The 53,868-nt window shown below is 72.5% G+C and carries 55 protein-coding genes, 1 tRNA gene, 1 pseudogene and 1 riboswitch (2 of these 58 only partly in view); of the genes and pseudogenes, 31 read left to right on the top strand and 26 right to left on the bottom strand.

Going from position 1 to position 53,868, the window contains the following annotated elements; genetic code table 11:
* The 5 genes from ispD to ACFWBY_RS02250 form a co-directional block, all read left to right on the top strand.
* Positions 1-736: the 3' portion of a 2-C-methyl-D-erythritol 4-phosphate cytidylyltransferase gene (ispD, locus tag ACFWBY_RS02270; protein ID WP_385330483.1), read on the top strand. Its footprint begins 20 nt before the window's first position; only the last 736 of its 756 coding nucleotides appear in the window; its start codon lies off the left edge, out of view; its stop codon occupies positions 734-736.
* Complete coding sequence (gene ispF, locus ACFWBY_RS02265; RefSeq protein WP_385330486.1) at positions 726-1,229, top strand: 2-C-methyl-D-erythritol 2,4-cyclodiphosphate synthase; 504 nt, start codon at positions 726-728, stop codon at positions 1,227-1,229. The genes ispD and ispF overlap by 11 nt, the downstream gene beginning before the upstream one ends.
* A gap of 103 nt (positions 1,230-1,332) precedes the next feature.
* Positions 1,333-2,733, top strand: coding sequence for a cysteine--tRNA ligase (cysS, locus tag ACFWBY_RS02260; RefSeq protein WP_385330490.1), 1,401 nt, complete (start codon positions 1,333-1,335; stop codon positions 2,731-2,733).
* Positions 2,734-2,828: 95 nt separating this feature from the next.
* The gene (gene rlmB, locus ACFWBY_RS02255) at positions 2,829-3,800 is read left to right on the top strand and encodes a 23S rRNA (guanosine(2251)-2'-O)-methyltransferase RlmB (protein ID WP_385330492.1); all 972 of its coding nucleotides are present in this window, start codon (positions 2,829-2,831) and stop codon (positions 3,798-3,800) included.
* 159 nt (positions 3,801-3,959) lie between these two features.
* Positions 3,960-5,507, top strand: coding sequence for a DoxX family membrane protein (locus tag ACFWBY_RS02250; RefSeq protein WP_385330495.1), 1,548 nt, complete (start codon positions 3,960-3,962; stop codon positions 5,505-5,507).
* Between the two features lie 155 nt (positions 5,508-5,662).
* Here ACFWBY_RS02250 and ACFWBY_RS02245 read toward each other — a convergent pair whose 3' ends face one another.
* From ACFWBY_RS02245 to ACFWBY_RS02235, 3 genes are all read right to left on the bottom strand, one after another.
* Positions 5,663-6,424: an NDP-sugar synthase gene (locus ACFWBY_RS02245; RefSeq protein ID WP_385330498.1), complete on the bottom strand. Its 762-nt coding sequence runs from the start codon at positions 6,422-6,424 to the stop codon at positions 5,663-5,665.
* Positions 6,425-6,491: 67 nt separating this feature from the next.
* Positions 6,492-6,905: a hypothetical protein gene (locus ACFWBY_RS02240; protein ID WP_385330500.1), complete on the bottom strand. Its 414-nt coding sequence runs from the start codon at positions 6,903-6,905 to the stop codon at positions 6,492-6,494.
* A 201-nt stretch (positions 6,906-7,106) separates the two neighbouring features.
* A complete protein-coding gene (locus ACFWBY_RS02235) occupies positions 7,107-8,195 on the bottom strand; it encodes an ABC transporter ATP-binding protein (RefSeq protein WP_385330502.1) in 1,089 nt (362 codons plus the stop codon).
* A 165-nt stretch (positions 8,196-8,360) separates the two neighbouring features.
* Between ACFWBY_RS02235 and ACFWBY_RS02230 the strand changes: the two genes are divergently transcribed.
* Both ACFWBY_RS02230 and ACFWBY_RS02225 read left to right on the top strand, forming a co-directional pair.
* The gene (locus tag ACFWBY_RS02230; protein ID WP_385330505.1) at positions 8,361-9,029 is read left to right on the top strand and encodes a hypothetical protein; all 669 of its coding nucleotides are present in this window, start codon (positions 8,361-8,363) and stop codon (positions 9,027-9,029) included.
* A 135-nt stretch (positions 9,030-9,164) separates the two neighbouring features.
* Positions 9,165-9,240, top strand: a tRNA-Thr gene (locus ACFWBY_RS02225).
* 94 nt (positions 9,241-9,334) lie between these two features.
* Here ACFWBY_RS02225 and ACFWBY_RS02220 read toward each other — a convergent pair.
* The gene (locus tag ACFWBY_RS02220; RefSeq protein ID WP_385330507.1) at positions 9,335-10,717 is read right to left on the bottom strand and encodes an NAD(P)/FAD-dependent oxidoreductase; all 1,383 of its coding nucleotides are present in this window, start codon (positions 10,715-10,717) and stop codon (positions 9,335-9,337) included.
* Between the two features lie 158 nt (positions 10,718-10,875).
* Between ACFWBY_RS02220 and ACFWBY_RS02215 the strand changes: the two genes are divergently transcribed.
* From ACFWBY_RS02215 to ACFWBY_RS02205, 3 genes are all read left to right on the top strand, one after another.
* Positions 10,876-11,616 (top strand): thioredoxin domain-containing protein, encoded by a 741-nt coding sequence (locus ACFWBY_RS02215; protein ID WP_385330510.1) that lies wholly within the window; start codon positions 10,876-10,878, stop codon positions 11,614-11,616.
* Between the two features lie 70 nt (positions 11,617-11,686).
* Positions 11,687-12,634, top strand: coding sequence for an aminoglycoside phosphotransferase family protein (locus tag ACFWBY_RS02210; RefSeq protein WP_385330512.1), 948 nt, complete (start codon positions 11,687-11,689; stop codon positions 12,632-12,634).
* Positions 12,631-13,101: a GNAT family N-acetyltransferase gene (locus ACFWBY_RS02205; RefSeq protein ID WP_385330515.1), complete on the top strand. Its 471-nt coding sequence runs from the start codon at positions 12,631-12,633 to the stop codon at positions 13,099-13,101. Before ACFWBY_RS02210 ends, ACFWBY_RS02205 begins: the two co-directional genes overlap by 4 nt.
* Before the next feature lie 25 nt (positions 13,102-13,126).
* On the opposite strand, the gene ACFWBY_RS02200 is transcribed toward ACFWBY_RS02205, so the two are convergent.
* On the bottom strand, positions 13,127-14,119 hold the full coding sequence (locus tag ACFWBY_RS02200; protein ID WP_385330857.1) for a zinc-binding dehydrogenase: 993 nt from the start codon (positions 14,117-14,119) through the stop codon (positions 13,127-13,129).
* Positions 14,120-14,265: 146 nt separating this feature from the next.
* Between ACFWBY_RS02200 and ACFWBY_RS02195 the strand changes: the two genes are divergently transcribed.
* Positions 14,266-14,970 carry a pentapeptide repeat-containing protein gene (locus ACFWBY_RS02195; RefSeq protein ID WP_385330518.1) on the top strand — a complete coding sequence of 235 codons (705 nt, stop codon included), beginning with the start codon at positions 14,266-14,268 and terminating at the stop codon, positions 14,968-14,970.
* A 227-nt stretch (positions 14,971-15,197) separates the two neighbouring features.
* On the opposite strand, the gene ACFWBY_RS02190 is transcribed toward ACFWBY_RS02195, so the two are convergent.
* Positions 15,198-15,701, bottom strand: a complete 504-nt coding sequence (locus tag ACFWBY_RS02190) for a hypothetical protein (protein WP_385330520.1) — start codon at positions 15,699-15,701, stop codon at positions 15,198-15,200.
* Positions 15,702-16,105: 404 nt separating this feature from the next.
* On the opposite strand from ACFWBY_RS02190, the gene ACFWBY_RS02185 reads away from it, so the two are divergent.
* Positions 16,106-16,780 (top strand): sensor histidine kinase, encoded by a 675-nt coding sequence (locus tag ACFWBY_RS02185; RefSeq protein WP_385330523.1) that lies wholly within the window; start codon positions 16,106-16,108, stop codon positions 16,778-16,780.
* Positions 16,777-17,430 carry a response regulator gene (locus ACFWBY_RS02180; RefSeq protein ID WP_385330526.1) on the top strand — a complete coding sequence of 218 codons (654 nt, stop codon included), beginning with the start codon at positions 16,777-16,779 and terminating at the stop codon, positions 17,428-17,430. Before ACFWBY_RS02185 ends, ACFWBY_RS02180 begins: the two co-directional genes overlap by 4 nt.
* Positions 17,431-17,440: 10 nt before the next feature.
* Here ACFWBY_RS02180 and ACFWBY_RS02175 read toward each other — a convergent pair whose 3' ends face one another.
* The 3 genes from ACFWBY_RS02175 to ACFWBY_RS02165 all read right to left on the bottom strand — a co-directional run bounded on the left by ACFWBY_RS02175 (position 17,441) and on the right by ACFWBY_RS02165 (position 20,012).
* A complete protein-coding gene (locus tag ACFWBY_RS02175; RefSeq protein WP_385330529.1) occupies positions 17,441-18,052 on the bottom strand; it encodes a nuclear transport factor 2 family protein in 612 nt (203 codons plus the stop codon).
* A gap of 212 nt (positions 18,053-18,264) precedes the next feature.
* Positions 18,265-18,885 carry a response regulator gene (locus tag ACFWBY_RS02170; RefSeq protein WP_385330532.1) on the bottom strand — a complete coding sequence of 207 codons (621 nt, stop codon included), beginning with the start codon at positions 18,883-18,885 and terminating at the stop codon, positions 18,265-18,267.
* Positions 18,882-20,012, bottom strand: a complete 1,131-nt coding sequence (locus tag ACFWBY_RS02165) for a sensor histidine kinase (RefSeq protein WP_385330859.1) — start codon at positions 20,010-20,012, stop codon at positions 18,882-18,884. Before ACFWBY_RS02165 ends, ACFWBY_RS02170 begins: the two co-directional genes overlap by 4 nt.
* A 364-nt stretch (positions 20,013-20,376) precedes the next feature.
* Between ACFWBY_RS02165 and ACFWBY_RS02160 the strand changes: the two genes are divergently transcribed.
* Both ACFWBY_RS02160 and ACFWBY_RS02155 read left to right on the top strand, forming a co-directional pair.
* Complete coding sequence (locus tag ACFWBY_RS02160) at positions 20,377-20,922, top strand: heme-binding protein (protein ID WP_385330534.1); 546 nt, start codon at positions 20,377-20,379, stop codon at positions 20,920-20,922.
* Between the two features lie 69 nt (positions 20,923-20,991).
* Positions 20,992-22,416 (top strand): M1 family metallopeptidase, encoded by a 1,425-nt coding sequence (locus ACFWBY_RS02155; RefSeq protein WP_385330537.1) that lies wholly within the window; start codon positions 20,992-20,994, stop codon positions 22,414-22,416.
* Between the two features lie 44 nt (positions 22,417-22,460).
* Here ACFWBY_RS02155 and ACFWBY_RS02150 read toward each other — a convergent pair whose 3' ends face one another.
* Together ACFWBY_RS02150 and ACFWBY_RS02145 are read right to left on the bottom strand one after the other, a co-directional pair.
* On the bottom strand, positions 22,461-22,982 hold the full coding sequence (locus ACFWBY_RS02150) for a GNAT family N-acetyltransferase (protein ID WP_385330540.1): 522 nt from the start codon (positions 22,980-22,982) through the stop codon (positions 22,461-22,463).
* A 103-nt stretch (positions 22,983-23,085) separates the two neighbouring features.
* Positions 23,086-23,661, bottom strand: a complete 576-nt coding sequence (locus ACFWBY_RS02145; protein WP_385330543.1) for a TerD family protein — start codon at positions 23,659-23,661, stop codon at positions 23,086-23,088.
* 223 nt (positions 23,662-23,884) lie between these two features.
* On the opposite strand from ACFWBY_RS02145, the gene arfB reads away from it, so the two are divergent.
* Entirely contained in the window at positions 23,885-24,310 is a 426-nt protein-coding gene (arfB, locus tag ACFWBY_RS02140; protein ID WP_385330546.1) for an alternative ribosome rescue aminoacyl-tRNA hydrolase ArfB, read from the top strand.
* Positions 24,311-24,357: 47 nt separating this feature from the next.
* On the opposite strand, the gene ACFWBY_RS02135 is transcribed toward arfB, so the two are convergent.
* Positions 24,358-24,870 (bottom strand): flavin reductase family protein, encoded by a 513-nt coding sequence (locus tag ACFWBY_RS02135; protein WP_385330548.1) that lies wholly within the window; start codon positions 24,868-24,870, stop codon positions 24,358-24,360.
* A 382-nt stretch (positions 24,871-25,252) separates the two neighbouring features.
* Here ACFWBY_RS02135 and cdgB point away from each other — a divergent pair, with 382 nt between their 5' ends.
* Both cdgB and ACFWBY_RS02125 read left to right on the top strand, forming a co-directional pair.
* The gene (cdgB, locus tag ACFWBY_RS02130; RefSeq protein WP_385330551.1) at positions 25,253-26,986 is read left to right on the top strand and encodes a diguanylate cyclase CdgB; all 1,734 of its coding nucleotides are present in this window, start codon (positions 25,253-25,255) and stop codon (positions 26,984-26,986) included.
* A 68-nt stretch (positions 26,987-27,054) separates the two neighbouring features.
* Positions 27,055-28,065: a CBM35 domain-containing protein gene (locus ACFWBY_RS02125; protein ID WP_385330554.1), complete on the top strand. Its 1,011-nt coding sequence runs from the start codon at positions 27,055-27,057 to the stop codon at positions 28,063-28,065.
* Here the strand turns inward: ACFWBY_RS02125 and ACFWBY_RS02120 are convergent.
* The 3 genes from ACFWBY_RS02120 to ACFWBY_RS02110 all read right to left on the bottom strand — a co-directional run bounded on the left by ACFWBY_RS02120 (position 28,062) and on the right by ACFWBY_RS02110 (position 31,262).
* Positions 28,062-29,000 (bottom strand): 1-phosphofructokinase family hexose kinase, encoded by a 939-nt coding sequence (locus ACFWBY_RS02120; RefSeq protein ID WP_385330557.1) that lies wholly within the window; start codon positions 28,998-29,000, stop codon positions 28,062-28,064. The two genes, ACFWBY_RS02125 and ACFWBY_RS02120, sit on opposite strands and share 4 nt — an antisense overlap.
* Positions 29,001-29,166: 166 nt before the next feature.
* A complete protein-coding gene (gene nagA, locus ACFWBY_RS02115; RefSeq protein ID WP_385330560.1) occupies positions 29,167-30,330 on the bottom strand; it encodes an N-acetylglucosamine-6-phosphate deacetylase in 1,164 nt (387 codons plus the stop codon).
* Positions 30,330-31,262 carry an ROK family protein gene (locus ACFWBY_RS02110; protein ID WP_385330861.1) on the bottom strand — a complete coding sequence of 311 codons (933 nt, stop codon included), beginning with the start codon at positions 31,260-31,262 and terminating at the stop codon, positions 30,330-30,332. The genes nagA and ACFWBY_RS02110 overlap by 1 nt, the downstream gene beginning before the upstream one ends.
* Before the next feature lie 268 nt (positions 31,263-31,530).
* Between ACFWBY_RS02110 and ACFWBY_RS02105 the strand changes: the two genes are divergently transcribed.
* From ACFWBY_RS02105 to otsB, 3 genes are all read left to right on the top strand, one after another.
* Positions 31,531-32,832 (top strand): extracellular solute-binding protein, encoded by a 1,302-nt coding sequence (locus tag ACFWBY_RS02105; protein WP_385330562.1) that lies wholly within the window; start codon positions 31,531-31,533, stop codon positions 32,830-32,832.
* 92 nt (positions 32,833-32,924) lie between these two features.
* Complete coding sequence (locus ACFWBY_RS02100) at positions 32,925-33,173, top strand: DUF3263 domain-containing protein (protein ID WP_385330565.1); 249 nt, start codon at positions 32,925-32,927, stop codon at positions 33,171-33,173.
* Positions 33,174-33,226: 53 nt separating this feature from the next.
* Positions 33,227-34,081, top strand: coding sequence for a trehalose-phosphatase (gene otsB / locus ACFWBY_RS02095; RefSeq protein ID WP_385330568.1), 855 nt, complete (start codon positions 33,227-33,229; stop codon positions 34,079-34,081).
* 95 nt (positions 34,082-34,176) lie between these two features.
* On the opposite strand, the gene ACFWBY_RS02090 is transcribed toward otsB, so the two are convergent.
* Both ACFWBY_RS02090 and ACFWBY_RS02085 read right to left on the bottom strand, forming a co-directional pair.
* Positions 34,177-35,532, bottom strand: coding sequence for a trehalose-6-phosphate synthase (locus ACFWBY_RS02090; RefSeq protein WP_385330571.1), 1,356 nt, complete (start codon positions 35,530-35,532; stop codon positions 34,177-34,179).
* A gap of 41 nt (positions 35,533-35,573) precedes the next feature.
* The gene (locus tag ACFWBY_RS02085; RefSeq protein ID WP_385330864.1) at positions 35,574-36,551 is read right to left on the bottom strand and encodes a glucosyl-3-phosphoglycerate synthase; all 978 of its coding nucleotides are present in this window, start codon (positions 36,549-36,551) and stop codon (positions 35,574-35,576) included.
* 186 nt (positions 36,552-36,737) lie between these two features.
* A riboswitch (SAM riboswitch) is annotated at positions 36,738-36,896 on the top strand.
* On the opposite strand from ACFWBY_RS02085, the gene thrC reads away from it, so the two are divergent.
* From thrC to ACFWBY_RS02055, 6 genes are all read left to right on the top strand, one after another.
* Entirely contained in the window at positions 36,890-38,233 is a 1,344-nt protein-coding gene (thrC, locus tag ACFWBY_RS02080; RefSeq protein WP_385330574.1) for a threonine synthase, read from the top strand. It overlaps the preceding riboswitch by 7 nt.
* Before the next feature lie 34 nt (positions 38,234-38,267).
* Complete coding sequence (locus ACFWBY_RS02075; protein WP_385330577.1) at positions 38,268-38,546, top strand: ubiquitin-like small modifier protein 1; 279 nt, start codon at positions 38,268-38,270, stop codon at positions 38,544-38,546.
* Positions 38,547-38,941: 395 nt separating this feature from the next.
* On the top strand, positions 38,942-39,148 hold the full coding sequence (locus tag ACFWBY_RS02070; protein ID WP_008743607.1) for a cold-shock protein: 207 nt from the start codon (positions 38,942-38,944) through the stop codon (positions 39,146-39,148).
* Between the two features lie 368 nt (positions 39,149-39,516).
* Positions 39,517-41,139 (top strand): chaperonin GroEL, encoded by a 1,623-nt coding sequence (gene groL, locus ACFWBY_RS02065; RefSeq protein ID WP_385330580.1) that lies wholly within the window; start codon positions 39,517-39,519, stop codon positions 41,137-41,139.
* Positions 41,140-41,317: 178 nt separating this feature from the next.
* Positions 41,318-41,926 (top strand): phosphoribosylanthranilate isomerase, encoded by a 609-nt coding sequence (locus ACFWBY_RS02060; protein WP_385330583.1) that lies wholly within the window; start codon positions 41,318-41,320, stop codon positions 41,924-41,926.
* A 373-nt stretch (positions 41,927-42,299) separates the two neighbouring features.
* Positions 42,300-42,938 (top strand): hypothetical protein, encoded by a 639-nt coding sequence (locus ACFWBY_RS02055; RefSeq protein ID WP_385330585.1) that lies wholly within the window; start codon positions 42,300-42,302, stop codon positions 42,936-42,938.
* A 59-nt stretch (positions 42,939-42,997) separates the two neighbouring features.
* On the opposite strand, the gene ACFWBY_RS02050 is transcribed toward ACFWBY_RS02055, so the two are convergent.
* Positions 42,998-43,621 (bottom strand): TetR/AcrR family transcriptional regulator, encoded by a 624-nt coding sequence (locus ACFWBY_RS02050; protein ID WP_385330588.1) that lies wholly within the window; start codon positions 43,619-43,621, stop codon positions 42,998-43,000.
* A gap of 94 nt (positions 43,622-43,715) precedes the next feature.
* Here ACFWBY_RS02050 and ACFWBY_RS02045 point away from each other — a divergent pair, with 94 nt between their 5' ends.
* The 3 genes from ACFWBY_RS02045 (at position 43,716) to ACFWBY_RS02035 (ending at position 46,225) form a co-directional block, all read left to right on the top strand.
* Positions 43,716-44,537, top strand: coding sequence for an SDR family oxidoreductase (locus tag ACFWBY_RS02045; RefSeq protein WP_385330590.1), 822 nt, complete (start codon positions 43,716-43,718; stop codon positions 44,535-44,537).
* Positions 44,538-44,616: 79 nt separating this feature from the next.
* Positions 44,617-45,537, top strand: coding sequence for a haloalkane dehalogenase (locus tag ACFWBY_RS02040; protein ID WP_385330593.1), 921 nt, complete (start codon positions 44,617-44,619; stop codon positions 45,535-45,537).
* Positions 45,538-45,616: 79 nt separating this feature from the next.
* Entirely contained in the window at positions 45,617-46,225 is a 609-nt protein-coding gene (locus ACFWBY_RS02035) for a hypothetical protein (RefSeq protein ID WP_385330596.1), read from the top strand.
* Positions 46,226-46,386: 161 nt separating this feature from the next.
* Here the strand turns inward: ACFWBY_RS02035 and ACFWBY_RS02030 are convergent, their stop codons facing one another.
* The 5 genes and pseudogenes from ACFWBY_RS02030 to ACFWBY_RS02010 form a co-directional block, all read right to left on the bottom strand.
* A complete protein-coding gene (locus ACFWBY_RS02030; RefSeq protein ID WP_385330598.1) occupies positions 46,387-46,614 on the bottom strand; it encodes a DUF397 domain-containing protein in 228 nt (75 codons plus the stop codon).
* Positions 46,598-47,285: pseudogene (locus ACFWBY_RS02025) on the bottom strand (DUF5753 domain-containing protein); the annotation flags it as partial. The gene ACFWBY_RS02030 and the pseudogene ACFWBY_RS02025, both read right to left, overlap by 17 nt.
* A 176-nt stretch (positions 47,286-47,461) precedes the next feature.
* Positions 47,462-47,875 carry a PIN domain-containing protein gene (locus ACFWBY_RS02020; protein WP_385330600.1) on the bottom strand — a complete coding sequence of 138 codons (414 nt, stop codon included), beginning with the start codon at positions 47,873-47,875 and terminating at the stop codon, positions 47,462-47,464.
* A complete protein-coding gene (locus tag ACFWBY_RS02015) occupies positions 47,872-48,144 on the bottom strand; it encodes a CopG family transcriptional regulator (RefSeq protein WP_385330603.1) in 273 nt (90 codons plus the stop codon). Before ACFWBY_RS02015 ends, ACFWBY_RS02020 begins: the two co-directional genes overlap by 4 nt.
* 169 nt (positions 48,145-48,313) lie before the next feature.
* Positions 48,314-48,895 carry a GNAT family N-acetyltransferase gene (locus ACFWBY_RS02010; protein WP_385330605.1) on the bottom strand — a complete coding sequence of 194 codons (582 nt, stop codon included), beginning with the start codon at positions 48,893-48,895 and terminating at the stop codon, positions 48,314-48,316.
* Positions 48,896-49,046: 151 nt separating this feature from the next.
* Here ACFWBY_RS02010 and ACFWBY_RS02005 point away from each other — a divergent pair, with 151 nt between their 5' ends.
* The gene (locus ACFWBY_RS02005; protein WP_385330608.1) at positions 49,047-50,363 is read left to right on the top strand and encodes a lipase family protein; all 1,317 of its coding nucleotides are present in this window, start codon (positions 49,047-49,049) and stop codon (positions 50,361-50,363) included.
* Positions 50,364-50,481: 118 nt separating this feature from the next.
* Here ACFWBY_RS02005 and ACFWBY_RS02000 read toward each other — a convergent pair whose 3' ends face one another.
* The 3 genes in view from ACFWBY_RS02000 to ACFWBY_RS01990 are tightly spaced (at most 35 nt apart) and all read right to left on the bottom strand, a layout consistent with a single transcriptional unit that may run on beyond the window.
* On the bottom strand, positions 50,482-51,987 hold the full coding sequence (locus ACFWBY_RS02000) for a PTS transporter subunit EIIC (RefSeq protein ID WP_385330611.1): 1,506 nt from the start codon (positions 51,985-51,987) through the stop codon (positions 50,482-50,484).
* A gap of 35 nt (positions 51,988-52,022) precedes the next feature.
* Positions 52,023-52,949 (bottom strand): N-acetylmuramic acid 6-phosphate etherase, encoded by a 927-nt coding sequence (murQ, locus tag ACFWBY_RS01995; protein WP_385330615.1) that lies wholly within the window; start codon positions 52,947-52,949, stop codon positions 52,023-52,025.
* Between the two features lie 19 nt (positions 52,950-52,968).
* On the bottom strand, positions 52,969-53,868 hold the 3' portion of the coding sequence (locus ACFWBY_RS01990) for a MurR/RpiR family transcriptional regulator (protein WP_385330616.1). 60 nt of this gene lie beyond the right edge of the window; only the last 900 of its 960 coding nucleotides appear in the window; the start codon falls outside the window, past its right edge; its stop codon occupies positions 52,969-52,971.

Below are 53,868 nucleotides of genomic sequence, written 5' to 3'. Positions count from 1 at the left end.
CCACCGCACCGCCGCGGTGATCCCGGCCGCCGGCCGCGGGGTCCGTCTCGGTCCCGGCGCCCCCAAGGCCCTGCGGACCCTGGGCGGCCTGCCCATGCTCATCCACGCCGTCCGCGCCATGGCGCGCTCCCGCGCGGTCTCCCTCGTCGTGGTCGTCGCCCCTCCCGCCGACACCGGGGAGGTGCGCCGGATGCTCGACGAGCACGCGCTGCCCGACCGCACGGAGGTGCTGGTCGTCGCCGGTGGCCGGACCCGGCAGGAGTCCGTACGCGCCGGCCTCGACGCGCTCCCCGCCGACATCACCGCCGTACTCGTCCACGACGCGGCCCGCCCGCTCGTCCCCGTGGACACGGTCGACTCCGTCGTCGAGGCCGTCCGCGACGGCGCACCCGCCGTCGTGCCCGCGATGCCGCTGGCCGACACCGTCAAGGAGGTCGAGCCGGGCAGGCCCGGCGAGCCCGAGCCGGTCGTCGCCACCCCCGTACGCGCCCGGCTGCGTTCCGTGCAGACCCCCCAGGGCTTCGACGTCGCCACGCTGCTGCGCGCGCACGAGAAGTTCGCAGCGGCCGCGGCCGACGGCGAAGGCGCCACCGACGACGCCGGGATGGTCGAACAGCTCGGCGTCACCGTCGTCGTGGTCCCCGGCCACGAAGAGGCCTTCAAGGTCACCCGCCCGCTCGACCTGGTCCTCGCCGAGGCCGTACTCGCCCGCAGGAGGGCCACCGATGCCTACTAGCCCCGACGCCCCGCTGATCCCGCTCGTCGGCATCGGCACCGACGTCCACGCCTTCGAGACCGGCCGCGAACTGTGGTGCGCCGGCCTGCTCTGGGAGGGTGAGGACGGCCTCGCCGGACACTCCGACGGCGACGTGGCCGCGCACGCCGCCTGCGACGCCCTCTTCTCCGCCGCCGGGGTCGGCGACCTCGGAGCGCACTTCGGCACCTCGCGGCCCGAGTGGTCCGGCGCCGCCGGGATCACCCTCCTGGCGGAGGCCGCACGCATCGTGCGCGCCGAGGGCTTCGAGATCGGCAACATCGCGATCCAGGTGATCGGCGTGCGCCCGAAGATCGGCAAGCGGCGCGAGGAAGCGCAGAAGACGCTCACCGCCGCGGCGGGCGCCCCCGTGTCCCTCTCCGGCACCACCACCGACGGTCTGGGCCTGACCGGCCGCGCCGAAGGCCTCGCCGCCATCGCCACGGCCCTCGTCTATCGGACGAACCGGTCCTAGTACCCCGTACGGGGGCCGCGCCCGCGGCTCTTCGACAACAAAGCGGGCCCCGCGTACCCAAAGGGTCGCGGGGCACTGCTACAGGCGCACTACCCTGGATGCCGTGACTATTCGCCTGTACGACACCAGCGCCCGGCAGATCCGTGACTTCACCCCGCTCGTCCCGGGCTGCGTCTCGATCTACCTCTGCGGTGCCACTGTGCAGGCGGCCCCGCACATCGGGCACGTCCGCTCCTACCTGAACTTCGACATCGCGCGCCGCTGGTTCACCTACCGCGGCCTCGACGTCACCTTCATCCGCAACGTCACCGACATCGACGACAAGATCATCGCGAAGTCGGGGGACCAGGGCCGCCCCTGGTGGTCCATCGGGTACGAGAACGAGCGCGCGTTCAACGACGGCTACGACGCGCTGGGCTGCCTCCCGCCCACGTACGAGCCGCGCGCCACCGGCCACGTGCCGGAGATGATCGAGATGATGCGCGAGCTCATCGCGCGCGGCCACGCCTACGAGGCCGACGGCAGCGTCTACTTCGACGTGCGCTCCTTCCCCGGCTACCTGGAGCTGTCGAACCAGAACATCGACGACCTGCGCCAGCCCGCCGAGGAGGGCATCACCGGCAAGCGCGACCCGCGCGACTTCGCCATGTGGAAGGCCTCCAAGCCCGGGGAGCCCGACTGGGACACCCCGTGGGGCCGCGGCCGCCCCGGCTGGCACCTCGAGTGCTCCGCGATGGCGCACAAGTACCTCGGCAGCGCCTTCGACATCCACGGCGGCGGGCTCGACCTGATCTTCCCGCACCACGAGAACGAGATCGTCCAGGCCAAGGCCTTCGGCGACGAGTTCGCGAAGTACTGGATGCACAACGCCTGGGTCACCCTCTCCGGCGAGAAGATGTCCAAGTCGCTGGGCAACTCCGTCCTCGTCTCCGAGATGCTCAAGGTGTGGCGCCCGATCGTCCTGCGCTACTACCTCGGGACCCCGCACTACCGCTCGATGATCGAGTACAGCGTGGAGTCGCTGCGCGAGGCCGAGTCCGGGTTCGCGCGCATCGAGGGGTTCATCCAGCGCGTCATCGAGAAGGCCGGCAAGACCGTCGAGCCGGCGACCGAGGTCCCGCCCGCCTTCGCGGAGGCCATGGACGACGACCTGGGCGTCCCGCAGGCGCTCGCCATCATCCACACCACCGTCCGCCAGGGGAACAGCGCGCTCGCCGCCGACGACAAGGACGCGGCCATCGCCCGCCTCTCCGAGGTACGGGCCATGCTGGGCGTCCTCGGCCTCGACCCCCTCGACCCGCACTGGGCGGGTGAAGCGGACCGTGGCGAGGACCTGCACGGAGCCGTGGACACCCTCGTGCGCCTGGTCCTCGAGCAGCGCGAGTCCGCTCGCGCCCGCAAGGACTGGGCCACCGCCGACGCCATCCGGGACCAGCTGCAGCAGTCCGGGCTGGTCATCGAGGACAGCCCCACCGGACCCCGCTGGTCGCTCGGCCCCCGCTGAGCCCACCGGAGCAGTCCCGTTGTGCCGCCCGGCGTACCGGGCGCCACACTCTTCATACGTACATATCGCAGCACCAACGAAATCAGGTAGAGGTCATGGCCGGGAACAGCCAGCGCAGGAACCGTCGCACGTCCAACAAGAAGGGCGCGACGGTCGGCAGCGGTGGCCAGCGGCGCAAGGCCCTCGAGGGCAAGGGCCCCACGCCCAAGGCCGAGGACCGCAAGAAGCACAAGGCCAACCGCATCAGCAACGCCATGGCCCGCCAGGCCGCCAAGCGCCGTCCCGCCCCCCGCCGCGGCGGCCCCAAGGGCACCAGCGAGATGGTCGTCGGCCGCAACCCGGTCTTCGAGGCCCTGCGTGACGGCGTACCGGCCACCACCCTGTACGTCCAGCAGTTCATCGACAACGACGAGCGCGTCCGCGAGGCCCTCCAGCTCGCGGCCGAGCGCGGCAACATCAACCTGATGGAAGCCCCGCGCCCCGAGCTCGACCGGCTGACCAACGGGCTGAACCACCAGGGCCTGGTCCTCCAGGTCCCGCCGTACGAGTACGCGCACCCGGAGGAGCTCACCGCCGCCGCGTACGACAACGGCGAGGACCCCCTCATCGTCGCCCTCGACGGCGTCACCGACCCCCGCAACCTCGGCGCGATCGTCCGCTCCGTCTCCGCCTTCGGCGGCCACGGCGTGGTCATCCCCGAGCGCCGCGCCGCCAGCATGACCGCCGGAGCCTGGAAGTCCTCGGCCGGCACCGCCGCCCGCACTCCGGTCTCCCGGGTCACCAACCTGACCCGCGCCATCCAGGACTACAAGAAGGCGGGCATCACCGTCGTCGGCCTCGCCGCCGAAGGCACGCACACCGTGCACGACCTGGAGGTGCTCGGCGGCCCGGTCGTCATCGTCATCGGCTCCGAGGGCAAGGGCCTCGGCCGCCTCGTCGGCGAGAACTGCGACTACCTGGTGCGCATCCCGATGCCGGGCGGCGCCGAATCGCTGAACGCCGGCGTCGCCGCGGGCGTCGTCCTCTACGAGGCCGCCCGCCGCCGCGAGACCCGCGGCCGCGTCTGATTGTCCGGATCCGAGCGATCCGCTTGATCCACTTGGCTCACAGGCCGTGACCCGTGAGCGTGCCACCCCGCCCCTTCCGGGCGGGGTGGCTTGATTTGACGGGTCTCGGACACATCGCTGAAGTCAAGGCAGTGTCCTAAACAGTCGTCACTCGGTTAGATGAGTGTGGACACCAGAACGCCAGGGTTCGACGACCAGCCCGCGCTGAGCATGGTCAAGGTGCCGTGCGACCCCGCACAGGTCATCGTCAACCACGCCAGCTTCCGCGTGCGGCTCGCACCGAGCCCCAGCGCGCGTCCCAAGCCCGCGGGAATCCCCGGGCTCGCCCCCGTACTCGGAGGGGTCCTCGCGGCCGCCGGAGCAGGAGCCGCCCGCCGCCGCCCCGTCGTCTGGAGCGGCAAGTCCGCCCCCGGCGACGAGGCGGCCAGCGCCGCCATGGGCGGTCTCCTCCAGGCCGTGCGCGAACACGGCCGCGGATACGACGAGTACGACGGCGGAGCCACCCAGGTCATCCCGCGCCTCGACCTCGCCCACGACCTCGCCGACGACACCCTCACCACCCCCACCGTCATCGGCCAGCGCACCTACGGCGATCCCGACGAGACCCGCCCGCAGCCCGCCGTACGGGACTACGCCCGCGAGGGCCGCGCCGCCGCCCACCCCGACGGCGCCGGATCCGCAGCGGACTCCCGCCGGGCACCGGGCGACGCGCGCGGCCAGGCCTCGTACTACCCCGGCCGCCGGATGAACCTCGGTGTCGTGCTGCTCCCGCTGCGCGTCTTCCTCGGCTTCATCTCCATCTACGCAGGCATGGGCAAACTCTGCGACCCCGTCTACTTCGACGGCGGCGAGCGCGGCTCCATGGTCACCTGGCTGCACACCCTGCACCCCTGGGCCCTGGCCGAACCGCTGCGCGACTTCGCGCTGGCCCACCCCGTCGGCGCCGGCCTCAGCGTCGCCTTCCTCCAGGTCATCGTCGGCGTACTGACCGTCTTCGGCCTCTGGCAGCGCTTCGCGGCCTGCTTCGGCGCCCTGCTCTCCGCGGCGCTGCTCATGACCGTCAGCTGGAAGACCGTCCCCGCCTACGACGCCCCCGACATCATCTACCTTGCCGCCTGGAGCCCGCTGATCATCGCCGGCGCCCCCGTCTACTCGCTGGACGGACGACTCGCGAGCGAGGCCTGGCGCACGCTCGGTCCGCGCTCCGAAGTCTGGCGCCTGCGCCGGCGGGTCCTGCGACGCGGAGCCGTCATGGCCACCATCGTCTGCGGCCTGACCCTGCTCATCGGCTCGCTCCTCGGCGGAGCCGTCCGTTCCACCACCGTCGTCACCGTCCCCGGACCGGGCCAGGCCCCCAGCAACTACCTGCCCGGACGGCCCCTGCCCCGCACCCCCCAGCAGCAGCCCGTACGACCCACCCCCTCGAAGCCCGTCGCGCAGCCCTCCGCCGCGGCCCCCACGCCGACCCCCAAGTCCGGCCGCGGCACGACCGGTTCGACCGCCCCGGGGGCGAGCGGATCCGGATCGCCCAGCGCGACCCGGAGCACCAGCGGCAGCAGCCAGACCCCGCGCAGCACCCCCCGCCAGTCCACCCCGCAGAAGCCCCCGGCCAGCTCCTCGGGGACCGGCAGCAGCGGCGGCACCTCCGGCGGGACCGGGGACACGCCGCCGAAGAAGCCCGGCCTGGTGGGCGGCCTCCTCGGCTGAACCGACGGCCCGGCAGACGCGGGCGCACGCGGATCAGGGCCCGGTACGCGAGAGCGTGCCGGGCCCTGATCGTTGCTGTGCGGGGCCGTGGGGCCGATGGGGGCGGTGGGCGGTGCCGGGGGACCGTATGGGCCGAGGAGGGCCGCCAGGAGGCGCTACGCGCCGCTCTGCGCGGCCAACTCCCTTGCCGCCTCGGTCAGGTCCTTCGCCGTGTCGATCGCCCGCCAGTAGGCCCCCTGGGGCAGCGGGAAGCCCGCCAGGCGCCGCTCACGGGCCAGCCGAGGGAACGTCGTGCGTTCGTGGTCGCCCAAATCCGGCAGCAGCGCGGCGAATTCGGGTCCGAAGACGTACACGCCCGCATTCACCGGATACGGGGACTGCGGCGCCTCGATGAAGTCCAGTACGTGCCCGTACTCGTTGATCTCCACGACGCCCCAGGGAATGCGCGGCCGCGCCAGCGCGAGGGTGGCCGTGGCGCCCCGCTCGGTGTGGAAGGCCGCCATCTCGCGCAGCGAGAAACGGGTCCACACGTCGCCGTTCGTCGCGAACCAGGCTCGGTCGGGGTGGGGGAGGTGCCGTGCGGCGTACTTGAGACCACCGCCACGGCCCAGCGGCTCGTCCTCGACGACCGTGGTCACGCGCAGCGGCAACGGAGCCTCGGCCAGCCACTTCTGGAGCACCCCGGCGAGGTGCCCGCACGAGACGACGGCGTCCGTCACCCCCTCCGAGGCCAGCCAGGCCAGTTGGTGCCCGATGATCGGCATCCCCGTCCCGGGGATCTCGACCATCGGTTTCGGACGGTCGTCCGTGTACGGCCGCAGCCGCGAACCCTGGCCGCCCGCCAGGACGACTGCCTGGGTCGGGGAGGCCGGGAACGCGGCTGCGTGGGAAGGGGGCGGAAACTCGGCGCGGGTCATGTCCGTGTCCGGGTGCCTGTCCGTGAGCGCGGGCTGAGGCGTGGTCGGTTGCGGCGTGCGGTGGCCGTCAGCCCATGGAGGCGACGCCGGACGCGTACGCGGTGTCACAGACCGGCCGGGCGAACGACTGCGCCTTCGTCGGCCCGTAGGCGTCCACGGCGGCCCGCCCCAGCGCCCGCGCGATCCCCGCGCAGTGCTCGGCGAGCGACGGCCGCCGGTCGACCTCCTGCTGGAGGTGGGTGAGTACGTCACCCGGCTGCTCGCCCTGCTGGATCTCGCCCAGCAGCTTGTCGCGCAGGACGTCCTGGGCGGCCCGCGGCTTCGCGGCCACGGAGACGTCCTCGGCGGACGCGGTGAGGATCTGGGAAGGGGTGTTGTCCGCCCAGGGGACCATGGTGACCGCGAGGGTCCCGGACAGGACCAGGACGACGGGCAGGACCAGGGCGAGGGATCGGCCGATACGGCGGGCAGTGTGGGTCACGAGGGCGAGAGTAGCGCTCGGTGAAGATATGGCGACATTTAGTCACCCGGTCGGGGGATGGTTCGACGGGACTTTTCGAATCAAGGGTTGACGCATGGGGCCGAATGGCCCGATCTGTCCGATCTTCGGAGCCCGGGAACGGCGGAACTCGCGCCGAAGGGGCGCCCCTTGACGGGACGCCCCTTCGGCGGACGAGCCGGGTCAGTTGGAGAGGCGGGCACCGGAGGACGTCGAGAAGACGTGGATCTCACCGGCGCGCGGCACGACGCGCAGCGTCGAGCCCTTCTCGGGCACGTTGCGGCCGCCCACGCGCACCACGATGTCCTGCGAGCCCTCGGAGTGCGACGTCGAACCGTAGACGTACCCGTCGGCGCCGAGCTCCTCGACGACGTTCACGGTGATGGTCAGACCGCCGGTGTCACCGATGTCGAAGTGCTCCGGGCGCACGCCGACCGTGACCGTACGGTCGCCGGCGTCGGCGGCGGCGGACAGCGCCTCGCGCGACACGGGGACGACGCTCTCGCCGAACTTCACACCGCCGTCGGTGATCGGGACCTCGACCAGGTTCATGGCCGGGGAGCCGATGAAGCCGGCGACGAAGAGGTTCGCGGGGCGGTCGTACATGTTGCGCGGGGTGTCGACCTGCTGCAGCAGACCGTCCTTCAGGACCGCGACGCGGTCGCCCATCGTCATGGCCTCGACCTGGTCGTGGGTCACGTAGACGGTGGTGATCCCGAGGTCGCGCTGGAGCGCGGCGATCTGGGTGCGGGTGGACACGCGGAGCTTGGCGTCCAGGTTCGACAGCGGCTCGTCCATGAGGAACACCTGCGGCTTGCGCACGATCGCGCGGCCCATCGCCACACGCTGGCGCTGACCGCCGGAGAGCGCCTTCGGCTTGCGGTCGAGGTACTGGGTCAGGTCCAGCATCTTCGCCGCGTCCTCCACCTTCTTGCGGATGGTGGCCTTGTCCTCGCCGGCGATCTTGAGCGCGAAGCCCATGTTGTCGGCGACGGACATGTGCGGGTACAGCGCGTAGTTCTGGAACACCATCGCGATGTCCCGGTCCTTGGGCGGCAGGTGCGTGACGTCGCGGTCGCCGATGCGGATCGCGCCGCCGTTCACGTCCTCCAGGCCGGCGAGCATGCGCAGCGAGGTGGACTTGCCGCAGCCGGAGGGGCCGACGAGGACGAGGAACTCGCCGTCCTCGATCTCCAGCTCCAGCTGGTCGACGGCGGGCTTGTCGCCGCCGGGGTACAGGCGGGTCGCCTTGTCGAAAGTGACGGAAGCCATGGTGGTGAATCCCTTCTACCGGCAGGAACGTGCCGGACGATCCGAGTGGAAGGTCTAGTCCAGTAACAGGACTCGGCCCCGACGCTACCGGGCCGGACCCCTCCTGTCAGCACCTGGACGGCAGTGACTTCCGCGACTGTCAGAGGGGGCTGCTTACATCCCGTCATGACCATCTACGACCTGACGCGCGCCCTGCCCGACATCGAGACCCTGCGCGACCGCTGCCGGGCGATGGCCGCGCTGGAGCTGGTGATCAGCGGCAACGAGGACGGCGGCCACTTCTCGTACGACTCCGCCTGGGGCCCGGGGGAGGAGGCGGCGCTGATGGACAACGGCTCGGGCGACGACTACGCGATCGTCTTCACGGCGGACGGGGTCTTCGGCTGCGGCTTCGACCACGAGTCACGGATGAGCCCGTGGGGCGAGGACGGGATCGAGCTCTGGCCCGGGCTGGTGGACGGCATACCGGAGGCCTTCCGGCCGCTGGTGACGGAGCCGGCGTTCTGTACGGAGGAGGGCGTGCTCAACGCGACCGCCGTCTTCTGGCGCGAGACCGGCGACACGGTTTGGCGGGCGGGCAAGGTGGAGTTCCCGGAGGGCAGCTCGGACCCGGACGGCGCCGACTACCTCTTCGAGGTCCTCGCGGCGGGCACCCCGGAGGCGTACCGCGACTTCGCCGAGGACTACTACGAGACCACCCTCCCCCTGGAGGCCGTCCGCCACGTCTGGTCACTGCGCCCGGTCACCCAGGACATCGTCGACGCCCTCAACCCGGGCCTCCCCCTGGAGGCGGTGGCCCCGAGGCTGGTCCGGGCGGGGTACCCGGGGGTGTGAGGGGGGCGGGGTGCTGCCGGGGGGCAGTGCCTGCGCCCCCAATCGGGGGCTGCGAGGGTCGGAAAGTCCTTCGCGGCGCGGTCTGGCGGCTGTGTAGAGTGAAGGCGATTCTGTGTGCCGCGCAGTGTCACATGTGCCGCCTTAGCTCAGTTGGTAGAGCACTGTACTTGTAATACAAAGGTCGTCGGTTCGATTCCGACAGGCGGCTCCATCCCAGGTCAGAGGCTTGTCGGCCAAGGGAATTCGTAAAGAACCGGAAGCCCCGGACCCTTGGGTCCGGGGCTTCCGGCATGTTCCGGGCGAGGTCAGTGCCGCCCCGAGATGCGGTCTGCCAGGCGGGCCAGGGGGGTTGTCGTCGGGGTGTGGGTGGTGGATTCGCGGCGATCGGCCTCGCGGTAGGCGGCGTAGAGGGCCTGGACGCCGAGCCAGCGGAAGGGCTCCGGCTCCCAGCGTCGGACGCGGTGGTTGACCCAGGGGAGCGTGGTCAGGTCGGTCGCCCCGCCGAGGACCAGGTCGCGCAGGGTGCGGCCCGCGAGGTTGGAAGTGGCCACGCCGGAACCGACGTAGCCGCCGGCCCAGCCGAGGCCCGTCGTCGCGTCCAGGGTGACCGTGGCGCACCAGTCGCGGGGGACGCCGAGGACGCCTGACCACGCGTGGGTGATCTCGACGCCCGCGAGGCTCGGGAAGAAGCCCTCCAGGAGGTGGGTGAGGGCGGCGATGGTGGCGGGCTGGGTGCGGCCGTCGTTGTCGGTGCGGGAGCCGAAGCGGTAGGGGACGCCGCGGCCGCCGATGGCGATGCGGTCGTCGGCCGTGCGCTGGGCGTACATGTAGGCGTGGGCCATGTCGCCCAGGGTTTCCGAGCCGGACCAGCCGAGCTGCGACCAGACCTCCGCGGGCAGGGGGGCCGTCGCGATCATCGAGGAGTTCATCGGGAGCCACGCGCGCTTCTGGCCCTTGAGGGCGGCGGTGAAGCCCTCCGTGCAGCGCAGGACGTAGGGGGCGCGGACCGTGCCGTACGGGGTGAGGGCGCGGCGCGGGCCGATCTCCGTGACCGGGGTCGATTCGTGGATGACGACGCCGAGGCGTTCGCAGGCGGCGGCCAGGCCCTTGAGGAGCTTGAGGGGGTGGATGCGGGCTCCGTGCGGGGTCCAGGTGGAGCCGACCGCGTCCGCGACGCGGATCCGGGCGTGGGTGTCGGTGGCGTCGTAGAGCTCGCGCTCCGTTTCGCCGAAGGCGAGTTCGGCGTCGTGGAAGGCCTTGAGGCGGCTCAACTGGGCTGGGGTGCGGGCGACTTCGAGGACCCCGCCGTGGTGGATGTCGGCGTCGATGCCCTCCTTGGCGGCGATGTCGATGACTTCGGTGACGGTGTCGTTCATGGCGTGCTGGAGGCGCAGGGCGGCCTGGTGGCCGTGGCGTGCGGCGTAGCGGTCGCGGCCGGCGATGCCGTTGTAGAGCCAGCCGCCGTTGCGGCCGGAGGCGCCGTAGCCGCAGAACTTCTGCTCCAGGACGGTGACGTGCAGGTCGGGGGCCGCGGACTTGAGGTAGTAGGCGGTCCACAGGCCGGTGTAGCCGCCGCCGACGATCACGACGTCGGCCGTGGCGTCGCCGGTGAGGGGGGCTCGGGGTGGGCGGGAGGAGGCGGTGTCGTCTGTCGCGTGCCAGAAGGAAATGCCGCCGTTGATCGTCATGGGGGAGTTGCTACACCTCGTTCCGGAGGGGTGTCCAGGGACGTGACGTCGGGTTTCGGGGTCCGGATGGTGGCCGAATGGTTGATGCGGGTCGGGGTTCCCGCCCTTAAGGTGGCTCGGGGGATTTGGATGGTTTTCCTATGAGAGGTGGGTTTTGTATGCCGCGCGGACGTGTACGGGTGCGGATCGCCGGGAGGCTCGTCGCGGGGGCCGCGGCCGCCGCGCTGCTGGGTGGAGCGGTTGTCGGATGCGGTTCCGGGACCGGGTCCGGCGGGGGCTCTTCGGTCGCTTCCGAGGTCCCCGTGCGGGCCAGCCCGATGGCCGACCGGCTCGCGGAGCTGCCCGCCGTGGTGGACGGGCCGAAGATCGTGGTCGGCCGGGCGGACGCGCCGCGTACCGCGCAGGTGCTGGTGGATCCGAAGTGCGGCTACTGCGCGCGCTTCGAGGAGGCCGGGGGCGAGGCGCTGCTGGAGCTCGCGGCGGACGGCCGGGTGAAGATCGAGTACGGGCTGGCGTCGTTCCTGGACCAGGGCGGGGCGAGCGGTTCGGTGAAGGCGGTGAACGCGCTCCGCGCGTCCGTGGACGCGGGGAAGTTCGCGGAGTACCACGCGGCGGTCTTCGCGAGCCAGCCGAAGGGGAAGTTCACGGACGAGCTGCTCTTGAAGATCGCGGACGTGGTGCCGGGGCTGCGCGGGCAGGACTTCGACGCGGCCGTGGCGGGTAAGAAGTACGCGGGGTGGGTCGGCGAGGCCGAGAAGGGCTTCGAGGCGACGGGCGCGCGGGCGGCGCCGATGGTGCTGGTCGACGGGAAGCCGGTCGGGACGCGGGACGGGTCGATGTTCGACGCGGCGGCGTTCACCGAGACGTTGAGGGGCGTGGGGATCGGCGCGACGGCCTGAGGGGCTTTCCCGGGCGCAGGGACAGGGGCAGGGACAGAGGCCGGGGGCTGCTCGGTCCGAGGGTTGGTTCATGGTCGAGATCGCAGGTTTTGCGGGTGTCCCCGACGGGCTGGTGCGGGCGCAGCTCCGCCACAACGGCGCGGCCGGGCGGGAGTTCGTCGACGCGCTGCCCGCGCGCGCGGCGCTCTTCCTGGAGCGGTGGGAGCTGCGGGTGACGGGGGCGGGCATGCACGGGGCGACGGCCCTGGTGCTGCCGGTCGAGCGGGCCGACGGGTCGCCGGCCGCGCTGAAGCTGCAGGCGTTGGACGAGGAGAGCGCGGGGGAGGCGCTCGCGCTGCGTGCGTGGGCCGGAGAGGGCTCCGTACGGCTGCTGGCGCAGGACGCGGCCACCGGGACGCTGCTGCTGGAGCGCCTCGACGAGGGGCGGCACCTGTCGGAGGTGGCGGCGGTCGATTCCCGGCGGGCGGTGGAGGTGATCGGGGAGCTGCTGGCCCGCCTGACGGCGGTGCCCGCGCCGCACGGGCTGCGCGGGCTCGGGGACATCGCGGCGCGGATGCTGGAGGCGGTGCCGGAGGCACTGGCCGAGGTGGCGGACGGGCGGGCGCGGCGGCTCGTCGCGGACTGTGCGGCGGCGGTCGCGGAAGTGGCGGGGGAGCGCCCGGCGGGGGAGGCCGGGGCGGGCGGGGAGCGGTTGCTGCACTGGGACCTGCACTACGACAACGTGCTGGCGGGCGGCCGCGAGCCGTGGCTGGCGATCGATCCGAAGCCGCTGGCGGGGGATCCGGGCTTCGAGCTGCTGCCCGCGCTGGTCGACAACTTCCGGGCGCAGGAGGTGCAGTGGCGGTTCGACCTGCTCGCGGAGGCGGTGGGGGCCGACCGGGAGCGGGCGCGGGCGTGGACGCTGGGGCGGGTGTTGCAGAACTGTCTGTGGGACGTCGAGGACGGGGGGCAGCCCGCCGAGGTGCAGCTGGAGGTGGCGGAGCTGCTGCGCGGGGCCGGTCGTAGGCTGCCGGGATGATCCGTAGCGCTGTCGTCGGGGACGTTCCCGTCATCCATGCCATGATCCGCGAGCTCGCGGAGTACGAGAAGGTGCCCCAGGAGGCGCGCGCCACCGAGGAGCAGCTGCGGGAGGCGCTGTTCGGGGAGCGCCCGGCGGCGTTCGCGCACATCGCGCAGACGTCGCAGGGGGAAGCCGTCGGTTTCTCGCTGTGGTTCCTGAGCTTCTCGACGTGGCGGGGGGTGCACGGGATCTACCTGGAGGACCTCTACGTACGTCCCGGCGCGCGCGGCGGCGGCTACGGGAAGGCGCTGCTGGCGGAGCTGGCGCGGATCTGCCGGGAGCGCGGGTACGAGCGGCTGGAGTGGTCGGTCCTGAAGTGGAACGAGCCGACGATCGCCTTCTACGAGGCTTTGGGCGCCCGGCCGCAGGACGAGTGGTCGGTGTACCGGCTGACGGACGGGGCGCTGGCGCGGCTCGGGGAGTAGGACGTTCGGTCCGGGCGGCTGTGGGCTACGGCTCCAGGACGACCTTGCCCGTGGTGGCGCGGTTCTCCAGGTCGCGGTGGGCCGCGGCGGCTTCGGACAGGGGGTAGCGCCGCAGGGCGGGGCGCAGCCGGCCGGAGGCGGCTTCGGCGAGGGCGCGGGTTTCCAGGAGGCGCAGCGGGTCGTCGCCGCCGGCGCGCTGGAGCATGGCGGGGCCGAGGACGTTGCGCGTGGTGACGGACCGGGCTTCGAGCGCGGCGCGGTCGGCGTCGGTGAGCGGGATGGGGCCGCCGGACCAGCCGAAGACGAGGTGGAGGCCGCCGTCGGCGAGCAGGTCCAGGGCCGTGCGTGCGAGGGGGCCGCCGACGGAGTCGAAGAGGACGGTGGCGCCGGCGGGGTGGTGTCGGCGTACGGAGCCGGCCCAGTCGGGGCGGTTGTAGTCGAGGGCCAGGTCGGCGCCGGCCGCGGCGGCCCGGGCGGTTTTGGCGGGGCCTCCGGCGAGGGCGATGACGGTGGCTCCGGCGTTCTTCGCGTACTGGACGAGCAGCGTGCCGATGCCGCCCGCGGCGGCGGGGACGAGGGCGACGGAGCCCGGGCCGAGGTCGGCGAACTGGAGGACCCCGAGCGTGGTGCGGCCGGTGCCGATCATGGCGACGGCTTCGGCGGGGTCGAGGCCGGGCGGGACGGGGTGCACGCGGGAGGCGTCGGCGACGGCGTACTCGGCGTAGCCGCCGGGCGCGAATCCGAGGTGGACGACGACGGGGCGGCCGAGCCAGGCGGGGTCGGTGCCGGGGCCGAGGGCGTCGACGGTGCCGGCGACTTCCCGGCCGGGGATGGTCGGGAGCTCCGGGAGGGGTGCGGGTGGGCCTTGGACGCCGCGGCGGAGGCTGGTGTCGAGGAGGTGGACGCCGGCGGCGGCGACGGCGATGCGGAGCTGGCCGGGGGCGGGGACGGGGACGGGAGCCGATTCGTAGGAGAGGTTCTCGGCGGGGCCGAAGGCGTGGAGGCGGATGGCGTTCATACGGGTGGGGGCGGTGGCAGTGGTGGTGGCAGTGGTGGGGGCGGAGGTGGTGGCGGTGGCGGGGTCTCGGGTCATGGGGCGAGCCTGTTACCTGAAGTGGGGTTGAGGTCAAGGGCTCTGTCAGTGGTGTGCGCCAGGATGGGGGAATGGTGCGAAACGGGCAGGCGGGACAGTCGGGACGGGCAGGGCGGGCAGCGGAGGCGGTGAAGGCGGCGCGGCGGCCGGAGCTGAGGCTGCCGGAGCTCGGCGCGTGGCAGGGCGGTGAACTGGAGCCGGACGGCGACTACGACGGGCTGGAGCTCGCGGAGGTGGACCTGTCGGGCCAGGAAGGGGTCGGGGCCCGGTTCATGGACTGCGCGCTACGACGCTGCGCGCTCGACGAGACGGGGCTCGCGAAGGCGAGGTTCCTGGACTCGGTGCTGGACGGGGTGCGGGGCGTCGGGACGGACCTGTCGGGGGCCTCGCTGCGGGACGTGGAGCTGTTGGATGCCCGGCTGGGCGGGGTGCAGTTGCACGGGGCAGTGCTGGAGCGGGTCCTCGTGCGCGGAGGCAAGATCGATTACCTGAACCTGCGGGCGGCGCGGCTGAAGGACGTCGTCTTCGAGGGCTGCGTGCTGGTGGAACCGGACTTCGCGGGGGCCGTGCTGGAGCGGGTGGAGTTCCGGGACTGCGTGGTGCGCGGGGTGGACTTCTCGGGGGCGCGGCTGTCGGAGGTGGACCTGCGGGGCGCGGTGGAGCTGGGCATCGCGCGGGGGGTGGACGCGTTGGCGGGCGCGGTGATCAGTCCGGGGCAGCTGTTCGAGCTGGCGCCGGTGCTGGCCGCGCACATGGGGGTGCGGGTGGTGGCGTAGCCGGTCCCGAGCGCCGGGCGGGATGAAAGAACCCGGGCCTGTCCAGAGCCGGTGCCCGAGTGCCGGGCGGGATGAAAGAACCCGGGCCTGCTCGGGGCCGGTCCCCGAACGTAGGGCGGGCTGAAAGTGCCCCGGACCTGCCCGAGGCCGGTCCCCAGCGCCGGGCGGCTCGTACGCATCCGGTCGGGTCGGGCCCGGCTGTGAGCGACGGGTGAGCTGCGGGCGGGTTACGCCGGGACTCGGGGGAAGCGGGACTGGAGGGTCCAGATCGTGGGGTTGTCGGCCAGGCCGTCGTGCATGTCGGTGAGGTCCGCGATCACGTCGTGCAGGAAGTCGCGGGCCTCGCGGCGCAGCAGGCGGTGGCTGAAGGTCAGCGGGTCCTCCTCCGGCGGCATCCAGTCGGCCTCGATGTCGACCCAGCCGAAGCGGCGTTCGAAGAGCATGCGGTCCGAGGACTCGGTGAAGTCGAGTTCGGCGTACTGCCGGTTGGCGGCGCGGCTGCCGCGCGGGTCCTGGTCCAGCTGCTCGACGATGTCGCACAGCGCCCAGGCGAAGTCCAGTACGGGTACCCATCCCCAGGCTGTGGACACTTCCCGGTCCGCGGCGGTGTCGGCGAGGTAGACGTCCCCGCAGAACAGGTCGTGGCGCAGGGAGTGGACGTCCGCCGAGCGGTAGTCGGTCTGCGGGGGGTCGGGGAAGCGCCGGGAGAGGGAGTAGCCGATGTCGAGCACGTATCCGATGGTGTCACGCCCCCGCCCGTCCGCTCACCGCCCGGTGTCCGGTCCGCACATCAGAGTTCCTGATCGTCCGCGGGTCGTGCCCCCGTTCGATTCGCCTTGAGGGTGCGCATCCCGCCCCGCCCGGACGCCGCCCGTCGAGGGTGGCCGGTCCGGCCGTGCCCGGGGGCGCTCCACCTGCGGAAACCGGGGGGAGCGGGGTGCGCCGCCGTGGGGTGCGGGGTGGGTCCGCGGGCGGTTGCCCGGGGCGTACGGGGCCGGGGCGGGCCGGCTCGGCCCCGGGGGTCCGCCGCGGGGGGAGGGTCGCGGGCGGCTCTCGCCTGGGCGCAGGGCGCCGACTTAAGCTCGGCGCGTCCGGGGGGTCCGGCGGGTCATGGGCAGAGGGGACGGGGACCGGCGTGGCAGGAGCGGGGGGACAGCGCGAGGCGTTGGCGGCCGGGGTGCTCCAGGAGAGGAACCGGCTCGCCGCCGAGCTGCACGACACGGTGGCACAGGGTCTGACCAGCATGCACATGCTCCTCGACGCGGCCGATCGGCAGTGGACCCGGGAGCCGGCGCGGGCCCGGCAGCTGGTCCGCCAGGCCGCGGCGGCGGCGCGCGAGAACCTGGAGGAGGCCCGCCGGATCATCCACGACCTGGCTCCGCCCGAACTCGACGGCAGTTCGCTGCCGGAGGCCGTGCGCGGGCTGTGCGCGCGGGCACGGGGCGCCCGGTTCCGGCTGGAGGGGGAGCCGCGGCCACTGGGAGCGGCGGTGGAGGGCGCGGCCCTGCGGGCGGTCCAGGGTGCGCTGGCCAACGTACGCAGGCACGCGCGGGCCTCGGCCACCGTGGTGACCCTCACCTACCAGCCGTACGTGCTGAGCGTGGACGTCTGGGACGACGGCGTGGGCTTCGGGCGGGGCGGCGGGCGGGGCGGAGGGCGGGGCGGCCGGCCGGGTGGGCTGCCCGGTGGGGACGGGTTGCGGCTGCTGCGCCGCCGGGTCGGCTCCCTGGGGGGCAGGGCGGTGGTGGAGAGCACACCGGGCGGCGGCACCGTGGTGTCGGTGCGGCTGCCGGTCCGGGGCCCGGCATGACGCGTACGCGGATCCTGCTGGTGGACGACCACCCGGTGGTCCGGGCGGGGCTGCGCGCCCTGTTGTCGGGCTGCCCCGACTTCGAGGTGTGCGGTGAGGCGCCGGACGGGGCCGCGGCGTTGCGGCTGGTGCGCGAACTGGCCCCGGACCTGGTCCTGATGGACATCCGGCTGGGCGGCGGGATGTGCGGGGTGGAGACGACCCGGCGGATCGGCCGTTCGCCCGCACCGCCGCGGGTGGTCGTGCTGACGAGCTACGAGTCCGACGCGTACGTGGTGCGGGCGGTGGAGGCGGGCGTGGCGGGGTACCTGCTGAAGGGGTCCCCGCCCGACCAGCTGTTCCAGGCGCTGAGGACGGTCGCGGCGGGCGAGTCGGCGCTGTCGCCGTCCGTGGTGTCGCGGCTGATGAACCGCTACCGGGCGCCGGAGACGGCGCTGACGGCCCGGGAGACCGAGATCCTCGAACTGATCGCGACGGGCCGTTCCAACCGGGAGATCGGTTCGGCCCTGTTCATCAGCGGGACGACGGTCAAGACCCATCTGGTGCACGTCTACGAGAAGCTCGGGGTCGAGAACCGCACGGCGGCCGCGCGGGTGGCGGTCGACCGGGGACTCATCGCGCTGGGCCAGGGCGGCGGCGGACCGGGCTGACCCGGACGGGTCAGTTGGGGTAGGCGATCTGGACGGAGGCGCCGTTGTACTGCCAGGTCGGGGAGAAGACGCGCTTGCGGATCTTCCAGGCGCCCGCGACCTTGACGTACTCGTCGCGGTAGCGGATGCCGCGCACGACGACGGTCTCGGGCGCGGTCGCGGTGGCCGGGTAGACGAGCTGGGCGGTGGCGTGGCTGTCGCCCGTCGCGGTCGTCCGGCCGGTGACGCGGATGTAGGCGTTGGCGGTGACGTGGGTGGAGTAGCCCCAGGCGGCGGCACCGTCGAGGTTGGCGACGACGGCCTCGATGCCGGACTTGACGATGCCGGCGGTGCCGTCGGGGTGGGCCATCACGGTCAGGACGGCGTCGTCGGTGAAGAGCGTCCGGAAGACCGTCTTGTCCTTGGTGTCGACGGCGAAGAGGTAGGTCTCCAGCAGGCGGTGGATGGCCAGCTCGTCCTCGGCCGAACCGGCGGGGCAGGCCGAGGCCGCGAGCTCGTAGTCCTCGGACGCGGCGTTGGCGGGCGTCGCGGCGACGAAGGCGCCGAGCCCGGCGACGGCGGCACCGGTGCCCAGCATGGTGAGCATGCGGCGGCGTTCCGGGGCGAATTCGGTGGTCGGCATGGCGGATTCCTCTCGACACGGCTGGTGGCGCCCGGGCCGGCTCGGGGCGGTCCGGGGCACTGACGAGCTTTCCGTGCGGGGGGCGCCGGCGGATCGGCGCGGCGTACGACCGCGATCTCGTACGGATGGACGATGTGCCCCTCCGGTCGCTTGCGGTCGCTTCCGGTTCGCCCCGTCCGGTCGCGTGCGGTCGCGTCCCGTGCCGCCCCGGCTCAGGGGAGGAGGCGTTGTTCCTTGGCCACCGCGACGGCGCCCGCGCGGGTGTCGACGCCGAGCTTGTCGTAGATGCGGCCGAGGTGGGTCTTGACCGTGGCCTCGCTGATGAACAGCGCTCGGGCGATGTCGCGGTTGCCGAGGCCGCGGGCGAGCTGCCCGAGGATGTCGAGTTCACGGTCCGTCAGGGTGGGCCGCGTGCCGCGCATGTGGGCCATCACACGGCTGGCCACCGGCGCGGACAGCGTGGTGCGGCCCTGGGCCGCCGAGTGGATCGCGGCGAAGAGCTCCTCGGGGCGTTCGGCCTTCAGGAGGTATCCCGTGGCGCCCGCCCCGATGGCGCGGGTGATGTCGGCATCCGTGTCGTACGTGGTCAGGACCAGTACGTGCGGGGGGTGCGGGGCGGCGGTGATGCGCCGGGTGGCCTCGACGCCGTCGATGCCGTCGCCGAGCTGGAGGTCCATCAGGACCACGTCGGGACGGAGTCTGGCCGCGAGCGCGACGGCCTCCTCGCCGCTGCCGGCCTCGCCGAGCACCTCGATGTCCGGCTCGCTGCCGAGCAGGGCCAGCAGGCCGGCGCGGACCACCACGTGGTCGTCGCACAGCAGGATCGTCGTCATGGTGTGGGCTCCAGGGGGATCGACGCCGACAGGACCGTGCCCTCGCCCGCGGTGGATTCGACGGTCAGGGTGCCGCCGAGCTGGCGGACGCGGGCGCGCATCGCGGGGAGGCCGTGGCCCCTTTCCGGGGAGGCGCGGCGGTCCTCGGTGAAGCCGTGGCCGTCGTCCGCGACGTCCAGGACGACCTGGTCGCCGAGGAAGCTGAGGGTGAGGGCGGCGGTACGGGCGCCCGCGTGCTCCCGTACGTTCGCCAGCGCGCCCTGGGCGATGCGCAGCAGCGCCGACTCGGCGCGGTCGGGCAGGGGCACCGGGGCGCCCTCCAGGTGGAAGCGGACCTCGATGTCCGGGCCGGCGTCCAGTGCGCGCAGGGCGTCCGGGAGGCCGGCGCCGCCGGCGAGTTCGGACGGCGCGAGGTCGTGGACGAGGCGGCGGGCCTCGGCGAGGCCGCGTGCGGTGATGTCGGTGGCGGTACGGACGTGCGCGCGGGCGGTGGCCGGGTCGGTGTCCCAGGTGCGGTCGGCGGCCTGGAGCAGCATCTGCTGGCTGGACAGGTGCTGGGCCAGGGTGTCGTGGATCTCCATGGACAGCCGCTGGCGTTCGGCGAGGGTGCCCGCACGGCGCTCGGTGGCGGCGAGCTCCCTGCGGGTGCGGATCAGGTCGTCGATCAGGAGGCGCTGGGCGGTGGCCTGGCGCTCCATGTGGACGAAGACGGCCGTGGCGAGGGCGGCGACGGCGGGCGGGGCGAGCAGCAGGTTGGGGTCGAAGGGCTCGGCGCCCGAGGTCCGGGAGAGCTCGAGCTGGGCCGCGACGACGAACACCGTCAGCAGGGCGACGAGGACGATCGCGGCGCGCGGCGGGAGCGTCCGCAGGGCGGTGTAGAAGAGCGGCACGGCGCACCAGGCGAAGCTCGGCGCGAGGACGACGAGGACCACCCAGACGGTCACGACGAGGCCGAGCCAGAGGAGGCGGCGCAGGGTGGGGGCGGCGCCGAGGGCGGGGCCCAGCACGTAGAGCAGGGCGAGGGTGACGCTGAGGGCGATGATCCACGGGGTGCGGGGTTCGCCGGGGTGGCGGAGCAGGAAGCGGGCCACGGAGGCGCCGAGGAGCAGGAAGAACGCGGTGTGCATGACCGTGGAGAGCGTCCGGGTGTCCCTCTCGGGTGGGGGGCTCGTGGGGGTCGTGGCGGTCACGGGGTGCTCCTGGTTCGGTGGTGCGTGTGGGTACCGCTGCGCGGGGCCGTCCCCTCCCCACCCTTTCACCGTTCCCCGGGCCGCGCCCGGGCCCCGGGGCCGGGGCCGCGCTCCCGCGGGTGGGGGCGTGAACAGGTAAGCCGTCCCCGGAGGCGATGCGCATCAGCCGATCGGTCGACCCCGGGGTCGACCGGTGCGGTGGCCGTTGGGAGCCGGTACGGGGACGGGCGGGCGGGGGTGGCGGGGAGAGGGTGGGAACACGGCAGGAAGCCGCCGCGCCGACCACGTTCCAGGAGCAGACATGAACACCCGCACCCGCGTTCTCACCGGTACCGTCCTCGCCGTCGCGCTCGGCGCCGGAGCCTTCGGTGCGGTCAGTGCCACCGCCGCCCCGGCTACCGCTCCGGCCGCCGCCGCCGCGAAGAAGGACAACGACGGGAACTTCACCACCTCCACCCACCTCACCGTCGACGCCGCCACCCGCGCCGCCCGGGCCGCGCTGGAGGCCGCCGAGAAGGAGAACCAGAAGGTGACCGTCGCGGTCGTCGACCGCAACGGCAACACCATCGTCACCCTGCGCGGCGACGGCGCGGGCCCGCAGTCCTACGAGTCGGCGCAGCGCAAGGCCTACACGGCCGTGTCCTGGAACGCCCCGACCTCGGTGCTCGCGGGCCGCCTGGCGCAGACCCCGAACCTGAAGGACATCCCCGGCACCCTCTTCCTCGGCGGCGGTACCCCCGTCCAGGCCAAGGGCGCCCCGGTGGCGGGCATCGGCGTGGCCGGCGCCCCGAGCGGCGAGCTGGACGAGAAGTTCGCGAAGGCCGGCGTGGACGCCCTCGACAAGTAGCCTCCGCCTCCATGACGCGTCACGCACCGCGTCCCCAGGGCGCGATGCGCCTCGAATAGGCTCGAGCGCGTGGATCTGCGCGCCCTCTCCCGCCTCGCCGCCCCCGCCGCCGTCGCCCTGATCGCCCTCACCACGGGCTGTACGGGTGACACCGTGCAGGGGCGGCCGGGTGCGTCGGGGGTGCGCGACCCGTACTTCCCGAAGGCCGGCAACGGCGGCTACCAGGTCGAGCACTACGACCTCGACCTCGACTACGACCCCGCCGACGGGCGGTTGGACGCCACCGCCGTCATCACCGCCCGCGCCGAGCAGGGGCTCAGCTCCTTCAACCTCGACCTCGCCGGCCTCGACGTCGAGCGCGTGAGCGTGCAGGGCGAGGGGGCCCGTTTCAACCGGGCCGGCAACGAGCTGACCGTGCGGCCCGCCGAGGACCTGGCGCGCGGCGAGGTCTTCCGTACGGAGATCGAGTACGCGGGCAGGCCCAAGCGCGTGACCGATCCCGACGGGTCCCGGGAGGGCTGGATCGTCACCCCGGACGGCGGGGGCGCGGTCGGCGTGGGCGAGCCCGTCGGGTCGATGGCCTGGTTCCCGGGGAACCACCACCCGAGCGACAAGGCCACCTACGACATCACACTGACCGTCCCGAAGGGGTACGAGGCCGTGTCCAACGGCGCGTTGCGTTCCCGGAGCCAGGACGCGCAGGGGCGGACGGTCTTCGCCTGGCACGGTGCGGAGCCGATGTCGAGCTACCTGGCGACCGCCGCCGTGGGGAAGTTCGAGGTGACGACCGGGCGGACCCCGGCGGGGATCCCCTTCCACAACGCGGTCACGCCCGCGGAGGCGGCGGCGTCCGGGCCCGTGCTCGCCCGGCTGCCGGAGGTCGTCGACTGGGGCAGCGGCAGGTTCGGGGCCTACCCCTTCGCCACGACGGGCGCCATCGTGCTGCCCGAGGGCACCCTCGGATACGCGCTGGAGACGCAGACCCGGCCCGTCTTCCCCGGGGCGCCCGGCAGCCTGGACCTGCTCGTGCACGAGCTGGCCCACCAGTGGTTCGGCGACTCGGTGTCACCGAAGTCCTGGAAGGACATGTGGCTCAACGAGGGCTTCGCGACGTACGCGGAGTGGCTCTGGTCCGAGGACCACGGCGGGCCGAGCGCGCAGCAGCACTTCGACGCCTACCTGGCCGGCGACACCGACGTCGACTCCCAGGCGGGATCCGACTGGGACGCCTTCCCGCCGGCCGCCCCGCCCGGGCCCGAGGACATTTCCGCGGCCCCGGTGTACGGGCGCGGGGCGATGGTCCTGCATCGGATCCGGCAGGAGGTCGGAGACGAGCGGTTCTTCGCCCTGGTGCGCGGCTGGGCCGCCGACCACCGGCACGGGAACGCGAGCACGGCCGATTTCACCGCCTACGCGCAGGAGAAGACGGGCCACGACCTGAAGAAGGTCTGGGACGTGTGGCTTTACGGCGAGGCGCGGCCCAAGGCCCCGTAGGCGCACCCCGCCGGGGCCCGCCGGATTACGGGACGCCCTCAGGGCTACCGCAGTTGCTTGCGCAGGACCGTGCAGGGGCGCCCCGCCTCGAGGTCGGCCGCCCGGCGCAGGGGCACGTAGCCCTGTGCCTGCCAGAACGCGAGGGCGTTGGGGTTGTTGTCGAGTACGGCGATGCGCACGCCCGAGCGGCCGGCGGCGCGGAAGCGGTCCTCGACCAGGGAGGCCAGCGTGCGGCCGTGGCCCTCGCGGTGCGCGGTGGCGTCGACGAGCAGCAGCCCGATCCACGGGTCGGGGTCTTCGCGGGCCGGGTCCGGGTGGTGGGCGAGGGTGGCGGCCAGGCCCACCAGGCGGCCGGCGGAGCGGGCGAGGAGGACCTCGGCGCCGTCGTGCGCGAGCTCGTCGGCGAGGGCGGCGGCGACCTGTTCGACCGTGATGCGGCGGGGGTCGGGGAAGTCTCCGCCGAGCTCGAAGAACGCGTGGTTGGTCGCGTAGAGCGCGGCGATCTCGGTGAGGACCGGACCCGGTAGGGCGCCGTCCTCGACGGGGGCGAGGGGGAGGAGGATCACCTGCCGAACCGTAGCGAAGCCCCCTCCCCGGACGGCCGGGAGGGGGCTTCGGCTAGTGCGGTGGACCCTTCCGGTCACAGCACCGGGTCCTGCCGGGTCGGACTCAGACGTTGACGCCGAAGTCCTGGGCGATGCCGGTCAGGCCCGAGGCGTAGCCCTGGCCGACCGCGCGGAACTTCCACTCGGCGCCGTTGCGGTAGAGCTCGCCGAAGACCATGGCGGTCTCGGTCGCCGCGTCCTCGGAGAGGTCGTAGCGGGCGATCTCGACGCCGCCGGCCTGGTTCACGACGCGGATGTACGCGTTGCGGACCTGGCCGAAGTTCTGGCTGCGGGTCTCGGCGTCGTAGATGGAGACCGGGAAGACGATCTTGTCCACGTCGGCGGGGAGGCCGGCCAGGTTGACGTTGATGGCCTCGTCGTCGCCCGAGCCCTCGCCGGTGCGGTTGTCACCGGTGTGGACGATGGTCTGGTCCGGGGTGGACTTGTTGTTGAAGAAGACGAAGTGGCCGTCGGAGACGACCTTGCCGAGCGCGGTGACCGCGATGGCGGAGGCGTCCAGGTCGAAGTCGACACCGGTCGTCGTGCGAACGTCCCAGCCGAGGCCGACGGTGACGGCCGCGAGGCCCGGGGCCTCCTTGCTGAGCGAGACGTTTCCGCCCTTGGAGAGGCTTACTGCCATGGTGACTGGTGTCCCTTCCTAGTCCACTTGGTCTCACTTGTCGTATGACCGCGAGAGCGCCCAAGTTACCGCTGACCTCCATAACGCGGGGAGAGGCCCGGTAGGTTCCGGGGCCGGAGAATTCCCCGGATGGACGCACGGACCGCCCGTCCGTACGTACGGATCGAGCGCGCATGCGAAATGCGGGTGACGGGGGCCGGGGCGGGGGCGGATCATAGGGGGCATGCCTGGTCCCTATGTCATCCGCGGTTCGGTCGTGCTCCCCGAGGGCGAGCTCGCCTGGCGTTTCTCGCGGTCCTCCGGACCGGGCGGCCAGCACGTGAACACCTCGGACTCGCGCGCGGAGCTGCTCTTCGACGTCGCGGCGACGAAGGCGCTGCCGGAGGTGTGGAAGGAGCGCGCGCTCGAACGCCTCGCGTCCCGCCTGGTCGACGGCGTGGTGACGGTACGGGCCTCCGAGCACCGCTCGCAGCTGCGCAACCGGGAGATGGCGCTGGTCCGGCTGGCCGCGCTGCTCGCGGAGGCGACCGCGCCGCCGCCCAGGGCCCGTCGGGCGACGAAGATCCCCCGGGGGATCAACGAGCGCCGACTGCGCGAGAAGAAGGCCCGCGGCGAGACGAAGCGGGGCAGGAACGCGCGGGACTGGTAGCGGCGCCCGCGGCCCGTGCCCGCGCCGCGCGGCGCCGCCCGCCGCGCCTACGGCGCCAAGTGCCGGTAGCGCCCGCGGAAGTACGTCAGCGGCGGCGAGTCCGGAGACGGCTGGGCCGCGGCCAGGACGCGGCCGATGACCAGGGTGTGGTCGCCCGCCTCGACCCGGCTCTCCGTGCGGCACTCCAGGGTGGCCAGTGCCCCCGACAGGAGCGGGGCGCCGGAGATCCCGCCGCGGGTGAGGGGGACGTCCGCGAAGAGCAGGCGGTCGCTGATGCGGCCCTTCATCGCGAAACGGCTCGCGATCTGGAGCTGGTGGTCGGCGAGCACGGAGACCGCCCACAGGGGCTGCTCCTCCAGCAGGTCGTCCATCCGGGAGCCCTCGCGCAGGCTGACCAGGACCAGCGGCGGGTCCAGGGACACGGACATGAAGGCGGTCGCCGTCATGCCGACGTCCTCGCCGCGCGGGCCGCCGGCCCTCAGCGCGGGCTCGTGGGCGGTGATCAGGCTCACGCCCGCCGCCAGTCGGGACATCGCGGCCCGGAACTCGTCTTCGCTCACCCCCTCAGGATGGGGGGCGGGCTCGGGAAGCGTCGGCGCAGGGGTCGTGTTCGGCACAGTGAGGACGCTACTGTCGCCCTCTCGCGCGGCGCATCGGGCTGAAGTCCCGGCCGCGCCCCCGCCCTGTGGCCTAGGCCGGACGTATCGTTTGCTCCCGGGAACGGACCGGCGGGAAGCCGGGAACGGACCGGCCGCTACACCGCCCGCGGACCGGTGACGCGTGCACCTTTTTTCATCTCATGTGACTTGAGTCACAGAGAGCAAGATTTGTTGACCCTGTGTACCTGCCGCACAGCTCACTGTGATTCAGTGGACGGGACACCGCAACGAAACGCCGATGACAAACCTGGAGTTGCTGTCGAGGTCTCGGGGAGAGCGAGCAATGGAGACCGAGTCGGAGCCGTACGTCCGTCTTGCGACCCTGCGGCAGCTGCACCAAGTGGTGGCCGAGCTCAATACGGCCCGGAGCCTGGCCGACACCCTGCAGACCGTCGTGGACGGCATCGTCGTGGGCCTCGGCTACGAACTCGCCTGTGTCAACCTCGTACGCCCCGACGGTGATCTGGTCGTCGCCGCCTTCGCCGGGGACCCCGCCGCCGAAGCCCTGATCACGGGCCGGGTCGGCTCGCGCGCCTCCTGGGAGCGCCGCCTGACGATGGGCGAGAACTGGGACGGCCTGCGCTTCATCCCGCACACCGAGGGCTGGGTCCTCATGGAGGACGACGTCCCCCAGTGGCACACGGACGGCCCCGATCCGCGCTTCGAAGACGAGTGGCACCCCGAGGACCGGCTCTACGCCCCCATGTACGCCTCCGGCGGCGAGCTGCTCGGCGTCGTCTCGGTGGACCGGCCGCGCAACGGGCGGCGCCCCGGCGCGTGGGGCCGCGAGGCACTCCAGATGTACGCGTTCCAGGCCGCGATCGCGATCAGCAACGCCCGCCTGCGCGCGAACATGCAACGGGCCCTGGTGCGGCTGGAGCGCGAGCAGCAGGCCCTGCGTGCCAGCGAGGAGTCGTTCCGCCAGGCCTTCGAGTACGCGCCCAGCGGCATGGCCATCGCCGAGATGGGCGGCGACCAGCACGGCCGCCTGCTGCGCACCAACGACGCCCTGTGCCGTCTGCTGGGGCGGCCCGCCTCCGTGCTGCGCCGCTACTCCTTCTCCGACCTCGTGCACCCCGAGGACATCGGCACCCTGCTGCGGACCTCCGCCGAGGGGGGCCGCGCCGAGCTGCGCCTCGGCCGGCGCGACGGTACGTACGTCTGGGTGTCCTTGCGCAATTCCGTGGTCGCGGACGCCGCCGACGGGCCCCGGTTCCTCCTCACCCACGTGGAGGACATCGAGGAGCGCAAGCGCCACGAGCTCCAGCTCGCCCACCGGGCCAGCCACGACTCGCTGACCGGCCTTCCCAACAGCGCGGAGCTGCGGGCCCGGCTCGGTGCCCGGCTCTGCCGGCTGCCGCAGTCGGTGCGCGCCACGGCGGTGGAGGCGCTGGACGCGGCCTACGAGGGCCGGCCCGCGCCGGACGGCATCCCGGGCCAGGGCGCGGGAGCGGGTACGGGATCCGGTGAGCACGGTTTCCGGCCCGACGGGTTTCCCGACCCCTTCGAGTACCCCGGCGGCGGCCCCGGGGTCCCGGCGGGTCACGGGGCCGGTCCGGCGGGGGCGTTCGACCACCACGTGCACACGGTCGCGCCCGCGACCGACATCGACGACGGCACGAAGGGGCTCGCGGTGCTCTTCTGCGACCTCGACGGCTTCAAGTCGATCAACGACAGGTTCGGGCACCACACCGGAGACGCGGTCCTGATCGAGGTGGCCAGGCGGCTGACGACCGGCGTCAGGGACGGTGACACGGTCGCCCGGCTGGGTGGTGACGAGTTCGTCGTGCTGGCCGACGGGCTGGGCGCCGCGGACGCCGCCGACCTCGCCGTCCGCCTGCGCAACGCGATCATCCCGCCGATCCGGGTGGACGGCCGCGCGGTCCGTGTGGGAGCGAGTTTCGGCATCGGATGGGCCAGCTGCGGGATGTCCGCGGACGAGGTCCTGCGCTCCGCCGACCAGCGGATGTACATCGAGAAGCGGTCCCGCTCCAAGGCCCACCGCCGGGCCGGGTGAGGTCGCACGCCACCCGTGGGTGCACCTGTTCGGGGTAGGCTCGCCGCGGTCGAAAGGAGTGACCTGCGATGACGACGCCCGCGAACAACAGCCCGAACGGTGGGGCGAACCAGCCCGAGGCCGACGATCCGTTCGGCTACCTCTACGCGGACGGCCAGGCCGCCGGAGCCACCCCGCCGGGCCAGGCCGGCGGGTACGGCTACCCAGGGCCCGGCGGTGGTCAGCCTGGTGCGCAGCCGGGCGTGCCGCGGACCTCGTACAACCAGGTCCGCACGGTCGGTGACCGGCCCTACGGCGGCCAGCGCGGGCAGGTTCCGCAGCAGCAGCCCCAGGCCTACCAGGCTCAGTACCAGGCCCCCGAGGCGCTTCAGGCGGGCGGCTACGGCGTTCCGCCGCAGCAGCAGGCCCAGCAGCCCGGCGGACCCCACGGTGGCGGCCACGGCGGCGGCCACGGTGGCGGCGGGTCCAGCCGCAAGGGCATGCTCATCGCGGCCGTCGCGGTGGTCGTCGCGGTCGCGATCGGTATCGGCGCGGCGGTGACCTTCGGCGACAAGGACAAGGGCAAGAACGACAACGCGGGGAAGGACTCCCAGAGCCAGGCGCCGTCCCCGCAGACCTCCCAGGGCCAGTCGAGCGGCTCCCCGTCGCCGGCGGCCGAGCTGCCCAAGGGCGACGCGGGCGGTCCGGGCATGGTGATCAGCGGCGGTGCCAAGCTGGAGAACGCGGTTCCGGGGGCGAAGAGCGCGAGCGGCCAGTACGTCGGCCAGTTCAACCAGCCCGGCGCCGCGGTGACCTGGACGCTGGACGTGCCCAAGGAGGGCACCTACCGGCTCTACGTGCGCTTCGGCATCCCCGGCGAGGAGGCGAACGGCACCCTCGCGGTCAACGGCAAGCCCAACAGCTCGCCGTTGAGCATGCGCAACTTCACCAATTCGCCCAAGGGCGACTGGGAGAAGGGCTGGCAGTCGACCTGGGGCCCGGTGACCCTCACCAAGGGCACGAACACGATCAAGCTGTCGTGCGAGGCCGGCAACAAGTGCCAGGTCAACATCGACCAGCTGTGGCTGCAGGCGGGCTAGACCCCGCTGACGGCCTCGACCGCCGCCACCTCCACCGACCCCTGTACCTCCTCGTAGGTGCGGGGGTCGAACTCTCCCGCGGCGGGGGCCAGGACCGTGGCCGCCGAGAGGGCGACCGCGCGGGTCAGGCGGTCCGGCCAGTCCAGGCCCTCGGCGAGGGCGGAGAGCAGGCCCGCGACGGCCGAGTCGCCGGCGCCGGTGGGGTTGCCCGACAGGGTGCGGGGCGGGGTCGCCCGCCAGGCACCCCGGCCGGTGGCGGCGAGCAGGCCGGCCGGACCGAGCGAGGTGATCACGGCGTGGGCTCCGCGCCGGCGGGCGTCCCGGGTGGCGGGCAGCGGGTCCCGGGATCCGGTCAGCTCGGCCAGCTCGGCGGCGTTCGGTTTGATCATGTCGGGGCGGGCGGCGATCCCGCGCCGCAGGGCCTCGCCGCTGGTGTCCAGGAGGACGGGCACGCCGGCCGCGCGGGCCGCCCGTACGAGGACGGCGTAGGCGCCGACGGGGACGCCGGGGGGCAGACTGCCGCACAGGGCCACCGCGTCGGCGCCGTCGGCGAGCAGGGCCTCATAGCGGGCGAGGAGGGCGGACCACTCGGCCGGGGCGATCAGCGGGCCCGGTTCGTTGAACTGCGTGGTGTCGCCCGAGGCCTCGTCGACGACGGCGAGGGTGCGCCGGGTGGTGCCCGCGCAGGGGACCAGCTCGTCGCGTACGCCGGGGGAGGCGGCGAGCAGTTCGCGTACGACGGCTCCCGTGCGGCCGCCCGCGAAGCCCGTCGCGGTCACCTCGTGGCCGAGCGCCGCGAGGACGCGGGCGACGTTGAGGCCCTTGCCGCCGGGGCGTTCGGCGACGTCGCTGACGCGGTGGGAGGCGTGCGGGCGCAGCCCCGGCACGCGGTAGGTGACGTCGAGCGCGGTGTTGAGCGTCACGGTCAGGATCATGGCAAGCCTCGGTCGCCTCGGTCTCGGGGTGTGCCGGGATCATGCCAGGAGGCGCCGCCCGGCGGTAGCCGGGGGACGGGGCGGCCGGTCCGGTCTCCGGACCGGTCGCCCGCCCGTGATGCCTGCTCAGGGGCGTGGTGACGCCCGCTCAGGGTGGTTGCGGCCGTTACGGCTTGACCGGACTGACGATCCATTCGCCGCGCCGCATGACGCCCTTGACGTCGAAGGCGGCGTCGAGGACGACGAGGTCGGCGTACTTGCCGGGTTCCAGCGAGCCGACCTGGTCGTACGCGCCGATCAGCCGGGCCGGGTTGGCGGAGATCGCCTGGACCACGGACTCGACGGGGAGCTTGTCGAGGGTGACGGACCGCTTGAACGCGGTGTCCAGGGTGAGGGTGGAGCCGGCGATGGAGCCGCCCTCGACGAGGCGGGCCACGCCCTCCTTGACCTCGACCTCCAGCGGGCCGAGGTGGTAGATCCCGTCGCCGAAGCCGGCCGCGTCCATCGCGTCGGTGATCAGCGCAACGCGGTGGGCGCCCGCGTGGTGGAAGGCCAGCTCCAGCATGGCCGGGTGCAGGTGGGTGCCGTCGTTGATGAGCTCGACGGTGACCCGCTCGTCCTCCAGCAGCGCGGCGATCGGGCCCGGCGCGCGGTGCTCCAGGCCCGGCATCGCGTTGTAGAGGTGGGTGGCGACGGTGGCGCCCGCGTCGATCGCCTGGAGGGTCTGCTCGTACGTGGAGTCCGTGTGGCCGATCGCGGCGACGACCCCGTGCTCGACCAGCAGCCGTACGGAGTCCAGGCCGCCCGGGAGCTCGGTGGCGAGGGTGAACATGCGGGCGGCGCCGTGCGAGGCGTCGATCAGCTTGCGGACCTCGGCCGGGTCGGGGTCGCGCAGGAGGTCTTCCTTGTGCGCGCCCTTGCGGCAGGGGTTGATGAACGGCCCCTCGAAGTGGATGCCCGCGATGTCGCCCTGCTGCGTCAGCTCGCTGAGCAGGCCGGCGCGGCGGGCGAGCTCGTCGAGGTCACCGGTGACGGTGGAGGCGACGAGGGTGGTGGTGCCGTGCTCGCGGTGGGTCCGTACGCCCTTGAGTACCTCCTCGGCGGTCCCGGAGGTGAAGGAGGCGCCGCCACCGCCGTGGTTGTGCATGTCGACGAAGCCGGGGACGATCCAGTGCCCGGACAGGTCGATGACGGCCGCGTCCTCCCGGGCGCTGCCGGCGATGCGCTCGCCTTCGACGATGAGCCGTCCGCCCTTGACGGTGCCGGTGGGCAGCACCACGTCGGCGCCGGAGAGAACGGTGCTGCGGCCCACATGTGCGCTTCCGGACATCAGGCAGGTACCTCCGTGGCGAGTAGATCCCAGGCGAGCAGCCCTGCGCCCAGGCATCCGGCGGTGTCCCCTAGGGCTGCCGGAACGATGTGGGGCAGCCGCTGGAACGTCACGCGTTCCTCGACGGCCGTCCGCAGTGGTGTGAACAAGGTTTCTCCCGCCTCGGCCAGGCCGCCACCGATGATCAGCGTGCTCGGGTCCAGCAGGGTGATCGCGGTGACCAGCCCGTCGGCGAGGGCTCCGATGGCGGCGAGCCACACCTCCTTCGCCGCTGCGTCACCGGATTCGACGGCCTTGGCGCAGTCCGCGGCGTCGGCTTCGGGGTCGCCGGAGGCGGCCGCCCAGGCGCGGCTGACGGCGGACGCGGAGGCGAGGGTCTCCAGGCAGCCGTGCTGCCCGCAGCCGCAGGCGGGTCCGCCGGGGCGGACCACGATGTGGCCGATCTCGCCCGCGTAGCCGTGCGCGCCGGCCTCGATGCGGCCCGCGATGCCGATGGCGCCGGCGATGCCGGTGCCGAGCGGGACGAACAGGAAGCGGTCGGCGCCGCGGCCCGCGCCGATGCGGCCTTCGGCGAGTCCGCCCGTGCGGACGTCGTGGCCCAGCGCGACGGGGATCCCGCCGAGGCGTCTGCCGAGCAGTTCGCGCATGGGGACGTCGCGCCAGCCGAGGTTCGCCGCGTAGACGGCGATCCCGTTCTCGGCGTCGACGATGCCGGGGACGGCGACGCCGGCGGCCGAGGCGGCCACGGCGAAGCGCTCCCGGCCCAGGGCGAGGAGTTCGAAGGCGAAGTCCTGGATCGTCTCGACGACGGCTTCGGGGCCACGCTCGCGTCCGGTGGCCCGGCGCGCCTCGTGGAGCAGGGTGCCGTCCTCGGCGACGAGGGCGGCCTTCATCCCGGTGCCGCCCACATCGAGGGCGATGACGTGTTTCACGGGTTTCACGGGTGACAGTCTCGCGTGCTTGGAGGGGAAAGGTCTAGTCCACTGGGGTGGGGATTGTTGAGCGGCCATACAAATTCGGGTCCGTGACCGGGGCGCGGGCCCCTGACGTGGGGTTCCCGCGCACGTGTGCGGGGGGTCGCGTGCAGGGCGTGTGGACGTTTCGGGGCCGGATGTTGACGAGCCGCGAAAGTGGTGTAGACCTTTACGCGAATCGTACGGAACAACCTGGGGTGGAGCGAGAACTGTGAAGGCGCGAACTGTGCAGGCCCGAAACCTGAAGCTCGCCGCGTCCGGCGTCGCACTGTGCCTGACCACCGTGACGCTGACCGGCTGCGGCGCCGTGTCGGGCCTCACCGGGAACAACGAGGTCACCCTGCGGGTCGTGGCGGCCGACTACGGGGACAATCCCGAGAACTCCTCGAAGGGCTACTGGAAGAGCCTCGCCACGGCCTTCGAGAAGGACCACTCCGGCATCAAGGTCCAGGTCGACGTCTACTCCTGGTCGGAGGTCGACGCGAAGGTCGCCGCGATGGTCAAGGAGGGCAAGGCCCCCGACGTCGCCCAGATCGGCGCCTACGCCGACTACGCGGCCGACGGCAAGCTCTACTCCGCCGACGAACTGCTCTCCGTGAACACCGAGGCCGACTTCCTCGCGCCGCTCGCCGACGCCGGCAAGGTCAGGCGCGTCCAGTACGGCATGCCCTTCGTGGCCAGCACCCGGCTGATGTTCTACAACGAGAAGCTGCTCTCCGACGCCGGAGTCATCCCCAAGGACGCCAAGGGCCCCTGGCAGCCCAAGAGCTGGGCGGAACTGGAGGCGGCCGCCAAGAAGCTCAAGGCGGCCGGGGTCCCGACGCCCTTCGCGCTGCCCCTGGGCCGCGAGGAGGCGCAGGCCGAGACGATGCAGTGGATGCTCGCGGGCGGCGGCGGGTACAGCGACAACGAGGAGGCGTACTCGATCGACTCCGTGGACAACGTCAAGACCTTCGAGTACCTGCGCGACAAGCTCGTCGCACCGGGCCTGACCGGCCCCGTCGAGCCGTCCAAGCTGGACCGGCAGGCCGCCTTCGACGCCTTCACGCGCGGCGAGGTCGGCATGCTCAACGGGCACCCCACGCTGCTCAAGCAGGCCGCAGAAAAGGGCGTGAAGTACGGCATGACCCCCATGCCGACCGCCGACGGGACCGATCACTCCACGATGGGCGTCGCCGACTGGGTCATGGCCTTCAAGACCGGCCACAAGAAGGAGTCCGGGCAGTTCCTGGACTTCCTGTACCAGCCGGCCAACGTGACCGCCTTCACCGGGAAGTACGACCTGCTGCCCGTCACCACCAGCGGCTACCGCGAGACGGAGGCCGCCACGGGGACCTCGTCCGCGCAGCTGAAGACCTTCCTGCAGGCGCTGCCGAACGCACGGCTGTACCCGGTGGGCAAGAAGTCCTGGGCGGGCGTGAGCGAGGACGTCAAGCAGAACATCGGCAAGAGCGTGCAGCCGGGCGGGCAGCCCGCCAAGATCCTCGGCGACATAGCGGAGGCCGCGCGCAAGAACGACCCGCGCTGATCGGTGGGGCCCCGCAGGCCGTCGCGCCGGCTGTCGGTGGCGCCCCTCCGGCCGCCGCGCCGGCTGTCGGTGGGCGGCGTTAATCTGGCCGTATGACGGACGAGGGGCGGCCGCCGGCCGGGCTGAGCGCCGACGAAGCGGCGGTGCTCGCCTACGAGGGGCGCACCTGGCCCGGCCCCGGCGCCAAGGAGCGGGCCATACGGGAAGGTCTGGGAATGTCCCCGGTCCGCTACTACCAGCTGCTCAACGCGCTGATGGACGATCCGAGGGCGCTGCGCCACGCCCCCGGCACCGTGAACCGCCTGCGACGCATCCGCGAAGCCCAGCGGTCCCGGCGGTAGCGGTCTGCCGCGCGCCGTAGCCGTGGCCCGGCGGGGCCGTTAGGGTCGAGCGTATGGGGAGCCATCCGCACGATCTGCCGATGCCCGTGACCGCCGCCGGACGCGAGGGACTCCAAGCCCTCCTGCACGCACCGCACCGCGCCGTCGTCGCCCTCGACTTCGACGGCACCCTCGCCGACATCGTCGCCGACCCCGACCAGGCCCGGGCGCACCCCGGAGCCGTCGGCGCGCTCTCCGCGCTCGCCCCCGTGGTGGGATCGGTCGCGGTCGTCACCGGCCGCCCGGCGGGCGTCGCCGTCCGCTACGGGGGCTTCGCGGGCGTCCCCGGCCTGGAGCACCTCGTGGTCCTCGGCCACTACGGAGCCGAGCGCTGGGACGCCGTGACCGGCATCGTGCACGCGCCGGCCGAACATCCCGGGGTCGCGGCGGTACGGGCCGAGCTGCCGGGGTTCCTGGACGCGATCGGCGCGTGGCGCGGCACCTGGATCGAGGAGAAGGGCCGGGCGCTTGCGGTGCACACCCGCCGGGCAGAGGACCCGGCGGCGGCCTTCGAGGCCCTGCGCGAGCCCCTGGCGGGGCTGGCGGCCCGCCACGGCCTGATGGTCGAGCCGGGCCGGGCGGTGCTGGAGCTGAGGCCGCCCGGGATGGACAAGGGCGTCGCGCTGAGCGAGTACCTCGCGGAGGTGGGGGCCTCGTCCGTGCTGTACGCGGGGGACGACCTGGGTGACCTCGCGGCGTTCTCGGCGGTGGAGAAGCTGCGGGCGGAGGGGGTGCCGGGACTGCTGGTGTGCAGCGGCTCCGCGGAGGTCCCGGAACTCGCGGCGCGCGCGGACCTGACCGTGTCCGGCCCGGGCGAGGTCGTGGCCCTCCTGGCCGCCCTGGCCGCGGCGATCGCGTCCCCTTCCTGACGCCGGACCGCCCAGCCGTCGGCCCGGCCCACGGGACAGCCCTCGGGCCGTCCCCTTCGGATCTTCCCGGGCCGACAAGATCCGAAGGGGACCGCCTAGCCCCGCAGGGCGTCCAGTTGGGCCCTGAGCCATTGCGCCGGGGGGAGGGCGGTCGCCGCCGCGGCCAGGCGTTTCGTCCGGTCCGCGCGTTCGGCGGACGGCATGGACAGTGCCGTGTGCAGGGCCTGCGCCGTCTGCGTCACGTCGAACGGGTTCACCGTCAGCGCGTCCTCGCGGAGCTCCCCGTACGCCCCGGCCCCCGTCGACAGCACCAGCACGCACCCCGCGTCCGACACCACCGGGATCTCCTTCGCCACCAGGTTCATCCCGTCCCGCACCGGGTTGACCAGCGCCACGTCCGCCATCCGGTACACCGCCAGCGAGCGCGCGAAGTCGTCCTCGACGGAGACCACCACCGGCTGCCAGTCGGGCGTGCCGAACTCCTCGTTGACCGAGGCCGCGAGCTCCTCCACCGAACGCGTGTAGGAGCGGTAGGCCTCCAGGTCCTGCCGGGACGGGTACGCCGAGGCCAGGTGCACCACCCGGCCGCGCCATTCGGGGTGGACCGTCAGCAGCTCCCGGTAGGCGAGCAGGCCGCGCAGGATGTTCTTCGACAGCTCCGTGCGGTCCACGCGCACGATGGTCCTCAGGCCGCGGGTCTGCTCCCGCAGCACCTCCAGCTTCGCGTCCACCTCCGGCCGGTGCGCCAGCATGCGCAGCTCGTCCCCGTCCACGCCCAGCGGGAACACCGCCACCGGCGCCCCCGGCTCCGCCGACGCCGTGAACTCACGCGCCCACTGCTCCGTGTGGAAACCCACCTGGTCCGCCCCGAGCATCCCCCACAGCAGCTGCCCGCGGATGTCGTCGGGGAGCATGCCCAGGAAGTCGGGGGACGCCCACGGGGTGTGCGTGAAGTGCCCGATCCGCAGGTCCGGGCGCAGGTCCCGCAGCATGCCCGGGACCAGCGCGAGGTGGTAGTCCTGGACCAGGACGCAGGCGCCCTGCGCCGCCTCCTCGGCCAGGGCCTCGGCGAACGCCCCGTTGTACGTCACGTAGGAGGCCCAGCGCCGCCGGAACTCCGCGTCGAAGACCGGCTCGCGCGGGATGTCGTACAGGTGGTGGTGCAGGAACCACAGCACCGAGTTCGCGATGCCGTTGTACGCGTCGTCGTACACCGCGGGGTCGACGGCCAGCATCCGCACCCCCGGCTCGGCCACGCCCCGCCGTACCGCCTCCCGGTCCGCGTCCGACAGCGCCGCGCAGATCCACAGCGCCCCCGGCTGCTCCGCGAGGGCGGCGGAGAGGCCCGAGACCAGACCGCCCCCGCCCCGGCGCGCGCTGAGGGCGCCGTCCGCGTCGAGGGCGTACGAGAGGGGGCCGCGGTTCGCGGCGACGAGCACCTGGGAAGCCATGCGGCGAACCTAGCCCGCCCCGCGTCCGGTCAAACGTCCGGTTACGCCACGCGACGGCGCGCGTACTCCTCGATGTCCAGCATCGGCGGCCGCTCCTCGGTGTCCACGGCGTGCGTGTGCGGGACGAAACCGTCAGGCCCGCGCTCGAACTGCGTCAGCTCCGGCCGCAGGAGGTGTCCGCGCGAGAGCCGTACCAGCGCCGTGCGGTATATCGCCGCGGCCATCCGCCCCAGTGCCTGCCCGTCCTGGTGGCGGTGCAGCCGGACCCCCACGTCCACCTGGGCCAGCGACCTCAGCCCGACCGTGTGCAGCGCGTCCACCAGCAGGCCCAGCTCGACGCCGTAGCCGACGGGGAACGGCAGCCTTTCCAGCAGGTCGCGGCGGACGGCGTACTCGCCGCCCAGCGGCTGGACGAAGCCGGCCAGTTGCGGCCAGTGCAGGTTGAGCAGGGGCCGGGCCACGAGCTCGGTGACCCGGCCGCCCTGGCCGTGCAGCCTGCCCTCGGCGGATCCGTCGAATTCCGTGACGAGCGGGCGGTCGTACATCGCCTTCACGAACCGCACGTCCGGGTCGGTCAGCAGCGGGCCGACGATCCCGGAGACGAAGGCGGAGGAGAAGTCGCGCAGATCGGCGTCGACGAAGCAGACGATGTCACCGGTGGTCGCCAGCAGCGAGCGCCACAGCACCTCGCCCTTGCCGGGCAGGGCGGGGATCCGCGGCAGGATGTCGTCGCGGTGCACCACGCGGGCGCCGGCCTTCGCCGCGACCTCCGCCGTACGGTCGGTGGAGCCCGAGTCGATCACGACCAGTTCGTCGACCAGCGGAACCGGAAGTCCCTCGATCAGATCGCGCCGGATCACCTCGACGATGGCGCCGACCGTCGCCTCCTCGTCGAGCGCCGGCAACACGACGCTCACCGTGGTCCCCGCTGCCCGCTTGGCGGAGAGCAGCTGGTCGAGCGGTCGGTCGGCTGCGGACCAGGAGCGGTCCGCCAGCCATCGCTCCACCTCTTCCAGCACCTTCAGCACTCCCTGGTTCATCCATGTTTTGGACCGAATTGTGATCCATCTCGCGGTTCGGACGGCTGTCTCAACCGCCCGGGCCTTCGGTTACAGTCTTGAACAACGCGAAGGTCCACCGCATGCCGGGGGTCCCCGCGTACAAACGCCCGGGCGCGCCACAGAGCGCGTTGCCCGGTGCCATACCGCTCATCCAGAGGGGCAGAGGGACACGGCCCGTTGAAGCCCCGGCAACCCTCCAGTCGGTTCTCGCGATCGCGTACGTCAGCGACGTCAGCGAGGTCCCCGGCTAGGGAAGGTGCCAATTCCGTCTCATGGCGAAGTGCGCCATGGGGAAGATGAGGAGAAAGGGCCTCGCCATCATGGCTGCACAGTCTGTCGCAACCTCTGCCGAAACCGTTGCCACCGTTGAGAACGGCACCGCCGGCGCCTCTGTCGATCTCGGTCCCGCCACCGGCCTTTCGTGTCGTGAGTGCCGCACCCGCTTCGATCTCGGCCCGATCTTCGCCTGCGCCGAGTGCTTCGGCCCGCTCGAAGTCGCCTACGACCTGCCCCTGGGCGACCCCGAGGCGCTGCGCGCCGCGATCGAGGCCGGTCCCGACAACATCTGGCGCTACGCGCCGCTGCTGCCCGTCCCGGCGGACGTGGCCTCCAAGCCGAGCCTGAACCCGGGCTTCACCAAGCTCGTGGACGCGGCCAACCTGGCCAAGGAACTCGGCGTCACCGGCAAGCTGTACGTCAAGGACGACTCCGGCAACCCGACGCACTCCTTCAAGGACCGCGTCGTGGCCATCGCCGTCGAGGCCGCCCGCGCCTTCGGCTTCACCACCCTCTCCTGCTCCTCCACCGGCAACCTGGCCGGCGCCGTCGGCGCCGCGGCCGCGCGGGCCGGCTTCCGCTCCTGCGTCTTCATCCCGCACGACCTGGAGCAGGGCAAGGTCGTCATGGCCGGTGTCTACGGTGGCGACCTCGTCGGCATCGAGGGCAACTACGACGATGTGAACCGCTTCTGCTCCGAGCTCATCGGCGACCCGCTGGGCGAGGGCTGGGGCTTCGTCAACGTCAACCTGCGCCCGTACTACGGCGAGGGCTCCAAGACCCTGGCGTACGAGATCTGCGAGCAGCTCGGCTGGCAGCTGCCCGACCAGATCGTCATCCCGATCGCGTCCGGCTCCCAGCTGACGAAGATCGACAAGGGTCTGCAGGAGCTGATCAAGCTCGGTCTCGTCGAGGACAAGCCGTACAAGATCTTCGGCGCCCAGGCGGAGGGCTGCTCGCCCGTCTCCACCGCGTTCAAGGCCGGGCACGAGGTGGTCCGCCCGCAGAAGCCGAACACCATCGCGAAGTCGCTGGCGATCGGCAACCCGGCGGACGGCCCGTACGTCCTGGACATCGCGCGGCGCACCGGCGGCTTCGTCGAGGACGTCAACGACACCCAGGTCGTCGAGGCCATCAAGATCCTCGCGCAGACCGAGGGCATCTTCGCCGAGACCGCGGGCGGCGTGACCGTCGGCGTGACGAAGAAGCTCATCGAGAACGGGCAGCTCGACCCCTCGCTGACCACCGTGATCCTGAACACCGGTGACGGCCTCAAGACCCTGGAGGCGGTGGCCGCCGACAGCGGTCAGACCGCCACCATCCGCCCGAGCCTGGACGCGTTCCGCGCCGCCGGCCTGGTCTGATCTCCCTCCCCGCACCCGGAAAGGCAGTAGCGCCATGAGCGTGAACGTCCGCATCCCCACCATCCTGCGCACCTACACCGGCGGCCGGTCCGAGGTCTCCGCCGAGGGCGCGACCCTCGCCGAGGTCATCGAGTCCCTGGAGAAGAGCCACCCGGGCATCGCCGCGCGCGTCCTGGACGACCAGGGCAAGCTGCGCCGCTTCGTCAACGTGTACGTCAACGACGACGACGTGCGCTTCGAGGGCGGGCTCCAGACGTCCACCCCGGACGGTGCGGGCGTCTCCATCATTCCCGCGGTGGCGGGCGGCTGCTGACACCCCGCTCTTGACCCAGAACGCTGAATTGCCCCCTCCGGTAATAAACGGAGGGGGCAATTCTGCTGGGTTGGGCGCGGTAGGGTTGGGGAAGTCCCCTCCGCTGTACTTGCCCGCCGCATATGAGCGGGCCGCGTGAGGGTTGACATTGAGTCAACATGCAAGCGTGGTATGGGTACTTGGCGTGGTTTGTCCGGCCCGAGTTGCCCTGGAATATTCCCGGTTTTCACCCTATTTCTATCTTTTGGCGTGTCCAGAATTCTCGTCGGAATGACCTGTTGCAGACAGCAGCGGTGCGGATACATTCAGCCCCGGTCGAGGCGTTCCGGCGCAAGTTCTGACCCGGGATCGCGAAGTGCGGTCCCGCGCAAGGGCCAGTAATAGGGGAGTTAGGCATGGCTCAGGGCACCGTCAAGTGGTTCAACGCGGAGAAGGGCTACGGCTTCATCGCGGTCGACGGTGGTGCGGATGTGTTCGTCCACTACAGCGCCATCCAGATGGACGGGTACCGCACCCTTGAAGAGGGTCAGCGGGTCGAGTTCGAGATCTCGCAGGGCCAGAAGGGTCCGCAGGCGGACATGGTCAAGCTCGCCGCCGGCTAGTCCGACCGCGATCGACCACCGACACGTACCGCGGCCGCGCACAGGGGCCGCCTACGACGGCACGACGGCACGCACACGAGGGGCCCACATCCCGGACAGGGGATGCGGGCCCCTCGTGCGTGGGCGGCCGCGACCCTTGTCCCGCCTGGGTTTTCCACGGCGTTTCGCCGAAGCCGCTTGCACTCGGGGGTGCCGAGTGCTAATCATTGGCGTTAGCACTCTCCTGGTGAGAGTGCTACTAAACGAGGACCGGGTCGGTGAGGCCCGCAGGGTCCGGTGGGAAGGAACCGCCGGGCACGCAGGCCGTCCGTCGCGGGCGCGGGCGCGGTCCGGGAGCAATCCACCGCTGTCCGGGAGGACCACTTCAGATGGCCAAGATCATTGCGTTCGACGAGGAGGCCCGGCGCGGCCTCGAGCGTGGGATGAACCAGCTCGCCGACGCCGTCAAGGTCACCCTTGGCCCCAAGGGTCGCAACGTCGTCCTTGAGAAGAAGTGGGGCGCGCCCACGATCACCAACGATGGTGTCTCCATCGCCAAGGAGATCGAGCTCGAGGACCCGTACGAGAAGATCGGCGCCGAGCTGGTCAAGGAAGTCGCCAAGAAGACGGACGACGTCGCCGGCGACGGTACGACCACCGCCACCGTTCTGGCCCAGGCGCTCGTCCGCGAGGGCCTGCGCAACGTGGCCGCCGGTGCGAACCCGATGGCCCTCAAGCGCGGCATCGAGAAGGCCGTAGAGGCCGTCTCCGGCGCCCTGCTGGAGCAGGCGAAGGATGTCGAGACCAAGGAGCAGATCGCTTCGACGGCCTCCATCTCCGCCGCTGACACCCAGATCGGCGAGCTCATCGCCGAGGCCATGGACAAGGTCGGCAAGGAAGGCGTCATCACGGTCGAGGAGTCCCAGACCTTCGGTCTGGAGCTCGAGCTCACCGAGGGCATGCGCTTCGACAAGGGCTACATCTCGGCGTACTTCGCCACCGACATGGAGCGCATGGAGTCGTCCCTCGACGACCCGTACATCCTGATCGTCAACTCGAAGATCGGCTCGGTCAAGGACCTGCTGCCGCTCCTCGAGAAGGTCATGCAGTCCGGCAAGCCGCTGCTGATCATCGCCGAGGACGTCGAGGGCGAGGCCCTGTCGACCCTGGTCGTCAACAAGATCCGCGGCACCTTCAAGTCCGTCGCCGTCAAGGCTCCGGGCTTCGGCGACCGCCGCAAGGCCATGCTCGGTGACATCGCCATCCTCACGGGCGGCACGGTCATCTCCGAGGAGGTCGGCCTCAAGCTCGAGAACGCCGGTCTCGACCTGCTCGGCCGCGCCCGCAAGGTCGTCATCACCAAGGACGAGACCACCATCGTCGACGGTGCCGGTGACAGCGACCAGGTTGCCGGTCGCGTGAACCAGATCCGCGCCGAGATCGAGAACTCCGACTCGGACTACGACCGCGAGAAGCTCCAGGAGCGCCTCGCGAAGCTGGCCGGCGGCGTGGCCGTCATCAAGGCCGGCGCCGCGACCGAGGTCGAGCTCAAGGAGCGCAAGCACCGCATCGAGGACGCCGTTCGCAACGCGAAGGCGGCCGTCGAAGAGGGCATCGTCGCCGGTGGCGGCGTGGCCCTGCTGCAGGCTTCCGCGGTCTTCGAGAAGCTCGAGCTCACGGGCGACGAGGCGACCGGCGCCAACGCCGTGCGCCTGGCCCTGGAAGCCCCGCTCAAGCAGATCGCCATCAACGGTGGTCTCGAGGGTGGCGTCGTCGTGGAGAAGGTCCGCAACCTGCAGATCGGTTGGGGCCTGAACGCCGCGACCGGCGAGTACGTGGACATGATCGCCGCGGGCATCATCGACCCGGCGAAGGTCACCCGTTCCGCGCTGCAGAACGCGGCGTCGATCGCGGCCCTCTTCCTCACCACCGAGGCCGTCATCGCCGACAAGCCCGAGAAGGCCGGCGCCGCTGCCGGCGGCGGCATGCCGGGCGGTGACATGGACTTCTGATCGGCCCCGGCTGATCGGCTGTTCTCGTACCGAGGGCGGCACCCCTTCTCCACGAAGGGGTGCCGCCCTCGGGCGTTCGCGCGTCCTTGGAAGCCGGTGGTGTCGAGGCTGGTGGTGGAGACTGCGCGGCCCGTGGGACGCATCGCCACGGATCGGCCGGGTTTGGTTGACTGATGGCATGACTGAGCCGTTCGTCAAGATCTGCGGTCTGAAGACCGCGCGTGACATCGACACCGCCGTGGAGGCGGGAGCCGATGCCGTGGGGTTCATCCTCGCCGCCGGTACCGTGCGCACGATCGACGCCGCCGCCGCGCGGGAGCTGGCGGCGCGGGTGCCCGCCGGGGTGCTCACCGTCGGGGTGTTCCGGGGGCAGCCGGTGGACGAGGTCCGGCGGCTCGTCGAGGAGAGCGGGGTGCGCGCCGTGCAGCTGCACGGGGACGAGGGGCCCGAGTTCTACGAGGTGCTGCGTGCGGAGGGCCGGACGCTGATCCGGGCCACGGCCCGCGCGGTGCCCGCCGTAGGGGAGTACGGGGAGGACCTGCTGCTGATCGACGCCCCCGACGCCGGCTCCGGCAAGCCGTGGAACTGGGGATCGCCGGACTTCACCGCGCCGCGCGGCCGGTGGCTGCTGGCGGGCGGGCTGAATCCAAGGAACGTGCGGGAGGCCCTCTCGGTCACCGGGGCGTGGGGCGTGGACGTGTCCAGCGGGGTGGAGCGGGAACGCGGGGTCAAGTCCCCTGAGCTGATCCGCGCCTTCGTCGCGGCGGCCCGGGGCGCGGGCGGCTGACCGGCTGAAGGGGGCGGCCGGCCGGCGGTGGGCCACTGGCCGGCGGATGGGCTACCGGGCGGCGGATGGGCTACCGGGCGGAGGATGGGGCACTGGCCGGCGGGTGGGCTACCGGGCGGCGGGTGCCGGCGGCCCCACGGCTGGGCCGGCTGCCGGCGCGGGTCGGCGGCCCAAAGGCCGGGTCGGTGGCCGAGCGGGCGGGTCGGCGGCCGAGCGGGCGGGCCGCACGGTTGAGCACGCCGGGGGCGCGGCGTCGCCGGGGTGGTTCGGCTGCGCCGTCCGGCCGTTCGCGGGAGGTGTCGCCGGGGGCCGGGCCCAGGGGGGTGGTCGGCTGGCCGACGCCACAAACGCCGACATCGAAAGGTGGTACCCGGTGAACCGAGCACGCTTCCTCGCCGCGGTCGTCCCGTCCCTGCTGGTGGCTGCGCTCGGGGGCGCCGCCGCGACGGCGCCGGCCGAGGCCGCGCCGCTGCCGAGGCCCGAGCCGCAGGTCCCGCACTGCTTCGACTCCGACGGCGTCGACGTCAACGAGCTCCTCGGCGTGAAGGAGCGGATCATCGGCCCGCCCTCCTGCCGCGAGACCTACGCCAAGGAGAAGTGGGTCAGGACCGCGCCGGCGTGGGTCACGGCGCCGAGTGCCGAGAAGGCCGTCTATCCGGAGGGCTACACGCCGTCCCGGCCCGATCCGATCGACGACTTCGACTCCAAGTTCGTCAGTGCCACTTACATCAACGACATCGGCACCCCGCAGGAGCGGAGCTTCACGTACGGGAAGAAGCGGGTCCTGCACACCGGTTTCGTCGGCACCGACGGTCTCCCGTTCTCGGTCGTCGCCTCGCCACCGCTCAAGGCGCTGCCCCTCGGGCCGCACACCAACACCGTCCTGTTCACCCTGAAGGAGCAGCACTGCGACGGCTTCGGGACGGTCGAGGCGGAGAACTGCCTGCCGGCCGGCACCTTCGCCTACTCGACCGACACCCCCTTCTCGGTGGTCCCGAGGCCGGCCGGCTGACCACCGGATGGCCATCGCCGACCACCGGCCGACCGCCGGCTGGGAGCTGCGGCCGGGCGTCAGGCGAGCGAATCGATCCAGCGCTCCAGGCGGCGGCCTTCCGTGGCCATCAGCTCCGGGTCGCGGAAGGTGTTGGTGAGTAGCGAGATGCCCTGGTAGGAGGCGATCAGGGCCACCGCGAGCTCGCGCGCGTCGGTGGTCCTGCCCAGGGCGAGGAACTGCTGCTCGGCCCAGTCGAGCAGCACCCGCATGACTTTGGCGAGGGCCTGGTCGAGGCCGTCGTCGCGCTTGTCGAGCTCGGAGGCGAGGGTGCCGGTGGGGCAGCCGTGGCGGGCGGTGATTTCGCGCTGCCCCACCCAGCCGGCGAGGAGGGCTTTGAGGCGAGCCTGGGGGGTGGGGAGCGCGTCAAGGGCGGTGATCAGGCCCGCGAGGGTCTGCGCGTGGGCGTCGATGGCCGCCTCGACGAGCTGGTCCTTGGTCTTGAAGTAGTAGTAGACGTTGCCGAGCGGGACGTCGGCCGCGTGCGCGATGTCGGCGATCGTCGTCTTCTCCACACCCTGTTCGTGCAGGACGCGGGCCGCTGCCGCGGCGAGCCGTTCGCGCTTGCCCCCGCGCTTGGCCTTCGGGCGGGACGGTTCGGCGGGGCCGGACGGGCCGGGGGCCGCGGAATCTGAGTAAGTCACCTGACTAAGTGTAGACGGGCGCCACCCGGGCGGGCTATGGTCGTCCCAGGAGTGAGTCAGTCGACTAACTCAATCTTAGGGGCGGGAGCCTTTCATGATCGTCATCACGGGTGCGACCGGAAACGTCGGCAGCGAGCTGGTGCGGGTCCTCGCGGCGGCGGGGGAGCGCGTCACCGCCGTCTCCCGCCGGACACCGGAGCACGCCCTGCCGGCCGGCGTCCACCACCATCGGGCCGACCTCGCCGACCCGCGGAGCCTGCGTCCCGCACTCGAAGGGGCCGGGGCGCTCTTCCTGCTGGTCGCGGGCGAGGACCCGCGGGCGCTCCTCGACGAGGCCGCGGCGGCCGGCGTACGCAGGGTCGTGCTGCTGTCCTCGCAGGGGGTCGGGACCCGGCCCGAGCAGTACCGGCATCCGGCCGCCTTCGAGGACGCCGTCCGCCGGTCGGGCCTGGAGTGGACGATCCTGCGCTCGGGCGGGCTCGACTCCAACGCCTTCGCCTGGGCCGAGTCGATCCGCACCCACCGCACGGCGGCCGCGCCCTTCGGGGACGTCGCCCTGCCCACGGTCGACCCCGCGGACGTGGCCGAGGTCGCGGCGGCCGTACTGCGCGGCGGGGGCCACGAGGGAGCCGTCCACGACCTGACCGGACCGGTCCCGGTCTCCCCGCGCGAGCGGGCCGAGGCGATCGCGGGGGCGATCGGCGAGCCGGTGCGGTTCGTGGAGCAGAGCCCGGAGGAGGCCCGGGCACAGATGCTCACCTTCATGCCCGAGCCGGCGGTCGAGGGCACCCTGTCGATCCTCGGCGCGCCCGTCGCCGCCGAGCTCGCGGTGAGCCCCGCCGTCGAACTGATCCTGGGCCGCGCCCCGCGCCCCTTCGCCGCCTGGGCGGACCGCGCGGCACCGGCGTTCCGCTGACCGGCTGCCCACCGGTCCCTGCGCGGCCGCGCGCCTGCCACCAGCACATCACCGTCCATCTTCAGGAGGAGCAGCAGCCATGCCCGTACAGCCCGTACTCGACTCGACGGTCCACTACCGGGAGGCCGGAGTCGCAACCGGTGTGCCCGTGGTCTTCCTGCACGGGAACCCCACCTCCTCCCACCTCTGGCGGCGGGTCCTGCCGGCCGTCGGCGGTCCCGGCCGGCTGCTCGCGCCGGACCTGATCGGCATGGGGGCGTCTGGCAAGCCCGCCATCGACTACACCTTCGACGACCACTCCCGCTACCTCGACGCCTTCCTCGACGGCCTCGGCCTCGACGAGGTGGTGCTCGTCGGGCACGACTGGGGTGGTGCGCTCGCCTTCGACTGGGCCGCCCGGCATCCGGGGCGGGTGCGCGGTATCGCGTTCACCGAAACCATCGTCAAGCCGATGAGCTGGGAGGAGTTCCCCGAAGGCGGCCGCGCGTTGTTCCGGGCGGTCAAGACGCCCGGCGTCGGCGAAGCCATGATCCTCGACGAGAACGCCTTCGTGGAGCAGGTGCTGCCCGGCAGCGTCGCCGGTCCGCTCGACCCGCGCGACCTGGACGCCTACCGGGCCCCGTATCCGACGCGGGAGAGCCGGCGCCCGCTGCTCCGGTGGGCGCGGTCCATGCCGCTGGGCGCGGAGCCCGCCGATGTGGTGGCCCGCGTGGCGGCGTACGGCGCCTGGCTCGCGGCGAGTCCGGAGGTGCCCAAGCTGCTGCTGACCTTCGCGCCGGGACCCGGGGCCATGACGGGACCGGAGACCGTCGACTGGTGTACGGCGAACATCGCGGGGCTGGAGCTCGCCCGGCACGACGACGTGGCGGCCGGGCACCACACGCCCGAGGACCACCCGCTGCTGGTCGCGGCGGCGGTGCGGGAGTGGGCCGGGCGGCACGGGCTGTGGATCCCCGAGCCCCTCCCGTTGACGCTGGACACGGAGCCCTTCCCCCATTGATCCCCGGGTCGGCCTAGGGGGCATTTCAGGGGTCGGTACCCGATGCGGCTCGGGGTGTCGCGCCCGTAGCTTCGTGGGCATGACCATACCGCGAACAGCCTTCATCGCAGCCCCCGTTCTGATGGGCGCCTACGGCGTCATCCGCATCATCGACGGTCTCGACGGCAGCCGCGGGCCGGGCTTCGCGTGGAGCCTCGGGCACCTGTGCTTCCTCGGCGCGCTCGCCTACTTCGTCCAGGGCTTCGCCGCGATGCGCACGATGGCCGGCCGCAACCGGCTGTCCACCGTGGGCCTGTGGACCGGCGCGGCGGGAGCCATAGCCGTCGGCGGGCAGTTCGCCATCGACCTCGTGGTCGGGTTCCTGTCAGCGGACCGGGGCGCCATGGAGGTGCTGTTCGCACGGGTCCAGGAGATACCCGGCATGCTTCCGGTGTTCTACGACTTCGGCCCGGTGCTGTTCTTCGTCGGACAGCTGATCCTGGTCTCCCAGCTCGCAGCGCGCCGGATCCTCAAGCCGTGGGCCCCCGTCCTGGTCCTCATCGACACGACCTTGCCCTTCGCCGACAAGGACCTCATACCCCTCGGCGCCGTACTCCTCCTGGTCTCCCTCGCCCCGCTCTACCGCGGCCGCCCGGCTGCCGGGCCGGTCGGCGCGGCCGCTGTCGCCGAGCCGAAGGTGGCGGCCTAGGGCGTCTCGTTCGTATCGTGGCGGCCGAGCCCGTGGCGTCTGGTGCCGTGCATGGCAAGGCGGAGGGGCGTGTCGCGTACTGGACGTACTGGGGCGCCCCGACGACGCGGCCAGGTGCGGTACCAGGAGTCACGGGCCCGGCAAGATCCGAACGAGACGCCCTAGCCGAGGGCGGCGACGAAGGCGGACCAGGCGGGGGCGCCGAAGGCGAGTTGGGGGCCGTCGGGGACCTTGGAGTCGCGGACGGGGACGATGCCGGGGTGGCAGTCGGCGCTGTGGGTGGACTTCCGCCAGGTGGCCATCTCCAGGCAGCTGCCGTCGCTGGCGTCGCTGTAGCTGGACTTGTGCCAAGTGGCCGCCGACAGGTCGTACTCAGGCTGGTGCGTCATGCTCGTACCCCTCCGCCACGGACTCGATCATGGCAAGTGATTGCGCGGGAGGCAGCGCACCGGCCGTGAGGAGATCGTAGGTCAGGAAGTGGCGCGAGACCGTGGCTGGATCATCGAACAGCTGGCCCGTTCCGATGCCTGGACGTACGCGAGGGTGGAGGCGTCTTCGAAGCACATCAGCTGAAGCGAACCGCCCATGGCGGCGTGGGCGCCGACGCTGAACGGGATGACCTGGACGATGATTCGGTGCGACCGGATCAAGGACGCGATGTGGCGCAGGGCTTCTGCCATCACAGGTGGGCCGCCTACCTTGCAGCGCAGTACCGCTCACCAAAAACGGACCACGACAACGGTGGTGTTGGATCGGCGAGGAGGGCCGCGCGCGCGAGCCTGTTCGTGACCAGCTCATCGATCTCCGGCTCTGGTGCTGTCGGCTGGTAAGCGCGAAAGATGGCCCGCGCGTAGGACTCCGTCTGCAGCAGCCCTGGGATGAGCAGCGGCGCGTACTCGCGGATGGCTTTCGCCAGTGCCTCCGCCTCGGCCGCTTCCGCGGAGTGGTCGGGGTACTTGGACTTCGTCATGGCCCCGCAGTTGCGGGTGAAGAAGCCGTCGGTGCCCAGGACTTCGTTCAACTGGCGGGCGAGTTCCGGCGTCATCCTGCGGGTGCCCGCCCGTCGCTCGGGGTGGTGGGGTGTCGGCCGCCGGGTCGTACGGCCTGCCGCTGGTCGACCTGGGCCGCTGCAACCTGGACAGCGCGCTACGGCTGGCCGCCGTACTCCACGAGCGGGCCCACCCCTGACCCCCTGGCCGACGGGGATCGAGGGGTGGGCCACGGTCGAGCCGGGGGTTAGACCTTCACTGCGGCGAGGCGTTCGCCGCAGAGCGCGGTGAGGTCCTCGGGGTCGGAGGTGAGGACGGTGACGGGGCCGGGCGCCGCGAGCGCGGTGGCGGCGAGCATCGCGTCGATGGCGTACTTGTGCCCGTGCAGGCCGGCTTCGCGGAGCAGGACCGTGGCGGCGAGGGCGATCTCCTCGGTGACGGGTTCGACCACGACACGGGACAGCGCCCACTGCAGGGCGGGCATGTTGATCTGCGGGTGCACGACCTCGACGAGGGTGGCCGTGCTCGTGATGACGCGCATGTCGTCGGCGAGGGCGAGGGCGAGCCAGCGAGTGATGGTGCGGTCGCGGAGTACGGCCTTGGCGAGTCCTTCGCTGTCCAGCACGAGGGTGCCCCCGGGCCTGGTCGGCTTCGGCGTCATGCGACGTCCCTCCGCGCTGGGCGGCTGTCGGGCTGCTCCTCGTGGGCGCGGCGCATGCTCGCCCGGGTGGCGTCGACCTCTTCCTCTGTAATGGGTCCGTGTTCCGCCTCGGCCACGGCGATGAGCTCCGCGAGGTTGTCCCGCTCGATCTGGCGGGCCACGGCGGCGGTGACGTAGGCGGAGAGGCCGGAGGGGCCGCTGCGGGCGCGAGCGGCCTCGGCGATGTCGCGGGGCATCGAGATGGAGTACTTCTGGGTGGGCTCGCTCATGCCACCCATGCTACTTCCGATGCCACCACCAAGGACGGTGTGTGGGGCGGAGAGGTATATGCGCATAGGCTCCTGGCATATGCAGGATTTCCAGGTGCTTTCAGCCCGGGGTTAGCCCGATGGTGTGACCCGTCGGGCCGTCCGTGCTCAGTCCGCGCTCAGTCCGTGCTCAGTCCGTGCGCAGGCGGGCGTGGAGGTGTTCGTCGTGCCAGCCGTCCGCGTGGAGGAGGGCGCCGCGCATGGTGCCCTCCAGGGGGTAGCCGGACGTGAGGGCGACCCGGCAGGAGGCCGGGTTGGCCACGGAGTGGGTGATGCGCAGGCGGTGCAGGCCGAGGTCGTCGAAGGCCCAGCGGGTCACGGCGGACACCCCCTCGGCCGTGACTCCGGCGCCGCGCCCCGCGGGCAGGAGCCAGTACATGACTTCGCCGCTGCCGCCGCGCAGGTCGAGGTCGGCGAGCGCGATCACGCCCACGGCCCGGCTGCCCTCGGAGGGGGCGACGGCCCAGATCGCCGCGCGTTCGGTGTGCCAGCGCTCGCGCCAGCGGGTGATGCGGGTGACGGCCTGGTCCTGGGTCAGGTGGTCCGGGCGGTTCCAGTGGCGGATGTCCGGGTCGGCGGACGCGGCCAGGAGCGCGGGGGCGTCGTGGGGCTCCCAGGGACGCAGCAGCATCCCGCCGGGCAGGGTGTAGGCCGGCTGGGTGAGGGCGGCCATCCGGCCGGTGGGGACCACGGGGGGTATGGGGTCGGTCATCGGCACATGATGCCGTCCGTGCGGTCCCGGCAGAGGCTCGGACGTCCCTGCGGGGCTCCCTGCGACACAATGACATAAAACATTACGGTCGGTGACAGTTTGTCGCTTTCTTCCTACTCTCTGGTCCGGTACCGAGTGAATGGACGATGAGATGAAGCGACGGCTTTCCGCGATCACCGCCGCCGGTGTGGCCGCGATCCTGGCCCTGTGCGGCGGTGCGAGCGCCACCGCGAGCACGAACCCGGACGGGGGCAAGGGCGGCAAGGGCCTGTGCGCGCCGGGCGTACCGATCGGCCCGGAGGGCGAGAAGTTCTACGACCCGCCGTCCCCGCTGCCCGAGGGCGATCACGGTGACCTGATCTGGGCCCGCCGCGTCGACGCCCCCGACGGCGCTCGGGCCTGCCGGATCCTCTACCTCTCGACCCTCCAGAGCGGGACCCGCGTGGCCGTCTCGGGCATCGTGGCCTGGCCCGACGCCCCCGCGCCCCGCCACGGCCGCAACGTCGTGGCCTGGGCGCACGGGACCGTGGGCGGACCGCGCATGTGCGCGCCCTCCGCGGTGCCGAAGCCGGCCGTCGACCTGGTGGACTACTTCACCTACGACAGCCCGTGGGGCATCGACGTCGGCGTGCCGGCGCTGACGCAGTTCCTCGATTCCGGTGACGTCGTGGTCGGCACCGACTACCAGGGCTTGGGCACCCCGGGCGTGCACCAATACACGGTCGCCGTCTCGGAGACGAACAACGTCCTGGACTCGGTCCGGGCGGCCCGCCAGATCACCGACACCCGCGCGAACCGCAAGACCGCCGTCCTGGGCTGGTCGCAGGGCGGTGGCGCGGCGGCGTTCATCGCCCAGAACTACCGCTCGTACACCCCGGAGACCCAGCTGGTGGGCATCGCGGCCCTGGCGCCCGCGGCCAACCTGGGTCCGGACTTCAGGGGCCTGGTGCTGCCCGGCCCGACCGATGCGACCTCCGCCGCCCACAACGCGGCCCTGCGCATCAACGTCTACCGGGGCTTCCTCGCGGCGTACCCCGAGCTGAAGGCCGAGGACGTGCTGAAGCCGGCCGGCCTGGAGGCGCTCAGGGGCGACGGGGTGGCGTGCATCGAGCACTTCTCCGACGTGATCCAGAACAACGTGGGGAACGTCGGGCAGCTCGACACGCTGTTCCAGCCGCTCTCGGAGGTGCCGGAGGTGTGGCACCAGCGCTTCCGCGAGAACACGGCGGGTCTGGTCGCCGCGGTGGCGCCGGTCCTGGTGATGCAGGGGACGGCGGACACCGTCATCAACCCGAACTCGACCGACGAGTACGTCAGGCGGGCCTGCAGCTTCGACGACGCGGTGGTGCAGTACACGAAGTACGAGGGCGCGACGCACCAGACGATCCCCAACGTCGCGGAGCCGGAGTACCTGGGCTGGATCGCGGACCGCTTCGCGGGCCGACCGGCTCCGTCCAACTGCGCCTGACCGGCGCGACGTGACCTGCGTGACATGACGTGACATGACCTGACGTGCGTGACGTGCCGTGGGACGGCGAAGGCTCCCGGCCGGTGTGGTTCACCGGCCGGGAGCCTTTCGTGTGCCGTCAGGCCAGGGCCGGTTCCTTCTCGGGCTCCGGGTGGGGGGCCTTCGTCGACTCGGTGTCCGGGTCGGTGTTGAAGTCGGTCAGCATCTGGCTCGTGAAGCCGAAGAAGTACGTGGCGAGGAAGCCGACGAGGTAGCCGACGGCCAGACCGCCCGCGTAGATCGCGATGGTCATCCCCATGCCCGACTTGCCGTCCAGCAGCGGGAAGAGGGCCCAGCCCGAGGGGCCGATGGCGTTGGAGCCGAAGGCGGTGCCCAGCTGGTTGAAGAGGCCGACGAAGGCTCCGCCGGCCGCGCCGCCGACGCACGCGGTCATGAAGGGGCGCCCCAGGGGGAGGGAGACGCCGTAGATCAGCGGTTCGCCGACGCCCAGGAAGCCGGCCGGGAGCGCGGACTTGATGGTGGTGCGGATCGAGCGGTTGCGCGGGAGCCGGTAGTAGACGGCGATGGCCGCGCCGACCTGGCCCGCGCCCGCCATGGCGAGGATGGGGAGGAGGACGGTGTAGCCGGTCTGTTCGATCAGGGTGGTGTGGATGGGGATCAGGGCCTGGTGCAGGCCCAGCATGACCAGGGGGAGGAAGAGGCCGCCGAGGATCAGGCCCGCGAAGGCGCCGCCGGTGGCGAGGAGCCAGGTGGCGAAGGTGCCGATGGCGCTGGAGATCTCACCGGCGACGAACATCAGGCCGAAGATGGTGACCAGCCCGGAGATCAGGACCGTGAGGGTGGGGGTGACGAGGACGTCCAGTGCCTCCGGGACCCATTTGCGGCACCACTTCTCCACCTGGACCGCGAGCAGCGCGGCCGCCAGGGCGCCGAGCACGCCGCCCTGACCGGGGGAGAGGTGCTGGCCGAAGGCGTCGATCTTGGCGACGCCCGGGAAGACGATGATCGCGGCGACGGCGCCGCCGAGGATCGCGGTCCCGCCGAACTCCTTGGCCGTGTTGTAGCCGACGAAGACGGCGATCAGGGACATGAAGCCGGTGGCCATGGCGGCGAGCGCCGGGACGACCGCGGGCAGCCAGCCCATGTTCGTGATGAAGCCGTTGAGGCCGGCGATGATGCCGCAGCCGATCAGCGCCGGGATCAGGGGGACGAAGATGTTCGCGATGCGGCGCAGGAACAGCTTGAAGGGGGTGGCGTTCCGCGCCTTCCTGGCGTCCTTGATGGCCGCACCCTGGGCGGCGAGCTCGTCGGCGGAGACGGGGTGGGCGCCGGCGGCGGGAGCGCCGGGCGCCGGGGCGGCCGAGCGGCCCTCCGCGACCAGGGCCTCGAACTCGGGGGTGACGCGGGCGACGGTGCCCGGTCCCAGCACGATCTGGTACGTGTCGTCCTCGACGACGCCCATCACGGCGGGCAGGGCCTTCAGGGCCTCGTCCTGGACCAGCGAGCGGTGGTGCAGGGTGATGCGCAGGCGCGTCATGCAGTGCGCGATGGAGAGGATGTTGTCAGGGCCGCCGACCAGAGGAAGGATCGCGGCGGCTGTGGCGCGGTTCTTGTCAGTGGACATCTAGGTGTTCGCCTTGCTGCTGGGGGTCGGCGGGGTCAGCGGGTGGTCTGGGCGAGGGCGGCGCGGAGGTGGCCGCCCGAGGCGGTGAGCAGTTCGGCCGCCGTGGGGCCGTCGACGCCGCCGAGGATGACGAGGACGGCCTGCTTGACCTCGCCGTCGGCGGCGGTGAGCGCGGCCTCGATCTCGTCGTCGGGGGCGCCGGTGGCGAGCGAGACGATGCGGCGGGCGCGGGCGCGCAGCTTCTCGTTGGAGGAGCGCATGTCGACCATCAGGTTCCCGTACGTCTTGCCGAGCCGGATCATCGTGACGGTCGAGATGAGGTTGAGGACGAGCTTCTGCGCGGTGCCGGCCTTCAAGCGGGTGGAGCCGGTGAGGAGTTCGGGACCGACGACGACCTCGATGCCGTGGTCGGCCGCGGCCGCGAGCGCCGAGCCGGCGTTGCAGGACAGGCCGACGGTGAGCGCGCCGCGGCCGCGGGCGAACTCGACGGCGCCGATCGCGTACGGGGTGCGGCCGGAGGCGGAGATCCCGATGACGGTGTCGTCGGCGGTCAGGGCCAGGGCGGTCAGGTCCTCGGCGGCCAGTTCCTTGGAGTCCTCGGCGCCTTCGACGGCCTTGACCATGGCGGAGGGGCCGCCCGCGATCAGGCCGACGACCTCGCGAGGGTCGGTGTTGAACGTGGGCGGGCACTCGCTGGCGTCCAGTACGCCCATCCGGCCGGCGGTGCCGGCTCCCGCGTAGATCAGCCGCCCGCCGCGGGCCATCCGCTCGGAGATCCCGTCGACGGCGCGGGCGATCTCCTCCAGCCGGCCTGCGACGGCGGCCGGGACGGTGGCGTCCTCGGCGTTCATGAGGCGGACGATCTCGAGGGTGGACAGCCGGTCGATCTCGGCCAGTTCGGGGCGGAAGGCCTCGGTGGTCAAGGTGGCGAGCTGGGCGCGGAGGTCCGTGTACGCGGTCATGAGGGGGGCTCCTGAACTGCTAGCGGGTGGTGCTGTTGCGCTTGGCCGTGGGTACGGGGGTGTGGTGCCGGGGCGCGAGCGCCTCGTACGAGGCCGCGAGCGCGGGCGCGGCGGTCTCGTAGGTCTGTTGTGCGACGCCGACGAAGAGGCAGTCGACGACGAGGAGCTGGCTGGTCCGGCTCGACATGGCGGCCGGTCGCAGCTGGGTCTCGCGGGCCGCCGAGGTGGCCAGTACGAGGTCGGCGTAGTGGACGACGGGGGCGTTGGTGCGGCCGGTGAGCGCGAGGGTGGTGGCGCCGCGCTCGAAGGCGAGCCGCAGCGGCTCGATGACGTCGCCGGTGCCGCCGGAGTAGGTGATGGCGACGGCGACGTCGCCGGGGCGGAGCAGGACGGCGTTGGTGACGGCGAGGTGCGGGTCGTTGTGCGCCTGGGCGAGGAGGCCGATGCGCTGCAGCTTCTGGGCGAGGTCCTGGGCGACGAGGCCGGAGGCCCCGACGCCGTAGATCTCGACGCGCCGGGCGCCCGCGAGGGCGGTGACGGCCGCGCCGAGGGCCGTGACGTCGAGGCCGGCGGCTGTGTCGGCGAGGGTCTGCGCCTCCTCGTGGGCCAGCTTCGCGACGACGTTGGCGAGGGAGTCGTCGACGGCTATGTCCACGGTGACGGCGGGGGCCGCGCCGGACTCCTGCTGGGCGGCGAGCGCGGCGAGCGCGAGGCGCAGGTCGCGGTAGCCGGGGTAGCCGAGGAGGCGGGCGGTGCGGACGACGGTGGCCTCGCTGGTGCCGGTGCGGGCGGCCAGGTCGGTGACGGTGAGCGCGGCGCAACCGGCGGGGTCGTCGGCGACGGCTTCGGCGACGGCCTGCATGGAGCGGGTCATCGAGGGGGCGAGGCTGCGGACGCGGGCCCGCAGGGCGGCGGGGGC

It is taken from the genome of Streptomyces sp. NPDC060049 (assembly GCF_042736715.1).
GTDB lineage: Bacteria > Actinomycetota > Actinomycetes > Streptomycetales > Streptomycetaceae > Streptomyces.
Note: the sequence above shows the minus strand (reverse complement) of the source record. Positions and strands in the feature narration are given on the sequence as shown.

What these genes read in the sequence shown, in the direction of transcription:
- ispF (WP_385330486.1), top strand. Translation starts at nt 726, where the DNA reads ATGCCTACTAGCCCCGACGCCCCGCTGATCCCGCTCGTCGGCATCGGC.
- rlmB (WP_385330492.1), top strand. Translation starts at nt 2,829, where the DNA reads ATGGCCGGGAACAGCCAGCGCAGGAACCGTCGCACGTCCAACAAGAAG.
- ACFWBY_RS02250 (WP_385330495.1), top strand. Translation starts at nt 3,960, where the DNA reads ATGAGTGTGGACACCAGAACGCCAGGGTTCGACGACCAGCCCGCGCTG.
- ACFWBY_RS02245 (WP_385330498.1), bottom strand. Translation starts at nt 6,424, where the DNA reads ATGACCCGCGCCGAGTTTCCGCCCCCTTCCCACGCAGCCGCGTTCCCG.
- ACFWBY_RS02235 (WP_385330502.1), bottom strand. Translation starts at nt 8,195, where the DNA reads ATGGCTTCCGTCACTTTCGACAAGGCGACCCGCCTGTACCCCGGCGGC.
- ACFWBY_RS02230 (WP_385330505.1), top strand. Translation starts at nt 8,361, where the DNA reads ATGACCATCTACGACCTGACGCGCGCCCTGCCCGACATCGAGACCCTG.
- ACFWBY_RS02220 (WP_385330507.1), bottom strand. Translation starts at nt 10,717, where the DNA reads ATGACGATCAACGGCGGCATTTCCTTCTGGCACGCGACAGACGACACC.
- ACFWBY_RS02215 (WP_385330510.1), top strand. Translation starts at nt 10,876, where the DNA reads ATGCCGCGCGGACGTGTACGGGTGCGGATCGCCGGGAGGCTCGTCGCG.
- ACFWBY_RS02210 (WP_385330512.1), top strand. Translation starts at nt 11,687, where the DNA reads ATGGTCGAGATCGCAGGTTTTGCGGGTGTCCCCGACGGGCTGGTGCGG.
- ACFWBY_RS02205 (WP_385330515.1), top strand. Translation starts at nt 12,631, where the DNA reads ATGATCCGTAGCGCTGTCGTCGGGGACGTTCCCGTCATCCATGCCATG.
- ACFWBY_RS02200 (WP_385330857.1), bottom strand. Translation starts at nt 14,119, where the DNA reads ATGAACGCCATCCGCCTCCACGCCTTCGGCCCCGCCGAGAACCTCTCC.
- ACFWBY_RS02195 (WP_385330518.1), top strand. Translation starts at nt 14,266, where the DNA reads ATGGTGCGAAACGGGCAGGCGGGACAGTCGGGACGGGCAGGGCGGGCA.
- ACFWBY_RS02180 (WP_385330526.1), top strand. Translation starts at nt 16,777, where the DNA reads ATGACGCGTACGCGGATCCTGCTGGTGGACGACCACCCGGTGGTCCGG.
- ACFWBY_RS02175 (WP_385330529.1), bottom strand. Translation starts at nt 18,052, where the DNA reads ATGCCGACCACCGAATTCGCCCCGGAACGCCGCCGCATGCTCACCATG.
- ACFWBY_RS02170 (WP_385330532.1), bottom strand. Translation starts at nt 18,885, where the DNA reads ATGACGACGATCCTGCTGTGCGACGACCACGTGGTGGTCCGCGCCGGC.
- ACFWBY_RS02165 (WP_385330859.1), bottom strand. Translation starts at nt 20,012, where the DNA reads ATGCACACCGCGTTCTTCCTGCTCCTCGGCGCCTCCGTGGCCCGCTTC.
- ACFWBY_RS02160 (WP_385330534.1), top strand. Translation starts at nt 20,377, where the DNA reads ATGAACACCCGCACCCGCGTTCTCACCGGTACCGTCCTCGCCGTCGCG.
- ACFWBY_RS02145 (WP_385330543.1), bottom strand. Translation starts at nt 23,661, where the DNA reads ATGGCAGTAAGCCTCTCCAAGGGCGGAAACGTCTCGCTCAGCAAGGAG.
- arfB (WP_385330546.1), top strand. Translation starts at nt 23,885, where the DNA reads ATGCCTGGTCCCTATGTCATCCGCGGTTCGGTCGTGCTCCCCGAGGGC.
- cdgB (WP_385330551.1), top strand. Translation starts at nt 25,253, where the DNA reads ATGGAGACCGAGTCGGAGCCGTACGTCCGTCTTGCGACCCTGCGGCAG.
- ACFWBY_RS02125 (WP_385330554.1), top strand. Translation starts at nt 27,055, where the DNA reads ATGACGACGCCCGCGAACAACAGCCCGAACGGTGGGGCGAACCAGCCC.
- ACFWBY_RS02120 (WP_385330557.1), bottom strand. Translation starts at nt 29,000, where the DNA reads ATGATCCTGACCGTGACGCTCAACACCGCGCTCGACGTCACCTACCGC.
- nagA (WP_385330560.1), bottom strand. Translation starts at nt 30,330, where the DNA reads ATGTCCGGAAGCGCACATGTGGGCCGCAGCACCGTTCTCTCCGGCGCC.
- ACFWBY_RS02100 (WP_385330565.1), top strand. Translation starts at nt 32,925, where the DNA reads ATGACGGACGAGGGGCGGCCGCCGGCCGGGCTGAGCGCCGACGAAGCG.
- otsB (WP_385330568.1), top strand. Translation starts at nt 33,227, where the DNA reads ATGGGGAGCCATCCGCACGATCTGCCGATGCCCGTGACCGCCGCCGGA.
- ACFWBY_RS02090 (WP_385330571.1), bottom strand. Translation starts at nt 35,532, where the DNA reads ATGGCTTCCCAGGTGCTCGTCGCCGCGAACCGCGGCCCCCTCTCGTAC.
- thrC (WP_385330574.1), top strand. Translation starts at nt 36,890, where the DNA reads ATGAGGAGAAAGGGCCTCGCCATCATGGCTGCACAGTCTGTCGCAACC.
- ACFWBY_RS02075 (WP_385330577.1), top strand. Translation starts at nt 38,268, where the DNA reads ATGAGCGTGAACGTCCGCATCCCCACCATCCTGCGCACCTACACCGGC.
- ACFWBY_RS02070 (WP_008743607.1), top strand. Translation starts at nt 38,942, where the DNA reads ATGGCTCAGGGCACCGTCAAGTGGTTCAACGCGGAGAAGGGCTACGGC.
- groL (WP_385330580.1), top strand. Translation starts at nt 39,517, where the DNA reads ATGGCCAAGATCATTGCGTTCGACGAGGAGGCCCGGCGCGGCCTCGAG.
- ACFWBY_RS02060 (WP_385330583.1), top strand. Translation starts at nt 41,318, where the DNA reads ATGACTGAGCCGTTCGTCAAGATCTGCGGTCTGAAGACCGCGCGTGAC.
- ACFWBY_RS02045 (WP_385330590.1), top strand. Translation starts at nt 43,716, where the DNA reads ATGATCGTCATCACGGGTGCGACCGGAAACGTCGGCAGCGAGCTGGTG.
- ACFWBY_RS02040 (WP_385330593.1), top strand. Translation starts at nt 44,617, where the DNA reads ATGCCCGTACAGCCCGTACTCGACTCGACGGTCCACTACCGGGAGGCC.
- ACFWBY_RS02035 (WP_385330596.1), top strand. Translation starts at nt 45,617, where the DNA reads ATGACCATACCGCGAACAGCCTTCATCGCAGCCCCCGTTCTGATGGGC.
- ACFWBY_RS02030 (WP_385330598.1), bottom strand. Translation starts at nt 46,614, where the DNA reads ATGACGCACCAGCCTGAGTACGACCTGTCGGCGGCCACTTGGCACAAG.
- ACFWBY_RS02020 (WP_385330600.1), bottom strand. Translation starts at nt 47,875, where the DNA reads ATGACGCCGAAGCCGACCAGGCCCGGGGGCACCCTCGTGCTGGACAGC.
- ACFWBY_RS02015 (WP_385330603.1), bottom strand. Translation starts at nt 48,144, where the DNA reads ATGAGCGAGCCCACCCAGAAGTACTCCATCTCGATGCCCCGCGACATC.
- ACFWBY_RS02010 (WP_385330605.1), bottom strand. Translation starts at nt 48,895, where the DNA reads ATGACCGACCCCATACCCCCCGTGGTCCCCACCGGCCGGATGGCCGCC.
- ACFWBY_RS02005 (WP_385330608.1), top strand. Translation starts at nt 49,047, where the DNA reads ATGAAGCGACGGCTTTCCGCGATCACCGCCGCCGGTGTGGCCGCGATC.
- ACFWBY_RS02000 (WP_385330611.1), bottom strand. Translation starts at nt 51,987, where the DNA reads ATGTCCACTGACAAGAACCGCGCCACAGCCGCCGCGATCCTTCCTCTG.
- murQ (WP_385330615.1), bottom strand. Translation starts at nt 52,949, where the DNA reads ATGACCGCGTACACGGACCTCCGCGCCCAGCTCGCCACCTTGACCACC.